Below are 56,269 nucleotides of genomic sequence, written 5' to 3' on the forward strand. Positions count from 1 at the left end.
GTGAAACGATGCATCGCCGATGGTAGTGTGGGGTTTCCCCATGTGAGAGTAGGTCATCGTCAAGATTAAATTCCGAAACCCCTGTTTGCTAACGCAAACAGGGGTTTTGTTTTGGGCGGTCGAAAAGTACAGCGCTCTTCAATATCCACAGCTTTTTGCAAAGCCTCAAAGATCAGTCGAACCTTGCAGCGCTTCAGGGTTCACAGCAGGGCGTCATGTATTTATCTCTATTCGTTGTGTACCTGCAGACACAGGTGCGACGTCTGAGCTCATATACAAAATAATCCCCGGAAACAGGCCACACCGCCTGTCCGGACCCGGCCACCCCGGACTATCATGCCGATAGCCCAATCCCTCACCGCAAGGAGCCGCTCGGAACGCCGATGCGCCAGATCTGGAAATCTTTTCGAGCCCTTTATTTCGCCTCTTTGATGATGCTGATTGGCTCCGGCCTGCTCAGTACTTACCTGGCCCTGCGCCTGGCGGCAGACAATGTCGACAGTTTGTGGGTTGGTGCGCTGATGGCCGCCAACTATTTTGGCTTGGTACTGGGCGGCAAGATCGGGCATCGCCTGATCGCACGCGTTGGGCATATTCGTGCCTACGCCACTTGCGCCGGGATCGTCGGCGCGGCAGTGCTGGGTCACGGTTTGGTTGACTGGTTACCCGCCTGGATCGTGTTACGGATAATCGTTGGCCTGGGAATGATGTGCCAGTACATGGTCATCGAAAGCTGGCTCAATGAGCAAGCAGATGCCAAGCAGCGTGGCGTGGTGTTCAGCGGCTACATGATCGCGTCCTACCTCGGGCTGGTGCTGGGGCAGTTGATCCTCGTAATGCATCCCCATCTTGGGCTTGAACTGCTGATGTTGGTCGCGCTGTGTTTTGCCTTGTGCCTGGTGCCGGTGGCCATGACCCGACGCATTCACCCCGCGCCCCTGCACCCCGCTCCGATGGAGCCCCGCTTCTTTATAAAGCGCGTACCACAGTCTCTCAGTACGGTGCTGGGCGCGGGGTTGATCGTGGGGTCGTTTTACGGTTTGGCGCCGCTCTACGCGTCTCAGCAGGGGCTGACGACTGAACAAGTCGGCTTGTTCATGGGTAGCTGCATTTTTGCCGGCTTGGTCGTTCAGTGGCCGCTGGGATGGTTATCGGACCGCTATGACCGTGCGCTATTGATTCGCTGCTTTGCGTTGTGCCTGGCAGTAACAGCATTGCCGCTGGCGATCATGACTCAAGTACCGCTGGAAGTGCTGTTTGTGGCGGGCTTCTTTTGTTCGCTGGTGCAGTTCTGCCTTTACCCGTTGGCTGTGGCTTTTTCCAACGATCATGTAGAAGGTGATCGTCGGGTTTCGCTGACGGCCATGTTGCTGGTGACCTACGGTATAGGCGCCAGTATTGGCCCATTGCTGGCGGGTGTGGTGATGAAGCTGTTCGGCAGCCAGATGCTCTACGCGTTTTTCAGTTTGTGCGCGTTGATCCTGGTATGGCGCATCCGTCCCAAAGCCGTGACTAACCTGCATCAGGTCGACGACGCCCCGCTGCATCACGTGGCGATGCCCGACAGCATGTCCAGTTCACCGCTGGTAGCAGCGCTCGATCCACGGGTGGACGAGCAAGTGGTACAGGAGCAGATGCAGGTCGCTGTCCCTGATCCGGAGCCCGAGTCAGAGCCCATAAATGATGAGCCGGCCAGTGATGAGCCGCAGGAGCCGGCAGATCCGGATGAACATCCCCATGACTTGAGCAGGGCGCGTCCCTGAAATAAAAACGGGCAGTTCCTATCAGGAACTGCCCGTTTTTTATTTCAGCGATCAAACCTTAAAGATCGTCGTCCTTATCGAAGCGCCGAGCCTCGCGCTGTAGCTGGTAGACAAAGCGTTCCACCTGGCGCTGTACCAAACCACTCATGTTGTGAAAACGCACGCCAGCAAAGGTCGTGTTGATCTTGTCTTCGAAGTGCAGGTAACGCAGTTCGACGGAGGTGGTCATACTGCCAAAGGGCAGGGCGGCGATAAAGCGGTCATAGACCTGGCCCAACTGCAGGCGCTCGGAGATGTCACCCTCAAAGCGTAATTTGCAGCCAGTGGCAGAAATGTCCAGAAGCTTGCCGCTGAGCGGTGCCTTGAGCTTCTCGCCGCCCAGTTCGATATTTACCAATTGCGCAAGTTTCAGCGCAGCGCGAAACGCATTGCGCCGCTGATGGTAAACCACCTCGTCGGGCATGCTGCCGCTATAGATGCGGTGACCATCTTTTTCGCTGACGCTCAGCGTGCCATTGCTTTCCCAGGCAACCCGTACACCCTCGTGGAAGCCTTCGATACGGAAGGGTTCGCCATTCTCAAGGTAGCGCTCACCGTCACGGGGGATCATTTCATCCAGGGCCAGCGTTTTGCTGTCCCGGTCAATATCTACCAAATAGCTCTGGAAGCGCTGGCTGCGTTCGTGGAAAGTGATGATCAGCGGATCATGGCTTTCTTGCAGCATCCGTAATGTGCTGGCGACTTCCAGAGGCGTGGTGAGCACCTTCGGTGGCTGCGGTGCATCTTCCGCATTAAGGGCGTTAAACACGGTTCTTCCATCTCCAGACAAAGTACGACTACACGCAAGAACCGGCATTTTGCCAGTATGTAGCGCTCCTTGGATAGGTCGCGCTGTAAACCGTTGTCAGGCTTGGCTGCGGGTGCCTGGCTTGACCAGGCGAGAGGTAGAGCCTTGGGCGTTGTACAGGGCCGGAGGCTCGCCGCCATGCAGTATGCGCAACTGGTTGGCGGTCGTGGCTTGCTGAAGCTGGATAGATTGACCGTTGAGCAGGTTGGCTTCCTGGCACTGGGTAAGCAACTGATTGAGTTCCTTGCTTTGGGCCAGTAATCGATCGCCGACTGAGGAGTGGCTGGCCAGTTGTGCCAGGCCGTCGTGGTCGGCAGGCAGGCCCAGGCTGATGAGTATCTGGCTGCGCGTCTTGCCGTGTTGTTCGAGCAACACAATCAGCGACTGCTTGCGTGCCAGTATTTCTTCGAGCAAAGGCATGTCCCGGCCGTACAGGGCCAGGGATTCTTCCTTGAGCAGCTCAAGCAACTGGTGCGTCGGCGCCAGATCATCAATGATCAGTTGAAGCAGATGTTCGTCGTGGTGCATGGCTGGCCTTGGGTTTTAAGCGTCCAAAAGCCCAGCGCAGGCTTTTGCCTAGCGCTCGGCTTCGAAGTTAAGCAGCTTGCTGGCTACACGGTTGCTGTCGACTTTGTAGCTACCGTCGGCGATGGCCTGTTTCAACTCGGCCACGCGGGCTTTATTGACAACGGGCTGGTCGCGCAGCGAGTCAGTGACCTTCTGCAATTGTTGAGCCTCATTGCTCAGGTGTACCGATTCCCCGCTTTGGCTGGCGCTGGGCTGCTCTGCCTTGGCGGGCAGCGGCTGGGGCTTGGCTTCTACGCTGTCCTTGGCACCGTTGGTGCGCGTATTGCCCGGCAAGGCCTGGGTGTTATTTAAACGACTGAAATCAATGACCATGGTGAAAAAACCTCTGGGTATTTGGACGCTTGCCATGTTTTCGGCCATACCCGGGCAAACTTTAGGCTCGATTGACAATAAACCTGTACCGCACGACATCCAACGCACAGTGTAGGAAAAGCCGGCCTGTGATTCCAGTAATCTATAAAGCCACTTCGACCTGACCCGGCGCCGTAACTCGCGCCTTGATCACACGATTGGAGTTGAGGTTCTTCACGCGAATCTGTTCGCTCATACCGCCGTTGGACAGTGCCTCGCCTGGCATCCTCACATTCAGCCCGCCACTGCTGGCCGAAATCACCACCTGATCACCCTTGCGAATCACTTCGGCCTGTTCCAGGTGAACCAGGGTAATAACTTGGTCGGTAACCATTGGTCGGGTGAGCCTCTGCCCGATAGCCTGATCCACCGAAGTCAGGTAGCCCTGGTTGATCAGGCTGATGTCGCGCTCGCGCAGGGCCACGTCCTCGTAGCCGATGATGCCGGTGCGTTTCAATGGCCGCGCGACCACTACCACATCGCGGAACAATTTCACCTGAGCCGGCACGAATACCGTCCACGGTGAGGCGCCTTCACAGCGAACTTTTACCGTTACGCGCCCGATGGGCTGGGCCGGGCTTTCCAGGGTGGCTGTCAATTCCTTGTCGCACATCGGCATGCGCAAGCGCGGGTCCAACTGGCTGACCTGGATTTCATAACGTCCCGGGGTCTGCGTGGTCGCCAGATAATCTTCTACAGTGAATTCAAGAAAGCCCTGGGTGACGCCGATAAGGAGATCAGGCAGCGTGACATTATCGGCGCGCGCGGTAGCGCCAAGGCTCAAAGCAAGCAGCGCCATCACGGCGCAGAGCAGCCTGCGGTGGCTAGGGCGTCGGGAAACTGTCGTTTTAATATCCATGTTTAATAAATAGCAAAGCTCGTGCCGTTTAGTGTTGGGTACGCGTCGTACCCCCAGGATTTAGGAGTCAGGGCATGGCAGGTGTAATGGATTCAGTAAACCAGCGCACACAGCTGGTAGGGCAGAATCGCCTGGAGTTGTTGCTTTTCCGCCTGGATGGCAAGCAGTTGTACGGCATCAACGTATTTAAAGTGCGGGAAGTGCTGCAATGCCCCAAGCTGACGATCATGCCCAAGTCCAGCCCGGTGGTGTGCGGCGTAGCCAACATCCGAGGCGCGACTATCCCCATTCTTGACCTGGCGATGGCCACGGGCTCGGCGGGTTTGCAAGACCGCGAGAACCCCTTTGTGATCATCACCGAGTACAACACCAAGACCCAGGGTTTCCTGGTGCGCTCGGTGGAGCGGATCGTCAATATGAACTGGGAAGAGATCCATCCGCCTCCCAAGGGCACGGGGCGCGATCACTACCTGACGGCGGTGACACGGGTCGATAACCAGTTGGTTGAAATCATCGACGTGGAGAAAATCCTCGCCGAAGTGGCACCGACGTCCGAAACCATCTCTGTGGGTGTGGTGGATGCCGAGACTGCGCACAAGGCGGTGTCCCTGCGCGTATTGACCGTGGATGACTCCTCGGTGGCGCGCAAGCAGGTCACACGCTGCCTGCAGACCGTCGGTGTAGACGTGGTGGCCCTCAATGATGGTCGCCAGGCCCTGGATTACCTGCGCAAGCTGGTGGACGAAGGCAAGAAGCCCGAAGAAGAATTCTTGATGATGATCTCTGACATCGAGATGCCGGAAATGGACGGCTACACGCTCACGGCCGAGATACGTAACGATCCACGCATGCAAAAACTGCATATCATCCTGCATACTTCGTTGTCGGGGGTATTCAATCAGGCAATGGTCAAGAAGGTCGGTGCTGATGACTTCCTGGCCAAATTCCGTCCTGATGACCTCGCATCCCGGGTAGTCGACCGGATCAAGGCAGCAGATCACGGCTAGGGGATTTCCCCCGGCGATCACACGATTTAAGAGGCGGCATCATTGTCTACGGGTAATTTGGATTTCGAACAGTTCCGGGTCTTCCTGGAAAAAGCCTGTGGCATATTGCTCGGTGAAAACAAGCAGTACCTGGTATCCAGCCGTCTCAACAAACTGATGGAACAGCAGGGCATCAAGTCCCTGGGTGAGTTGGTCCAGCGGATCCAGGGGCAGCCGCGCAGCGGGCTCAAGGAAATGGTGGTCGATGCAATGACCACCAACGAAACCCTGTGGTTTCGCGATACCTACCCCTTTGAAGTGCTCAAGAACAAAGTGCTGCCGGAAGCCATCAAGGCCAGCCCGGGCCAGCGCCTGCGCATCTGGTCGGCTGCCTGTTCCTCGGGCCAGGAACCCTACTCGATCTCGATGTCCATCGACGAGTTCGAGCGAACCAACATGGGCCAGTTGAAAGCCGGCGCGCAAATTGTCGCGACCGACTTGTCCGGCACCATGCTCACCAACTGCAAGACCGGTGAGTACGACAGCCTGGCCCTGGGCCGCGGTTTGTCCCAGGAGCGCCTGCAGCGTTATTTCGACCCCAAAGGCGCAGGGCGTTGGGCGATCAAGGCACCGATCAAGAATCGCGTCGAGTTTCGCTCGTTCAACCTGCTCGACAGCTACGCCAGCCTGGGCAAGTTCGACATGGTGTTCTGCCGCAACGTGCTGATCTATTTCTCGGCCGAAGTGAAGAAAGACATCCTGTTGCGCATCCACGGCACTCTCAAGCGCGGGGGTTACCTGTTCCTCGGTGCTTCCGAAGCCTTGAACGGTCTGCCGGATCACTACCAGATGGTGCAATGCAGCCCAGGAATCATCTACCAGGCCAAGTAGCTTGGGGTGTATGCAGTAAAACTGTGGGAGCCGGGCTTGCCCGCGATAGCGTTTTGTCAGTCGACGAATAGGTCGGCAGGCACTCCGCCATCGCAGGCAAGCCAGCTCCCACATTTGTTTTCTCGGCAAGCTGGCGTAAAGCGGCAAGTCCCATTGCCGCTTTAATGGCGCTACGCGGAAATCGCTTGCCGCTTTTCTGGCATAGTCACCGGCAACTCCCCTCGAAACCCTTGATATACGGGCTCCCGCAAGACTGGCACGCACCTTGCTATAACCCTGCTAACGAACAGCAGGTCAGCCTAAAGGTTTCCGCCATGAGCATCAGCTTCGATAAAGCGCTCGGTATCCATGAACAAGCCCTGGGCTTTCGCGCCCAGCGTGCCGAAGTCCTGGCCAATAACATTGCCAACGCCGATACCCCGAACTACAAGGCTCGGGACCTGGACTTCTCTGCCGTGCTCGCCGCACAGCAGGACAAGACCAAGAACGGCACCTTCGCCTTGAACATGACCAACAGCCGTCATATCGAAGCGCAAGGTTTGAGCAAGGGTGACGAGTCGTTGCTGTATCGCACGCCGATGCAGCCGTCGATCGACCAGAACACCGTCGATGCGCAGTTGGAGCAATCGAACTACGCCGAGAACTCGGTGAACTTCCAGGCCAGCTTTACCCTGCTCAACAGCAAATTCAAAGGGCTGATGTCAGCCCTGCGTGGAGAATAAGCCATGTCCCTGTCCAGTGTTTTCAATATTGCCGGCAGTGGCATGAGCGCGCAGACCACGCGTTTGAACACCGTCGCCAGTAACATCGCCAACGCCGAGACCGTCTCTTCGAGCATTGACCAGACTTACCGTGCCCGTCACCCGGTGTTCGCCACCATGTTTCAGGGTGGCCAGGCCGGCGGCGGCGATTCGTTGTTCCAGAACCAGGACGCAGCCGGCTCCGGCGTGCAGGTACTGGGTGTGGTCGAAGACCAGAGCAACCTGGAGGCCCGTTACGAGCCCAACCATCCAGCCGCGAACGAAAAGGGTTATGTCTACTACCCCAACGTCAACGTGGTTGAAGAGATGGCAGACATGATCTCTGCCAGTCGCTCGTTCCAGACCAATGCGGAAATGATGAACACCGCCAAGACCATGATGCAGAAGGTCCTGACCCTGGGTCAGTGATAAGGGGCGCCAAATAATGGCCATCGTTGATACGTCAAACAACACGGCAGTCCAGGACCTGTTCAATTCCAAGGTCAAGGACGCTTCGAACAATGTAGCGAATGTTTCCAAAGCGGCCACTGGCAACCAGGCGCTGGGCAAGGACGCATTCCTGCAGTTGCTGGTGACCCAGCTGAAAAACCAGAACCCGCTGTCGCCTCAGGACAACGGCGCGTTCGTGGCCCAACTTGCGCAGTTCAGCAGTCTGGAAGGCATCAACACCCTGAACGACTCGGTGAATAACATCTCCAGCAACTTCAGCTCTTCGCAGGCGTTGCAGGCTTCGTCGCTGGTGGGGCGGTCGATCATTATCCAGACCGACAAAGCCATGGTTGATACCAGCAAGAGCATGAACGGTTCGGTGGAGGTGCCATCGGCGGTGGGTAACGTTTCCATCAAGATCACCGACAAGGACGGCAACGTCGTGCGCACCGTGGATATGGGCGCACAAAGTGCCGGCAGCCAGAGCTTTATCTGGGATGGCAAGAACGACAAGGGTGAGGTCGCTCCAGCCGGCACCTACACCTTCAATGCCTCTACCAAGAACGACAAAGGCGACGCGGTGGCCCTGGCCACCTCGCTGCCGGCCACGGTCACCAGCGTGACCTTGAGCAAGACCGGCGGCGAAATGCTGCTCAACCTTGCAGGCGGCATGGGCAGCGCCAAGCTGTCGCAAATTCAGACTATCGGTACATAGAGCCGGCTAAATACGGCAGAGGGAGAGAAACATGTCTTTTAATATCGGCCTTAGCGGCCTCTATGCGGCCAACAAACAACTGGACGTGACCGGCAACAACATCGCCAACGTCGCGACCACTGGCTTCAAGTCATCCCGTGCGGAGTTCGCTGATATTTACGCAGCCTCCAAGCTGGGTACCGGCCAGAACACCATCGGCAACGGTGTGAACCTGGCGGCGGTGTCTCAGCAGTTCACCCAAGGCGACGTCAACGGTGGCGGCGGGATCCTCGACATGGCGATCCAGGGCGGCGGTTTCTTCGTGCAGAAGGGCAGCGACGGCTCGCTGGAGTACACCCGCAGCGGTGCTTTCCGTGCGGACAAGGACGGCTACATCACCAACAACACCGGCACTTCGCGTCTGCAGGGTTATGCCGCCGATGACAACGGCAAGATCGCCAAGGGTGGCCTGGTTGACCTGCAACTGAACCTGTCGAACCTGCCACCGAAGGCGTCCACCAAGGTGGACTCCTCCAGTAACCTGAACTCCTCGGAACCGGTGATCGACCAGACCAAGAAGCCGTTCGATCCCACCAAAACCGAGACCTTCACCACCCAGTACAGCACCACGTTGTACGACTCTCAGGGTAACGCCCACCCGATGGTGCAATACCTGGTGAAAACCGATGCCAACCAGTGGCAGTCCTACACCTTGATCGACGGCCGCAACCCTGACGGTTCCGCGCCTACCGGTACCGGTGCTGATGTGAAAGCGCCAGTGCCGTCGACGCTGGCCTTCGATGGTGCCGGTAATCTCAAGAGCATCATGACCGGCGGCGTGGCCGGCACGACCTTGACCATCAAGGATTGGGTACCCGGCACCGTGACTGACGGCGTGTGGAAGGCCAACGATGCTACGGCGAACGCGGATGGCATCGCCATCAACATGGCCAACATTACCCAGTACAACTCGGCCAGCTACCGTAACCCGCCGGTCACCGATGGTTACGCCACCGGCCAGATCACCGGCCTGAAGATTGATGGCAGCGGTGTGCTGTTCGCCACCTTCAGTAACCAGCAGAGCAAGGCCATTGGCCAGATCTCCCTGGCCAGCTTCAACAACGAGCAGGGCCTGCAACCAGCTGGCGGTACGACCTGGAAAGAAACCTTCGCATCGGGCCAGCCGGGTTACGACGCGCCGCAAGCTGGCACACTGGGCTCGATCAAGGCCTCCTCCCTGGAAGCTTCCAACGTCAACCTGACCAACGAGCTGGTGGACCTGATCAAGGCCCAGAGCAACTACCAGGCAAACGCAAAAACCATCTCCACCCAAAGCACCATCATGCAGACCATCATCCAGATGACCTGATAGGTTAGTGCTTCAAAATGTGGGAGGGGGCTTGCCCCCGATAGCGGTGTATCAGCCAAGTAGCCATTGACTGACACCACACTATCGGGAGCAAGCCCCCTCCCACATTTGTATCTGCTTCATGCTGCCAATCAGTTATTGATCGAGCAGCAGCGCAACAGGGGCTTTATGCCCGCCCAAGAAAAAGCCCCCGATACACCCTAGGTGTATCGGGGGCTTTTCTGCCTTGGGTGGTTAAACCCAGGGCAGGTTCAGCTTATTGGCAAGCTTCGCAATCCGGCTCGTCAATCGCGCAGGCTTTTGGCACTGGCGCCGGACCGGCCGGGGCAGCGAGAACCGAATCATCACCATGGTTGCCGCTGGAAACAGCGTTCAGCTTACCGGTGTTGATGGTCGACTTCTCGGTGCTGGTCGCGGCCAGGGCACGGAGGTAGTAAGTGGTTTTCAGGCCACGGTACCAAGCCATGCGGTAGGTCACATCCAGCTTCTTGCCCGAAGCGCCGGCGATGTACAGGTTCAGTGACTGAGCCTGGTCGATCCACTTCTGACGACGGCTGGCGGCGTCAACGATCCACTTGGTATCCACTTCGAAGGCTGTCGCGTAGAGCTCTTTGAGTTCTTGCGGGATGCGTTCGATCTGCTGTACGGAACCGTCGTAGTACTTCAGGTCGTTGATCATGACCGAGTCCCACAGGCCGCGAGCTTTCAGGTCGCGAACCAGGTACGGGTTGATCACGGTGAATTCGCCCGACAGGTTCGATTTCACATACAGGTTCTGGTAGGTCGGTTCGATCGACTGCGACACGCCAGTGATGTTGGCGATGGTGGCGGTCGGTGCGATGGCCATGATGTTGGAGTTACGAATACCTTTCTGCACACGGGCACGTACCGGTGCCCAGTCCAGGGTTTCGTTGAGGTCAACGTCGATGTACTTCTGGCCACGGGCTTCGATCAGGATCTGTTGCGAGTCCAGCGGCAGGATGCCTTTGGACCACAGCGAACCCTGGAACGTCTCGTAGGCGCCGCGCTCGTCGGCCAGGTCGCAGGAAGCCTGGATCGCGTAGTAGCTGACCGCTTCCATGGACTTGTCGGCGAACTCGACGGCTGCATCGGAACCGTAAGGAATGTGCTGCAGGTACAAGGCGTCCTGGAAGCCCATGATCCCCAGGCCAACCGGACGGTGCTTGAAGTTGGAGTTCTGCGCCTGTGGCACCGAGTAGTAGTTGATGTCGATCACGTTATCGAGCATGCGTACGGCGGTGTTGACGGTGCGTGCAAGCTTTACGGTGTCCAGCTTGCCGTTGACGATGTGGTTCGGCAGGTTGATCGAGCCCAGGTTGCAAACGGCGATCTCGTCCTTGTTGGTGTTCAAGGTGATTTCGGTGCACAGGTTCGAGCTGTGGACCACGCCCACGTGCTGCTGCGGGCTGCGCAGGTTGCATGGGTCCTTGAAGGTCAACCATGGGTGGCCGGTTTCGAACAGCATGGACAGCATTTTGCGCCACAGGTCTTTGGCCTGGATGGTCTTGAACAGCTTGACCTTGCCTGGGTACTCGGTGAGGGCTTCGTAGTACTCGTAGCGCTCTTCGAAGGCCTTGCCGGTCAGGTCGTGCAGGTCCGGCACTTCGGATGGCGAGAACAGGGTCCACTTGCCGTCATCGAAGACGCGCTTCATGAACAGGTCCGGGATCCAGTTGGCGGTGTTCATGTCGTGGGTACGACGACGGTCATCACCGGTGTTCTTGCGCAGCTCGATGAACTCTTCAATGTCCATGTGCCAGGTTTCCAGGTAGGCACATACAGCGCCTTTGCGCTTGCCACCCTGGTTCACGGCGACGGCGGTGTCGTTCACCACTTTCAGGAACGGTACAACGCCCTGGGACTTGCCGTTGGTGCCCTTGATGTACGAACCCAGTGCACGCACCGGGGTCCAGTCGTTGCCCAGGCCACCGGCGAATTTGGACAACATGGCGTTGTCGTGGATCGCGTGGTAGATGCCCGACAGGTCATCCGGCACGGTGGTCAGGTAGCAGCTCGACAGCTGTGGACGCAGGGTACCTGCGTTGAACAGGGTCGGAGTCGACGACATGTAGTCGAAGGACGACAGCAGGTTGTAGAACTCGATCGCACGGTCTTCCTTGTTCTTCTCTTCGATCGCCAGGCCCATGGCCACGCGCATGAAGAACACTTGCGGCAGTTCGAAGCGGATGCCGTCCTTGTGGATGAAGTAACGGTCGTACAGGGTTTGCAGACCCAGGTAGGTGAACTGCTGGTCGCGCTCGTGGTTGATCGCCTTGCCGAGTTTTTCCAGGTCGAAGGTGGCCAGGATCGGGTTCAGCAATTCGAATTCGATACCCTTGGCGATATAGGCCGGCAGGGCTTTGGCGTACAGGTCAGCCATCTCGTGGTGGGTGGCGCTGTCGGCGACTTTCAGGAAACCCAGGCCTTCGGCGCGCAGGGTGTCCATCAGCAGGCGCGCGGTCACGAACGAGTAGTTCGGCTCGCGTTCAACCAGGGTACGGGCGGTCATCACCAGCGCGGTGTTGACGTCGGTCAGGGCCACGCCGTCGTACAGGTTCTTCAGGGTTTCGCGCTGGATCAGGTCACCATCGACTTCTTCCAGACCTTCGCAGGCCTCGGTGATGATGGTGTTCAGGCGGCCCAGGTCCAACGGGGCAAAGCTGCCGTCAGCCAGGGTGATGCGGATCGACGGGTGCGCTTGTACGGCAGCTTCTTCGGCCGGGGAGCGTACGGCACGCTCCTTGGCGCGCGAATCGCGGTAGATCACGTAGTCGCGGGCCACTTTCTGCTCGCCGGCACGCATCAGGGCCAGTTCAACCTGGTCCTGGATTTCTTCGATATGGATGGTGCCGCCCGAAGGCATGCGACGCTTGAAGGTCGCGGTGACCTGTTCGGTCAGGCGGGCAACGGTGTCGTGGATGCGCGACGAAGCAGCAGCGGTGCCGCCTTCAACTGCAAGAAACGCTTTGGTGATAGCGACGGTGATTTTGTCATCGGTATAAGGAACGACAGTGCCGTTACGCTTGATCACACGCAGTTGGCCAGGTGCAGTGGCGGACAGATCCAGATTCGAATCAGCGGCCTGCGGCACGGAGCCTTGCGGGTTCTCGCGAGTTGTGTCGGTTTGCATGGGGGGTTGTCTCCACATTCTATATTTATTTGGGCACCATCAAGGTGCCCACCGTTCCGTCCTGAAGCACTTACAGCAGGCCTGGGCCTGGCATAACAACTTCGGGACAGGAGGAAGGGAGCTCATCGCGCCGCTTCCATGCCGAAGTCTTTTGGCTCGGGGCCGGGGAGCCCTTCGCCGTATTCCTGGTGGGTGACAGTGGCCTGGTTCAAGCCCTGCAACACCCGTACCGTCTTCTGCCAATCGGGCTGGAAAACGGCTGCCATCCGCGTGCGCGGTTTGGGCTTTGAAAAAATGCTTTGGTTCAACCAAACGTGAGCAAGAAAGCGCTTGAGTTTCTGGTCTGACTTGTGTTTGGTTTTTCGCTTAAAACCCTACATGTAGGGTTTTTTTAGCGCCGAGGTACAAGATAATGCGTTTTCGGGGGGTTAGCAACGCACTACCTGTGGATAACGCTGTGAGTAAAATGTGTATGAATCATGGAACACCCGTGTAGGCCGCATTACTACTGGATCACACCGTTTGTCACCGAATATTCCAAGGTACAAACCGCCGCTTGGAATTTTGAGGGCGCGAACCCTATCACAAAAAAACGCCATCACCGAATGGAATTCCCGGCTTGTGTTTAAGGGTTGGGCCATGGCTACAATCGGCCTTTGTTATGCCCTCAAAACATGACAAGCAGGCTATGCCTGCTGAAGATCAATATGTGGGAGCTGGCTTGCCTGCGATGGCGGTGTATCAGCCACCCACAGGCTCGCTGACCCACCGCCATCGCAGGCAAGCCAGCTCCCACACCGACCGTATTTCACATTCGATTGTGTCGGCCAGAAGAAATTCTAATAACAACGAGGTAGGGCATGGAGCAGGAAGCCTGGCAAATACTGATCATCGAGGATGACGAGCGACTCGCCGAGTTAACCCGTGAGTATCTGGAAAGCAACGGCCTGCGCGTTTCGGTGGAAAGCGATGGTGCAAGGGCCGCAGCGCGCATCATTGCCGAACAGCCAGACCTGGTAATCCTCGACCTGATGCTGCCCGGCGAAGATGGCCTGAGCATCTGTCGCAAAGTTCGCGAGCGTTATGAGGGCGTGATCCTGATGCTCACCGCGCGCACCGACGACATGGACCAGGTACAGGGCCTGGACATGGGCGCCGACGACTATGTGTGCAAGCCCGTGCGCCCGCGCCTGTTACTGGCGCGTATTCAGGCCCTATTGCGGCGCAGCGAGCCGGCGTTACCGGCAGCGGGGGAAAGCCAGCGCCGCCTGCAGTTCGGCCCGCTGGTGGTGGACAACGCGCTGCGCGAAGCCTGGCTGCACGATGGCGGGATCGAACTGACCAGCGCCGAATTCGACCTGCTGTGGCTATTGGTCGCGAATGCCGGGCGCATCCTGTCCCGGGAAGAAATCTTCATCGCCCTGCGCGGCATTGGCTACGACGGTCAGGACCGCTCCATTGATGTGCGCATCTCGCGCATTCGGCCGAAGATCGGCGACGACCCGATCCACCCACGCCTGATCAAGACCATCCGCAGCAAAGGCTACCTGTTCGTCCCCGAAGCCGCTGCCGACATGTCGCTGTGAACTCGATCTTCCTGCGCATCTACGGCGGCATGTGCGCGGCGCTGATCCTGGTGGCGTTGCTCGGCGCCCTGGCGTTGCACCTGCTCAACGACGTGCGCAGCGGCCAATACCGCGAGCGCCTGGCCCACGGCACCTTTGCCCTGATGGGCGATAACCTGCAATCGATGAACACCATCGAGCGGCTGCGTGCATTGGCAGTGTGGGAGCGCTTGCTGGGCATTCCACTGGAGCTGCGCACGTTCACAGAGGCGCAACTGGACCTTGGCCAGCGCAACCGCCTGCAACGCGGCCAGGTGCTGGTGGAACAGACCGGCCCTCATGCGGCGCGGGTACTGCGACTGGTCAGTGAACAGGAACAACTGGTGCTCACCGGTGAAGTACAGCAGATCAGCGAGCAATTGGCCCGTGCGACTATTTACCTGCTGGCCGACGAACTGGTGCGTTTTCCTGTGGCCGAGCAGCCGCAACGTCTGGCTGACATCAAACAGGCCAAGGGCTTTGGTTTTGAGATGCACTTGGTGGCCCTTGATCAGGCCGACATGGACGACGACCAGCGCCGTCGCGTAGCGGAAGGCGATACGGTGATGGCCCTGGGCAAGGGCGGCGATTCGATCCGCGTATTCGCCGGCATGGTCGGTACGCCGTGGGTGCTGGAAATCGGTCCGCTCTATCAAATGAACCCGTACCCGGCGCAGTGGCTGATTCTGATCACCTTGATCGGCCTGACCCTGATCGGTTTAATCGTCTATTTACTGGTGCGCCAGCTGGAGCGTCGGCTCAAAGGTCTGGAGGCGGCCGCGACGCGTATCGCCAAGGGCAACCTGGAAGTGCGCGTACCGGCCCGGGGTGCCGACTCGGTGGGGCGCCTGGCGGCCGCGTTCAATGGCATGGCCGAACACCTGCAGCAATTGCTGGCGATTCAGCGCGAACTGGTGCGTGCGGTGTCCCACGAACTGCGCACGCCGGTAGCGCGCCTGCGCTTTGGTCTGGAGATGATTGGCGACGCTGCCACTCCCGAGGCACGGCGTAAATACCTGGAAGGCATGGATGGCGATATCCAGGACCTCGATGGCCTGGTGGATGAAATGCTCACCTATGCGCGTCTGGAGCAGGGCGCGCCGGAGTTGAATTTCCAGCGCGTGGATCTCGATGCGCTGCTTGATCAAGTCATCGGCGAATTGTCGCCACTGCGCCCGCAGGTGGCCGTGACTCGCGGTGTTTGCCTGTCATCGGCCCACTGGGAAGACGCGTGGGTCGACGCTGAGCCGCGTTACCTGCACCGCGCCTTGCAAAACCTGGTGAGTAACGCCATGCGCCACGCCAAAGGCCAGGTGCTGATCAGTTACCAGGTTGGACAACTGCGTTGCCGCATCGATGTAGAGGACGATGGTCCCGGCGTGCCGGAGAGCGCCTGGGAGCGAATTTTCACACCGTTCCTGCGCCTGGACGACAGCCGTACCCGCGCCTCGGGTGGTCATGGCCTGGGCCTGTCGATTGTGCGGCGGATCATCTATTGGCATGGCGGGCGGGCGTTGATCAGCAAGAGCAACAATTTGGGCGGGGCGTGCTTCAGCCTGAGCTGGCCAAGGGATCAAGACAAACCCTGACACCCTGACTGTAGGAGCGAGCTCGCTCGCGAAAAACGTCAACGATAACGCGTGCTTCCTGAATAAACGCGGCGCCTGTGAGTTTTTCGCGAGCAAGCTCGCTCCTATCTTGCGATAGCCACCAGGCTCAACAACTGCTCCCCTTGCACCACAAACTGCCCTTCAAGCTCTTTGCCATGGTTCCATTCTTCAGAAAGGTCCGTGAGCAACCGCAGCCGCACATCCCCAGCCTGCGACCACCCCAACACCTCGGCATGTTCAAAGTAAAAACGCTTTTGCACGATGGGGTAGAGCGCCTTGAACAGACTCTCCTTGACCGAAAACGTCAGGGTCACCAACAACCCATGCAGCTCACGCGGTATGGCCGCCATGCGCTGCAACTCATCGGCTGTCAGAATTTCCCCGGCCAAACGCTCCGCCCGCTCAAGTGTCAGCACATTCTCCAGATCCATGCCCAACCCGTGCCACTGCGCCTTGTGCCCGACAATGGCCGCGGCATGCCCGGTGCTGTGGGTGATGGAACCACTGATATGCCCAGGCCAGACCGGCGCGCGATCTTCACCGATGGCCGGGATGCAGTTGAGGTTATCCAGTCGTTGCAGCGCTTCGCGGGCGCACAGGCGCCCGGCGAGAAACTCCGCCTGGCGCTTGGCAACCGAGCGCTGGATGCTCGCCGGCGGCGGCACGGCGCTGCGTTGGAAATCGCCGGCGTCCAATAAGGCTGGATCGAATCGGGTGCTCAAAAACACCGTGCCGGGTAAGGCAACCGGCAGCGGCCAATGGGCATCCAGCGGGGTGCAGCAAGAGGGTAGGGGCGTCATGCGCGGTATTTTGCCCAGTTGATGGGCCAGTGGATAGTCCGGCGCGGTTCAGGTGTGGTTAAGAGCCTGTTCAGGGGGAGTTCAGGGGCCCCTGCGTACTCTGGACCTCACAGCCAAACGCGTATGAGGTAACTACCATGACTGCGATCAAGAAGCTGATGTTGGCGTTAACCATGCTCGGTGCCACTGCCGGCGTGCAGGCCAGTGATGGCGCCTTTGCGGCATTTGGCGGCGAGAAACCCAGGAAGTCCGGCAACCTGATCCATCGTGTCAGCTTCGAAGACGTCAACACCCAGGCCGCGCCGTGGGGCCAGGCCCTGGGCGTTACCGCTGCGCAAACCGACTATCGCAGCGGCTACACACACCTGACGGGTCAGTACAATGGCATTAAACTGCGCCCGCAAGACTTGCAGGGCCGCTATGATATCCCTCTGTCGGACAGTTGAATTGCCTTGGAGAGCCTTATGAAATTGCTGGTGGTGGAAGATGAGGCGCTGCTGCGTCATCACCTGTTTACCCGCCTGACTGACAGCGGGCATGTGGTCGAAGCCGTGGCCAATGCCGAGGAAGCCCTGTACCAGACCGGCCAGTTCAACCATGACCTGGCGATCGTCGACCTTGGCCTGCCGGGCATGGGCGGCCTGGACCTGATCCGCCAACTGCGTACCCAGGCCAAGACCTTTCCGATCCTGATCCTGACCGCCCGTGGCAACTGGCAGGACAAGGTCGAAGGCTTGGCGGCAGGTGCTGACGACTATGTGGTCAAACCCTTCCAGTTCGAAGAGCTGGAGGCGCGTATGAATGCCTTGCTGCGCCGCTCCAGCGGCTTTACCCAGTCCACCATTACCGCCGGGCCCTTGCTGCTGGACCTTAACCGCAAACAGGCCTCCCTGGATGAACAGCCGCTGGCGTTGACCGCCTATGAGTATCGGATCCTTGAGTACTTGATGCGCCATCATCAACAGGTGGTGGCCAAGGACCGCTTGATGGAGCAGCTCTACCCCGATGACGACGAGCGCGACCCAAACGTGATCGAAGTGCTGGTCGGCCGTCTGCGCCGCAAGCTGGAAGGCCCTGCCGGGTTCAAGCCAATCGATACCGTGCGCGGCTTGGGTTACCTGTTCAATGAGCGCTGCCGTTGATTCGCTCGCTACGTGTGCGCCTGATGCTGGCGGCCGCCACCCTGGCCGTGCTGTTTATGCTCGGCTTGTTGCCGGCCATGCAAGGCGCCTTCAGCCTGGCGTTGCAGGATTCCATCGAGCAGCGTCTGGCGTCGGATGTGACCACCCTGATTTCTGCGGCGCGGGTGGAAAATAACCGCCTGCTGATGCCGGCGCAGTTGCCCGACGAGCGTTTCAACCTTACCGACAGCCGCCTGCTCGGCTATATCTACGACCGCGAAGGCCATCTGGTGTGGCGTTCGCGGGCGACCCAGGAAGAAAACATCAACTACAAACCGCGCTACGACGGGCGCGGTAATGAATTTGCGCGCATCCGCGAGGCCAATGGCCAGGAATTCTTCGTGTATGACGTTGAGGTCAGGCTGCTGGGGGGCAAGAGCGCCGCGTTCAGCATTGTCGCGCTGCAACCGGTGCGTGAGTACCAGCTAACCCTCGAAGGCTTGCGCGAGAACCTCTACCTCGGGTTCGGCGCAGCCCTGCTGGTGCTGTTGACGCTGCTGTGGCTGGGCCTGACCTGGGGCTTGCAAGCCCTGCGGCGCCTGAGCCAGGAACTTGACCAGATCGAAGGCGGTACCCGCGAAAGCCTCAGCGAAGAACACCCCCGCGAACTGTTGCGCCTGACCGGCTCCCTCAACCGTTTGCTGCACAGCGAGCGCGAACAGCGTGCGCGCTACCGTGACTCCCTCGATGACTTGGCCCACAGCTTGAAAACTCCGCTGGCAGTCTTGCAGGGCGTGAGCGAAGACATGGCCCAGCGTCCCGAAGAGCGCAGCCAGGCGTGGGTATTGCAATCGCAGATCGAACGCATGAGCCAGCAGATCGGCTACCAATTGCAGCGTGCCAGCCTGCGTAAAAGCGGGCTGGTGCGCCACCAGGTACGCCTGGAGCCCGTGCTGCAAAGCCTGTGCGATACATTGGAGAAGGTTTACCGCGACAAGCGTGTCACCGTGACCTTTGATCTACCGCCGGCGTGCGACGTGCCCATCGAAAAAGGCGCGCTGCTCGAAATGCTCGGCAACCTGCTGGAAAACGCCTATCGCCTGTGCCTCAAGCAAGTGCGTATCAGCCTGGTGGAAAACCTGGACGGCCTTGAGCTGTGTATCGAAGACGATGGCCCAGGCGTGCCACCGGACCAGCGCGCACGAATCCTGCAACGCGGCGAACGGCTAGATCGCCAGCACCCCGGGCAGGGCATCGGCCTGGCAGTGGTCAAGGACATCATCGAAAGCTATCACGCGCGATTGACGTTGGGGGATTCAGCGTTGGGTGGAGCGGCGTTCAGGATTCACTTTCCTGCCTTGTGATCTGCAGTGGCCTCATCGCAGGCAAGCCAGCTCCCACATTTGAATGTATTCACACATCCAATTGTATAAACCCGATCAACTGTGGGAGCTGGCTTGCCTGCGATGAGGCCCTCCCAGCAAATACACCTCTAACTCTCCTGCGCTCTGTAGGCCCCCGGCGTCAACCCCGTCCACTTCTTGAACGCCCGATGAAACGCCGACGGTTCGGAGAACCCCAACTGTTCGGCAATTTCCTGCAAGGACAAATCCGCCCGCCCCAGGTGATAGATGGCGATGTCGCGCCGTAACTCATCCTTAAGTGCCTGAAAACTGCTGCCTTCTTCGCGCAGGTGCCGGCGCAGGGTTTGTGGGCTGATGTGCAAATGCTGGGCGACCGCTTCCAGGTCTGGCCAGGGTGTGCGGTCGCGACTGAGCAAACGCCGCAACTGGCTGCTCAGGCTGTCGCCTTCATCGGGCCGGGACAGCAAGTCGGCCGGGGAGCGCTGCAAAAAGTGTTTGAGGGTGCGTTCATCCTGCAACAGCGGCAGGCTCAGGTAGCGGCTGGGGAACACCAGGCTGCTGGTCGGTGCACCGAACACCTGGGGGCAGGGGAACAGCAGGTCGTATTCACCGGCATGGGCCGGCATCGGGTAACTGAAGCTGGCCTGTTGCAGCCGGATTCGCTGGCCGATCAACCAACTGCCCAGGCGGTGCCAGATCACCAGCAGGCATTCACTGAGAAAGTGATCCGGGTCCCATAGCTGTGAGTCATCCAGGCTCAGCCGCGCCATATCGCCTTCTTTCGTCAGCTGCCAGCGCGGGCCCTGTGGGAATAAGCTATAAAACAGTAAGCCCCGTTCCAGAGCCTTCTCCAGGGTGCGGCAGTGGATCAGGGCGTGGCACATCATGGCGAAGGTGCCGCGTTTGCTCGGGCCTTCGGCGAACCCCAGGTATTCGTCATCCAGCCCCAACCAAAGCATTTGCAACAAGCGCGTAAATTGCTCCGGAGCGATACGGGCGCGGGGTTCGGTCAGCAGTTCGGGGGTGATGCCTACCTGCTGCAACAGCCCCGAGTAGTCGTAACCCATGCGACGCGCGCCGCCGAGAGCGGCTCGGGCGTAGTGACTGGCGATGGTACGTTCACGCATGAAAGGGCCTCATCCATGGAGTGGCGGATGGTAGTCAGCCCCCGGCGCGGCGGCAAGGCGGATATCCGCCAAATTGTAGGACGAGACGGGATGGGTGGGCGGAAATCCGCCACCTTGCTCTACGCCTCAAGCGCGTCAATCCACGCCAAGCCCTGATGTCCAAGGGCCTTCACGGTGTTTAAGCAAAGTGGCACGTTGTTTGCGATAAGGATTACAGCGCAGGTTTGTTCCTACAGGCTTCGCAAACAACAAATCCCTCCAGTGCAGGAGGGTTCGCAATTCAAGTGCCGTGGGCAATGGCGGATATTTGCCACACGGGACGATTGAGGAACTTTGCAATGACGACTCGTCAGCCAATTTACAAATCCCTGTATTTCCAGGTGATCGTTGCAATCGTTATCGGTATTTTGCTCGGCCACTTTTACCCGCAGACCGGCGTGGCCCTCAAGCCACTGGGTGACGGCTTTATCAAGCTGATCAAAATGGTCATCGCCCCGATCATCTTCTGCACCGTTGTCAGCGGTATCGCTGGCATGCAAAGCATGAAATCGGTCGGCAAAACCGGTGGCTACGCGCTGCTGTACTTCGAAATCGTGTCCACCATCGCCTTGCTGATCGGCCTGGTCGTGGTCAACGTCGTGCAACCGGGCGCCGGCATGCACATCGACGTCGCCACCCTGGACGCTTCCAAAGTGGCGGCCTACGTCACCGCCGGTAAAGACCAGAGCATCGTCGGCTTTATCCTCAACGTCATCCCGAACACCATCGTCGGCGCCTTCGCCAACGGCGACATTCTGCAAGTGCTGATGTTCTCGGTGATCTTCGGTTTCGCCCTGCACCGTCTGGGTGCCTACGGCAAGCCGGTGCTGGACTTCATCGATCGCTTCGCCCACGTGATGTTCAACATTATCAACATGATCATGAAGCTGGCGCCAATTGGTGCCCTGGGCGCCATGGCGTTCACCATCGGTGCCTACGGTGTGGGTTCGCTGGTGCAACTGGGCCAGTTGATGATCTGCTTCTACATCACCTGCATCCTGTTCGTGGTGCTGGTGCTGGGCGCCATCTGCCGCGCTCACGGTTTCAGCGTGTTGAAACTGATCCGCTACATCCGTGAAGAGCTGCTGATCGTACTGGGTACTTCGTCTTCCGAATCCGCACTGCCGCGTATGTTGATCAAGATGGAGCGCCTGGGTGCGAAGAAGTCCGTCGTTGGCCTGGTGATCCCAACCGGTTACTCCTTCAACCTTGACGGTACGTCGATCTACCTGACCATGGCCGCCGTGTTCATCGCTCAGGCGACCGACACCCACATGGACATCACCCACCAGATCACCCTGCTGCTGGTGCTGCTGCTGTCCTCCAAAGGCGCAGCCGGTGTGACGGGTTCGGGCTTTATCGTCCTGGCTGCCACCCTGTCGGCTGTCGGCCACCTGCCGGTTGCCGGCCTGGCGCTGATCCTGGGTATCGACCGCTTCATGTCTGAAGCCCGTGCCCTGACCAACCTGGTGGGTAACGCCGTTGCCACCATCGTCGTGGCCAAGTGGGTCAAGGAGCTGGACACCGACAAGCTGCAAAGCGAGTTGGCATCCGGTGGTACCGGTATCTCCGAAACCCGCGAGCTCGATGATCTGGGTGTGGCCGAAGGCCCTGCTCCTGTGGTCAAGTAAGCCGCTGATGGCGTGATCTGACGCTTAGGCAATCGACAAACGCCCCGACTGGTTCGGGGCGTTTGCGTTTGTGCGCGGCCACTTTTTGATTATTTTGCTTTACAGTAAACGACGATTTTTCAACGCTGGCAGGAAGGTTTGATGGACAGTGTGGATTTGAATGTCCTGCGTAGCGTTCTGGAATGGCGCCGCGCCGGGCAGCGCGTGGTGTTGTACAGCGTGGTACAGACCTGGGGCAGCGCGCCGCGTCCTCCCGGGGCGATGCTGGCCTTGCGTGGCGACGGGGTGGTCATTGGTTCCGTGTCCGGAGGCTGCATCGAAGATGACTTGATCGCACGCCTGCAAGACGGGCGGCTGGCGGACGATGGGCCACCGGTGCAATTGGTGACCTACGGCGTCACCCGCGACGAAGCGGCACGTTTTGGCTTGCCATGTGGCGGCACACTGCGCCTGACCGAAGAGCGAGTGGATGACTGGGCCTGGGTCGAGCAACTGCTGGCGCGCTGTGAAGACCACCAGGTCGTCGCGCGTGAGTTGGAGCTGGCCACGGGTGCGGTAACCCTGAGCGCCGCGAGCAAAACCGATGTGGTGAGCTTCGACGGCGAACGCCTGCGCGCCATTTATGGTCCGCGCTGGCGACTGCTGCTGATCGGTGCCGGGCAGCTGTCGCGCTACGTCGCCGAAATGGCGCGTTTACTGGATTTCGAAGTGCTGATCTGCGACCCCCGCGAAGAGTTCGTCTACGGCTGGGAAGAGCAACACGGCCGCTTTGTGCCGGGTATGCCCGACGAGGCCGTGTTGAACATCCACACCGATGAGCGCACCGCCATCGTGTGCCTGACCCACGATCCGCGTTTGGATGATATGGCACTGCTGACGGCGCTGAACTCCACTGCGTTCTACATCGGCGCCCTGGGGTCGCGGGTCAATACCCAGAAGCGCCGCGAGAACCTGGCGGCGCTGGGCTTGTCGGCAGATGCGATTGCGCGCTTGCACGGGCCGATTGGTTTGCATATCGGCAGCCATACACCGGCGGAGATTGCCCTGTCGTTGATGGCGGAAATTGTCGCGATCAAGAACGGCGTGGCACCGATGCAGAAAAAGCCCCTGGCGGTAGCGGCGCAGTGACCGTCACGGCGATTGTGCTGGCAGCAGGGCAGGGCAGTCGTTTCCGCGCCGAAGCCGGGGCTGATCAAGACAAGTTACTGGCCGCTTGCACGGGGTTGGATGGTGTGACGAGAGCGGTTATCGAGCAGGTGCTGGTTAACCTGCCCGCGACGCTGGTTGAGCGCTGGGTCGTGACCTCACCGGAGCGCCTTGAGGTGATTCGGTTAGCTCAAGCGCACGGTTGCAAGGTCCTGCTGTTGGAATCGGCCGGCATGGGCGACAGCATTGCCGCAGCCGTTGCGGCCAGCACCTCGGCGGATGGCTGGCTGGTGGTGCTGGGTGATATGCCGTTTATTCGATCCGCGACGATCGAGCGTGTGCTGGCCGATCCAGGAGGCATCACTGTGCCGGTGCACGCCGGGCAGTATGGGCATCCGGTGGCTTTCGGTCGTGTATGTGGGCCTGCATTGATGGCGTTGACCGGGGACCGTGGCGCGAAGCCTTTGTTTGCACAAGCCCAAGTGCGGAGCGTGCAGGTGGATGATCCTGGGGTGCTATGGGATGTGGACGTGCCGCAACGGTTGAGTTTCAGCGTCGAGCGCTAATACCTCCCGCACTTGTACAGCCGTGTGTTCGAATCTTTTGCAAAAAAAAGCCCCGCCTGATTGCTCAGGCGGGGCTTTTTAATGGCTGATGGAATCAGGCGAGGGGTTTAGGCTCTTCTTCCACGGCCTTGTGCTCTACCGCCTGGGCAGCCGCTGCGGCAGCTGCTTCGGCTTCCTTGCGACGACGACGCACTTCACGCGGGTCGTTCGGCGCACGGCCATTTTCGGTAAGGGCACTGGCAGGCGCAGCTTCAACCACTGGGGCGGCCACTTCGGCAACCACCGGGGCTTCAACTTCAACCACAGGTGCAGGCTCCACAACCGGCGTCGGCTCAACCACTGGGGCTGGCTCGGCGACGACTTCGGCAACCGGTGCCGGCGCTTCTTCTACCACTGGGGCAGGTGCTGGCGCTTCAACCGATGCAGCCGGTTCGGAAGTCCACTGGAAGGCGGTCTGTTCTTCGCGAACTTCACGCACGGCCGGGGATGCTTCTTCGACCACCGGAGCTTCTACGGTCGCTTCTACTACTGGCTGAGGCTCAACTACCGGAGCCGGTTCAACGGCAACCACTTCGGTTTCTGGCTGTGCATCGCGAACCGGGGCAACTTCCACTTCCGGAACCACTGGGGCTTCGACAGGGGTTGTGGCTTCAACGACTGGCGCTTCAACAGCCGGCGCTTCAACCACTGGGGTCTGGGCTTCGGGGGCTTCTACGACAGCAGTTTCTTCGACGGCGGCGGTAGCACGCTCGGCTTGCTCGTGGGCCTGGGCTTCAGCAGGTGCGCTGATGACCGAGCTGGCGACGGCTGCGGTAACGGCCAAGCCAGCAGCCAGTTCGGCGCCTGTTGGTTCATTGTTGGCAGCTTCTGCGTTTTCGCCGGTTTCTTCCGAACCTTCGATCACGTTGCCGTTGGCGTCACGCTGACGCTCACGACGGTTGCTGCGACGACGCTGGCCACGGGAGCGGCGGCGTGGACGATCGCCTTCGGCGTTGTCCTGGCCGTCTTCCTGCAACTGCTCTTCGCCGGTCAGTACTTCTTCTTCGCTGGCGGCAGCGGCTTGCTCGGCGCGTGGTTGACGCTCTTCACGCGGCGGGCGCGGTTGGCGCTCTTCGCGTGGTGCGCGTTCTTCACGCGGCTGGCGGGCCGGGCGTTCTTCGGTGGTTGCGGCAGCGGCAGCAGCCACAGCGGGTGCTGCATCCAGCGGTTCGCGCAGTTCACGCACGCGCTCTTCACGCTCGCCACGTGGCTTGCGGTCTTCACGTGGAGCGCGTGGGGTACGTGGTGCGCGCTCTTCACGCGGTGCACGTTCTTCACGGGCTACGGCCGGGGTGTCTTCACGGGCTTCGCGAGGCGCACGCTCTTCACGGGGGGCGCGATCTTCACGCGGTGCACGTTCTTCGCGAGGCTTGCGTTCTTCGTCACGGCGACCGTTGCGGTTACGGCTCTGCTGGCGACCGTTGCGACGCTCTTCGTTGCGCGCCGGGCGCTCGGTGGCAGGTTTTTCAACCACGACCGGGGCAGCAGGCTCTTCCTTGGTGGCGAACAGGCTGACCAGCGACTTCACCAGGCCCTTGAACAGGCTTGGCTCAGGCAGGGCGGCCGGTGCGGCAACCGGGGCAGCGGCTTCGGTTGGTACCGGTGCGTTGGCGCGGGCCGGCGCAGTTTTCACGGCGGCTTCCTGGCGAACCAGGGTGCGGGTCGCGGCGGCTGGCTGGACTTCTTCCACTTCGGCCGCGGCAGCAGCGATTTCATAGCTGGACTGCCCGCTATGGGCTTCCGGGCTGTCGTCACGCAGGCGCTGGACTTCGAAGTGCGGCGTTTCGAGGTGATCGTTCGGCAGGATGACGATACGGGCACGGGTGCGCAGTTCGATTTTGGTGATCGAGTTGCGTTTTTCGTTGAGCAGGAAGGCGGCAACCGGAATCGGCACTTGGGCGCGAACTTCGGCGGTGCGGTCTTTCAGGGCTTCTTCTTCGATCAGGCGCAGGATCGCCAGGGACAGCGATTCAACGTCACGGATGATGCCGGTGCCGTTGCAACGCGGGCAGACGATGCCGCTGCTCTCGCCCAGGGACGGACGCAGGCGCTGACGGGACATTTCCAGCAGGCCGAAGCGCGAGATACGGCCCACTTGTACGCGGGCGCGGTCGGCTTCCAGGCACTCGCGGACTTTTTCTTCCACGGCGCGCTGGTTCTTGGCGGGGGTCATGTCGATGAAGTCGATCACGATCAGGCCGCCGATGTCACGCAGACGCAGTTGGCGGGCGATCTCTTCAGCCGCTTCCAGGTTGGTCTGCAGGGCGGTTTCTTCGATGTCGCTGCCTTTGGTCGCACGTGCCGAGTTGATGTCGATGGACACCAGGGCTTCGGTCGGGTCGATCACGATGGAGCCGCCGGAAGGCAGTTCGACCACGCGCTGGAAAGCGGTCTCGATCTGGCTTTCGATCTGGAAACGGTTGAACAGCGGAACGCTGTCTTCGTACAGCTTGATCTTGCTGGCGTACTGCGGCATTACCTGGCGGATGAAGGTCAGGGCTTCGTCCTGAGCTTCAACGCTGTCGATCAGCACTTCGCCGATGTCCTGGCGCAGGTAATCGCGGATGGCGCGGATGATTACGTTGCTTTCCTGGTAGATCAGGAACGGCGCGGAACGATCCAGGGACGCTTCTTTGATAGCGGTCCACAGCTGCAGCAGGTAGTCGAGGTCCCACTGCATTTCTTCGCTGCTGCGGCCAAGGCCTGCAGTGCGAACGATCAGGCCCATGTCGGCCGGTGCGATCAGGCCGTTCAGCGCTTCACGCAGTTCGTTGCGCTCTTCGCCTTCGATGCGACGGGAAATACCGCCGGCACGCGGGTTGTTCGGCATCAGTACGAGGTAACGGCCGGCGAGGCTGATGAAGGTGGTCAGGGCTGCGCCCTTGTTGCCACGTTCTTCTTTCTCGACCTGGACGATGACTTCCTGGCCTTCGCTCAGGACGTCCTTGATGTTTACGCGGCCTTCAGGGGCTTTCTTGAAGTATTCGCGGGAGATTTCTTTGAGGGGCAGAAAGCCGTGGCGCTCGGAGCCGAAATCGACAAAGGCAGCCTCAAGGCTTGGTTCGATGCGAGTAATACGGCCTTTATAGATGTTGGCCTTCTTTTGCTCGCGTGCACCGGATTCGATGTCCAGGTCGTAGAGGCGTTGACCATCTACCAGTGCAACACGCAACTCTTCGGGTTGAGTTGCGTTAATCAGCATTCTTTTCATGTTGTACCGTCGGTTTCCGGGCTGCCGGAAACGGCGTTCGGCACACACGACTTCTCACGGTCGGTGTCAGGTGCGTCAAGAGTGGTTGGCCACTCCAGTGTCCAGCAAAATCGGCCAATTGGGCCGGTATCGCGACGGACGCGTCCTGCTCGTTAGCGGTGGTGACAAAGGCACCACTTCAACAAAAGCTAAGGTCAGGAGGAGGAATCAACCGGCGACTGTGGACGAGATGAAGCGTCTGAAACAAGCCTAGTGCTACACAGTCCGACGGTTGTGCATCTCCACCCTACACGTATCCCTGATAATTCGGGTGCTGCCGCGCGCAGAATCCGCAGCGGGTTGGCATTTACCGTGGGCTCCAATGGGGAGTCCACGCTCATGGCTAAACAAGACTAGGTGTGGGCGACTGCGCTCTCACTCAGCTCTTAACAGGCGTTGTTTCCGAAGCATTCGCCATGGTCTGGCTCAAGACTGACTGCACTTTGTGAACTGGCCGTAAATATCGGCGCAAAACGCGAGTATTCACTCTGCTTTTTGCACTCGCTTCAGGCCTCATGTCACCTGCGCTTGTTACAATCCCGAGCCTTCCAAGGTGGCGAAAGCCCCGTAGGACGGCCTCGCGTCCTGATGAATTGCGATGGTCAGGGCCGGCAATTTGCCGCATGTCCTCTGTCCAGGCCGCTTTTGGCGGCGTTCGCGACTATAGCAGCAATGATTAAGTGCTTCAATTCCATAAAAAATTGTTATCATCGCGGCCATGACGACTACCACCCCCCCGACCCCCAGCGTCCAGCTGCTTGAGGTCTCGCCGGAATATGCCGGCCAACGCATCGATAATTTTCTCCTGGCCCGGCTCAAAGGCGTGCCCAAGACCTTGATTTACCGCATTTTGCGTAAAGGCGAAGTGCGCGTAAACAAGGGGCGGATCAAGCCTGAGTACAAGTTGCAGGCGGGCGATATTGTCCGTGTGCCGCCCGTGCGCGTGCCTGAGCGTGACGAGCCTGTGCCCTTGGCCCAGGGGCTGTTGCAACGCCTGGAAGCGTCGATCGTCTTCGAAGACAACAAACTGATCGTGATCAATAAGCCGTGCGGCATTGCGGTTCACGGCGGCAGTGGCCTGAACTTCGGTGTAATCGAAGCCTTTCGCCAGTTGCGCCCGGATGCCAAGGAACTGGAGCTGGTCCATCGCCTGGACCGTGATACCTCCGGCCTGTTAATGATCGCCAAGAAGCGCAGCATGTTGCGCCACCTGCACACCGCCCTGCGTGGCGACGGTGTGGACAAGCGCTACATGGCGCTGGTGCGTGGCAACTGGGCCAGCTCGATCAAGAGCGTTCGCGCGCCGCTGCAAAAGAGCAACCTGCGCTCCGGCGAGCGCATGGTCGAAGTGGACGAGGAGGGCAAAGAAGCCCTCACCCTGTTCAAGGTACTGCGCCGCTTCGGCGACTTCGCCACCCTGGTTGAGGCCAAGCCGGTTACCGGTCGTACCCACCAGATTCGTGTGCACACTCTGCACGCCGGGCACTGCATTGCCGGTGACACCAAATACGGCGACGAGGGGTTCTCCAAGGAAATCCGCGACTTGGGCGGCAAGCGTCTGTTCCTGCACGCCTACATGCTCACCGTGCCACTGCCAGATGGTGGCGAATTGAAACTGCAGGCGCCGGTCGATGAGATGTGGGCCAAGACCGTGGAGCGCTTGAGTGTCGCACCGTGACTACAAACTGCTGATCTTCGATTGGGATGGGACGCTGTGCGATTCCATTGGTCGGATTGTCGAGTCGATGCATATGGCCTCGACCCGCTCAGGGTTTGAGTTGTGCAGCGATCTGGCGGTCAAGGGCATTATCGGCCTGGGCTTGCCTGAAGCGATCCGCACGCTTTACCCGCAAATCGCCGACGATGAGCTCATAGCGTTCCGCGAGCACTATGCCGACCACTACATTGCGCTGGAGGCCGAGCCCTCGCCATTGTTCGACGGTGTGGTGCAGTCGCTGGCGGCTTTGCGTGCCGAGGGTTATCAGTTGGCGGTCGCCACCGGCAAGGCCCGTCGCGGGCTGGATCGGGTGCTCAAGGCGCATGGCTGGCAAGACTATTTCGATATCACCCGTGCAGCCGATGAAACCGCCAGCAAACCCCACCCTCTGATGCTGGAGCAGATCCTGGCGCATTGCGACGTGTCGCCGCGCCAGGCACTGATGGTAGGTGACGCGTCTTTCGACTTGATGATGGCGCGCAATGCTGGCATGGACAGCGTGGCGGTCAGCTACGGTGCCCAGGCCGCCGAGGCGTTGCAGCAATACGAGCCGAGGCTGACGATTGATCGTTTTTCTGAACTGCAGGCCTGGCTCAGCCGGGCCCAATAAGTCTTTGCTGGGGTTGATGGCATGAGTGACGAGTGGAAAGCGCCCGAAAAGGCCGAGAGCAGTGATGATAAAAGCTGGAAGCTGTTGGAGAAGACCCTCCTGGCCAGCGTCCAGGAGCAGCGTCGTTCGCGGCGCTGGGGGATTTTTTTCAAGTTGCTGACCTTTGTTTACCTGCTTGGGATGTTGGCGCTGTTCAGTCCGCTGATGGACATGGAAAAAAGCGCCGCCCGTGGTACCCACTACACCGCCCTGATCGAGGTGCGCGGCGTGATTGCCGACAAGGAGCCCGCGAGCGCCGACAATATCGTCAGCAGCCTGCGCGCTGCATTCGAAGACCCCAAGGTCAAGGGCGTGATCCTGCGTATCAACAGCCCGGGCGGCAGCCCTGTGCAGTCGGGTTATGTGTATGACGAGATTCGTCGCCTGCGCGGGCTGCATCCGGATACCAGGCTCTATGCGGTGATCTCCGACCTGGGGGCTTCGGGCGCCTATTACATCGCCAGTGCCGCCGACCAGATTTACGCGGACAAGGCCAGCCTGGTGGGTTCCATTGGTGTGACGGCGGCCGGGTACGGTTTTGTCGGCGCCATGGAGAAGCTCGGGGTCGAGCGTCGCACCTACACTTCGGGCGAGCATAAGTCGTTCCTCGATCCTTTCCAGCCGCAGAAGGCGGATGAAACCGCGTTCTGGCAGGGCGTGCTAGATACAACCCATCGCCAGTTCATCGCCAGCGTCAAGCAGGGCCGTGGTGAGCGGTTGAAGGATAAGGATCATCCGGAGCTGTTCTCCGGGTTGGTGTGGTCGGGCGAGCAAGCATTGCCGCTGGGCTTGATTGACGGCCTGGGCAGCGCCAGCTCGGTGGCGCGGGATGTGGTTGGCGAGAAGGAGTTGGTGGATTTTACGGTCGAGGAATCGCCGTTTGATCGCTTCTCCAAGAAGCTTGGTGCCAGCGTCGCTGAGAAGCTTGCGCTGTACATGGGCTTCCAGGGCCCGACCCTGCGCTGATCTCAAGTCAGGTGTGATCAAAATGTGGGAGGGGGCTTGCCCCCGATAGCAGTGCATCAGTCACCTTATTTGTGGCTGGTACACTTATATCGGGGGCAAGCCCCCTCCACATTTGGGTTGTGGTGTTTCTAGGGAACGTGCACGTCTTCATTCAGTAGCATATCCACCAGCCTGATGAGTGGCAGTCCTACCAAGCTTGTGGCATCCGGCCCTTCTGTGCTCTGGAACAGGCTGACGCCCAGTCCCTCGGCCTTGAAGCTGCCCGCGCAATCGTAAGGCTCTTCGATCCGCAGGTAGCGCTCGATGCGTTCTGCATCCAGCTGGCGCATATGCACGGTAAACGGCACGCAGTCCACCTGGCAGCGCCCCGTCTCGCTGTTGAACAGTGCCAGGCCAGTGAGGAAGCTCACGCGCTTGCCGCTGGCAGCCAGTAATTGCTCGCGGGCATTTTCGAAGGTGTGAGGCTTGCCGATGATCCGGCCTTCCAGCGCAGCGACCTGATCGGAACCAATAATCAAATGACCAGGATGGCTGGCGGCAAGGGCGCGGGCCTTCTGTTCTGCCAGGCGCTTGACCAGTTCAATGGCTGACTCGTCCGGGCGGTGGCTTTCGTCGATGTCCGGCGAACTGCAGATGAACGGCAGGTGCAGGCGGCTCAGTAATTCCCGGCGATAAACCGAGCTGGACGCGAGTAATAAAGGCAGCATATACGTCTCCTCAAGGCAGTCGCCGATTCTAGCGACGTGACCGGCTGACGCACAGGGCTGAATTTCCTTTGACATGGCCGGGTGCATCCCTATAATGCTGCGCCTATGTTGAATGACCCGATTCCACCTCACGTTGACCCGCGCAAATTGGCTGATCGTGGCACCACCCTTCAAGGTGAAGTGCTGCTGGCCGATTTGGAGAGACTCTGCGACCCGCTTTCCGACACTGTCGGTACGGTGCAGGCTAAATTCGTTTTTGAACGAGATGAACGTAAGTCTGTGGTAATCCACAGTTTTATCGACACCGAAGTCAAAATGGTTTGCCAGCGTTGTCTTGAGCTGGTCACCCTGCCGATCCACAGCGAATGCAGTTATGCTGTGGTGAAAGAGGGTGCGAATACCCAGTCGTTGCCGAAAGGTTATGACGTGCTGGAACTGGGCGAAGATCCATTGGATCTGCATGCACTGATCGAGGAGGAGCTTTTGCTCGCCTTGCCCATTGTGCCTGCTCATCATCCGGAAGAATGCCAGCAGCCGGAGGGTCTCGATGACGAGGCCGAGCCGAGCGAGGACGAGGTAACGCGGTCCAACCCGTTCAGTGTATTGGCGCAGTTAAAGCGTGACCCAAACGTTTAGGAGTTAATCAATTATGGCTGTTCAGCAGAACAAAAAATCCCGCTCCGCCCGTGACATGCGCCGTTCGCACGACGCTCTCGAGGCTAGCACCCTGTCCGTGGAAAAGACCACTGGTGAAGTTCACCTGCGTCACCACGTATCGCCAGAAGGCGTATACCGTGGCCGTAAAGTGATCGACAAGGGCGCTGACGAGTAATCACTTGTCTGCTCAAGTCATCGCGATTGACGCAATGGGCGGGGACTTCGGTCCCCGCAGCATTGTTCAGGCTTGCATTGCCAGCCTGTCTGCTACGCCCTCGCTGCACCTGACCCTCGTCGGTCAACCTACCCTTCTTGAAGAACTGATTGCCAGCCATCCGGCGGTGGATCGCGCGCGCCTGACCATTACGCCAGCCAGCGAAACCATCAGCATGGACGAAAAGCCGGCCGCAGCCTTGCGTGGCAAGCCCGACTCTTCAATGCGAGTGGCCCTTGAGCTGTTGCGTGATGGCAAGGTGCAAGCCTGTGTCAGTGCCGGCAATACGGGGGCGTTGATGGCCTTGTCGCGGCATGTGCTCAAGACCTTGCCGGGTATTGACCGGCCGGCGATGGTGGCGGCAATTCCGACGCAGAAGGGCTATTGCCAGTTGCTGGACCTGGGCGCCAATGTCGATTGCAGTGCCGAGCACCTGTTGCAGTTTGCCGTGATGGGCTCGGTGGCCGCCGAAGCGCTGGGCGTTGCCCGGCCCAGGGTGGCCCTGCTGAATATCGGCACCGAGGAGATCAAGGGCAACCAGCAGGTCAAGCTGGCCGCCAGCTTGTTGCAAGGCGCGCCAGGCTTGAACTACATCGGTTTTGTCGAAGGTGACGGCTTGTACCGTGGCGAAGCCGACGTGGTGGTGTGTGACGGGTTTGTCGGCAACATCCTGCTCAAGTCCAGCGAAGGCTTGGCAACCATGATTGCCGCGCGTATCGAGGCGTTGTTCAAGCGCAACCTGGTATCGCGCATGGTCGGTGCCCTGGCGCTGCCATTGATGCGCCGCTTGCAGGCCGACCTGGCACCGGCACGGCACAACGGGGCAAGCTTTCTTGGCTTGCAGGGCATTGTGGTTAAAAGCCACGGCTCGGCCGGTGTACAGGGGTTTCAAAGTGCGATTGCGCGGGCGTTAATCGAGATTCAGGAAAACCTGCCGCAACGCTTGCACGGCCGTCTTGAGGATCTGTTGCCTTAGGCGAATTGGCCCGGGAGTGCTTAAATGTGACCGGCCAGTTCAATTGACCATCCAATCTGTCAGTTTCGTGCGCTCCCGCCATTGGAGTGCGCATTTTTGACGACCAGATCATTAGGGGCTTGTTACATGTCTACATCCCTCGCATTCGTCTTTCCAGGGCAGGGTTCGCAGTCCCTCGGCATGTTGGCCGAGCTGGGCGCGCAATACCCGCTGATTCTGGACACTTTCAAGGAAGCTTCCGAGGCCCTGGGTTACGACCTGTGGGCGCTGACCCAGCAAGGGCCGGAAGAGCAACTCAATCAAACCGATAAAACCCAGCCGGCCATCCTGACTGCTTCGATCGCCCTGTGGCGTTTGTGGTTGGCAGAAGGCGGGGCGCGTCCAGCTTTTGTCGCCGGGCACAGCCTGGGCGAATACAGCGCCCTGGTAGCGGCGGGCAGCCTGACCCTGGGTGAAGCGGTCAAGCTGGTCGAGCGTCGTGGTCAGCTGATGCAAGAAGCCGTTCCGGCAGGGCAGGGCGGCATGGCCGCGATCCTGGGCCTGGACGACGCGGTGGTCATCGAGGCCTGCGCCGAAGCGGCGCAAGGCGAAGTGGTCAGCGCGGTAAACTTCAACTCCCCGGGCCAGGTAGTGATCGCCGGCGCCAAGGCCGCGGTAGAGCGTGCCATCGAAGGCTGCAAGGCCCGTGGTGCCAAGCGTGCGTTACCGTTGCCGGTGAGCGTGCCGTCCCACTGCGAGCTGATGCGCCCGGCTGCCGAGCGTTTTGCCGAGTCCATCGCCGCCATCAACTGGCAGGCGCCGCAGATCCCGCTGGTGCAGAACGTCAGCGCGGCCGTGGCCGCCGACCTCGACACCCTCAAGCGCGACCTGCTGGAGCAACTGTACAAGCCGGTACGCTGGGTTGAATCGGTCCAGACCCTGGCCGCCAATGGTGCCACCGAACTGGTCGAGTGCGGCCCGGGCAAAGTCCTGGCAGGCTTGAACAAGCGCTGCGCCGACGGTGTGTCCACCGCCAACCTCAATACCCCTGAAGCCTTCGCTGCCGCTCGTGCGGCACTGGCCTGAATCCCGTACTTAGGAGAAGCCTGCATGAGTCTGCAAGGTAAAGTTGCACTGGTTACCGGCGCTAGCCGTGGCATTGGCCAGGCCATCGCTTTGGAGTTGGGTCGTCAGGGCGCCGTTGTGATCGGCACCGCCACTTCCGCCTCGGGAGCCGAGCGTATCGCCGCGACCCTGAAGGAAAACGGCGTGCAGGGCACCGGCCTTGAGCTGAATGTGACCAGCGATGAGTCCGTGGCTGGCGTACTGGCCGAGATCACTGCACAGTTCGGCGCGCCGGCAATTCTGGTGAACAACGCCGGTATCACCCGTGACAACCTGATGATGCGCATGAAAGACGACGAGTGGTACGACGTGGTCGATACCAACCTGAACAGTCTGTTCCGCCTGTCCAAGGGTGTTTTGCGCGGCATGACCAAGGCGCGTTGGGGCCGAATTATCAATATTGGCTCCGTAGTGGGTGCCATGGGCAACGCAGGCCAAGTAAACTACGCTTCCGCCAAGGCCGGTCTGGAAGGTTTCAGCCGTGCACTGGCACGTGAAGTCGGTTCGCGGTCGATTACGGTCAACTCGGTAGCCCCAGGGTTCATCGACACCGATATGACCCGTGAACTGCCGGAAGCACAGCGTGAAGCGTTGCTGACGCAGATTCCGCTGGGCCGTCTGGGCCAGGCTCAAGAGATCGCGAATGTGGTCACTTTCCTGGCATCCGACGGTGCGGCATACGTGACTGGGGCTACAATCCCGGTGAACGGCGGGATGTACATGAGTTAAATTGTGACGGATCGCTTCAAAAAAATGTCATACGAGCTGTCTAAAATCCGTTATAAAGCTGCAACTTAATTTATAGGCAGGTGGCCGACCGGGTACAGGGTGAAGCTTTCAGTTGAAAAGCTGAAATGGCTTTCTATACACTTACCCACTGGCCAGCTGCCTGAATTTGTCCATTAGGAGTTAAACAAGGTATGAGCACCATCGAAGAGCGCGTCAAGAAAATCGTTGCCGAGCAACTGGGCGTTAAGGAAGAAGAAGTGGTCAACACTGCTTCCTTCGTAGAAGACTTGGGTGCCGATTCCCTTGACACCGTTGAGCTGGTGATGGCTCTGGAAGAGGAATTCGAGACCGAAATCCCGGACGAAGAAGCTGAAAAAATCACTACTGTTCAAGCTGCCATCGACTACGTTACTGCCCACCAGGCGTAATAGTTTGTAGTCGTCGCTTGCTGTCAGGGAAAAACCGCACTGCTGTAACGGCGTGCGGTTTTTTCTTTAAGCACTGATGAAAAGTAAGCTGCGAATCGAAGTGTCGTCATTAGAAAAAGGAGAGTGCTGTGTCGCGTAGACGCGTCGTAGTCACCGGTATGGGTATGTTGTCGCCACTGGGTACGGATGTGCCGAGCAGTTGGCAGGGCATTCTGGCTGGCCGCAGTGGTATTGGTCTGATCGAACACACGGACCTTTCTGCCTATTCCACCCGTTTTGGCGGCTCGGTAAAGGGTTTCAATGTCGAGGAATATCTCTCGATCAAAGAGTCCCGCAAGCTCGACCTGTTCATTCAATACGGCCTGGCAGCCGGTTTTCAGGCAGTGCGCAACGCCGGCCTGGAAGTTACCGACGCCAACCGTGACCGCATCGGCGTGGCCATGGGTTCGGGTATTGGCGGTTTGACCAATATCGAAGAAACCAGCCGCACGCTGCACGATTCCGGCCCCCGTCGAATTTCACCATTCTTCGTACCGGGCTCGATCATCAATATGATTTCCGGCTTCCTGTCTATCCATCTGGGTGCACAAGGGCCTAACTACGCCATCGCAACGGCGTGCACCACCGGCACCCACTGCATCGGCATGGCGGCGCGCAACATCGCCTATGACGAAGCCGATGTGATGATTGCCGGTGGCGCTGAAATGGCCGCCTGCGGCTTGGGCATGGGTGGCTTTGGTGCTTCCCGTGCGCTGTCGACCCGCAATGACGAGCCGACCCGGGCCAGCCGTCCGTGGGACAAGGGCCGTGATGGCTTCGTGCTGTCTGACGGTGCCGGTGCCCTGGTGCTGGAAGAGTTGGAGCACGCCAAGGCGCGTGGCGCCACCATCTACGCCGAGTTGATCGGCTTTGGCATGAGCGGTGATGCCTATCACATGACGTCGCCACCGTCCGACGGTGCCGGTGCTGCGCGCTGCATCACCAATGCGCTGCGTGATGCGAAGGTCAATCCCGACCAGGTGCAGTACATCAATGCTCATGGTACTTCGACGCCGACCGGTGACCTGGCGGAAGCCGAAGCCATCAAGTCGGTGTTCGGTGAACATGCCTACAAGCTGGCGGTCAGCTCCACCAAGTCCATGACCGGCCACCTGTTGGGTGCGGCGGGCGCGGTCGAGGCGATCTTCAGTGTGATGGCGATCAAGGATCAGGTCGCTCCGCCGACCATCAACCTTGATGAGCCGGACGAAGGCTGCGACCTGAACTTCGTGCCGCACGAAGCGCAACCGATGCCGATCGACGTGGCGATCTCCAACTCGTTCGGGTTTGGTGGCACCAACGGCTCCCTGGTGTTCCGCCGGTTCGCCGAGTGATGCACAGCTGGGTCGACGGTCAGCCAGCGGACAGCGTGCCCCTGAAAGATCGTGGCCTGGCGTATGGCGATGGGGTGTTCGAGACCATTGCCGTCAAGGCCGGGCAGCCGTTGCTGCTCGACCGTCACCTGCAACGCCTGCAAGAGGGTTGCAGGCGCTTGGCACTGGTGGCGGATCACGAATTGATTCGCAACGAAGTGCTCGATTTTGCCGCCGCCCTGGGTGACGGTGTCCTCAAGCTGATCCTCACCCGTGGCGATAGCCTGCGCGGTTATGGCATCAACCCTGGCGCTCCGGTGCGTCGTCTCTTGCAAGGCAGTGCGCCCACGGTTTACCCGCCCGCTCATGCCATCGAAGGCATCCGCCTGTTCCCCTGTACCACGCGTTTGGCTGAGCAGCCGCTGCTGGCCGGTCTCAAGCACCTCAACCGTCTGGAGCAAGTGATTGCCCGTGCCGAGTGGCAAGATACCGACCATGCCGAAGGCTTGATGCTGGATATGTCCGGACGGGTCATCGAAGGCGTGTTCAGCAACCTGTTCCTGGTGCGCAACGGCTTGTTACTAACCGCTGATCTGAGCCGTTGCGGCGTGGCCGGGGTGATGCGCGCCGAGGTGCTGGCTCAGGCGCAAGCGCTGGGCGTCCCGGTGGCCGTGGCCGACATCAATATTGAGCAGTTGCAGCAAGCCGATGAAGTCTTCGTCTGCAACAGCGTATATGGCATTTGGCCGGTGCGTGGGTGTGCTGCGATGAGCTGGCCGGTTGGGCCGCTCACCCGTAAACTGCAGGGCATTGTTCGCGCGCTATTGGATATTTGAGTTGATACGAAAATTAATGTTACTGCTGCAGATCAGCCTGGTCTCGGCAGCGTTGCTTGTGGGCTTTTCTGCCTGGAAACTCGACTCTGCCCTCAAGCAGCCTCTGAAGCTGCCCCAGGAGCAATTGCTCGACGTACCGGCTGGCGCTACGCCGACGGGGACATTCAATCGTCTGGAAGCCGACGGCGTGCTCGACGATGCATTCTGGTTGCGTCTGTACTGGCGCTTCAACCTGGAAGGCCAGCCACTGCACAGCGGCGAGTACCGCATGACACCCGGCCTCACTGCCGAAGGCTTGATCGGCCTGTGGCAACGTGGGGAAGTGGTGCAGTACAGCCTGACCCTGGTGGAGGGCTGGAATTTTCGCCAGGTGCGTACCGCCCTGGCCAAGCATGAAAAGATCGTGCAGACCCTTCCTGGCCTGACTGACAGCGAAGTGATGGACAAGCTTGGCCATTCGGGGGAGTTTCCCGAAGGGCGTTTCTTCCCTGACACCTATCGTTTTGTACGCGGCATGACTGACGTCGAATTCCTCAAAAAAGCCTACAACCGCCTGGACGATGTGCTCGCCCAGGAGTGGAGCAAGCGTGCCGACGATGCGCCGTACAGCGACCCTTATCAGGCACTGATCATGGCGTCTCTGGTGGAAAAGGAAACCGGCGTGCCGCAAGAGCGTGGGCAGATTGCCGGTGTGTTCGTGCGTCGCCTGAAGATCGGCATGATGCTGCAGACTGATCCCACGGTGATCTACGGCCTGGGTGAGCGCTACAACGGCAAGTTGACTCGGGCCCACCTCAAGGAAGCCAACCCCTACAACACCTACATGATCGCCGGCCTGCCGCCCACGCCTATTGCGATGGTCGGTCGTGAGGCGATCCATGCGGCGCTGAACCCGGTGCCGGGCAGCAGCCTGTATTTTGTCGCCCGTGGCGATGGCAGCCATATTTTCTCGGATAACCTGGATGCCCATAATGCCGCTGTGCGTGAGTTCCAGCTCAAGCGGCGTGGCGATTACCGCTCCAGCCCGGCACCGGTGGTCAAACCGCAGGAAGATGTAACTGCACCCGCCGAGGCACCGATTGAGCCCGCGCCGGACACCTCCGCGCCGCAAAGCCCGCAATGACTCTGACTAAGGACTGCCTGTGACTGGCTTGTTTATTACCCTGGAAGGCCCGGAAGGTGCCGGTAAAAGCACGAACCGCGACTACCTGGCCGAGCGCCTGCGTGAGCAGGGCATCGAAGTGGTGCTGACCCGCGAGCCGGGCGGTACGCCGCTGGCCGAGCGTATACGCGAAGTGCTGTTGGCCCCGGGTGACGAGCCGATGAACCCGGACACCGAGCTGCTGCTGGTATTTGCTGCCCGCGCTCAACACCTTGGCGAAGTGATTCGCCCCGCGCTGGCACGTGGCGCTGTGGTGATTTGTGATCGCTTCACGGATTCCACCTACGCCTATCAGGGTGGGGGGCGAGGTTTGTCAGTGGAGCGTATCGCCACCCTGGAAACCTTTGTACAGGGCGATGTGCGTCCCGATCTGACCCTGCTGTTCGATCTGCCGGTAGACGTGGGCATGGCCCGCGCCAGCGCTCGTGGTCGCCTGGATCGTTTCGAACTGGAAGGCTCGGTATTTTTTGACGCTGTGCGCAGCGCTTTTCTGCAACGAGCCAAGGCTGAGCCGGCGCGCTATTACCTGCTCGATGCGGCGCAACCGTTGAGCCAGGTGCAACAGGCCATTGATGCGCTGTTGCCGACTCTGTTGGAGCGCACCCGTGGCTGAGTCCTACCCCTGGCAGGACGGTCTGTGGCAGCAACTGGCCGGCCGTGCTCAACACGCCCATGCCTATTTGCTGCATGGGCCAGTGGGTATCGGTAAACGTCACCTCGCCGAGCGCTTGATGGCCAGCCTGTTGTGCCAGCGCCCGGTCAATCTGGAGGCGTGTGGTGAGTGCAAATCCTGCCTGCTGCTCAAGGCCGGCAGTCACCCGGACAACTATGTGCTGGAGCCTGAGGAAGCAGACAAGGCGATCAAGGTCGATCAGGTACGCGACCTTGTCAGCTTCGTAGTGCAGACCGCGCAGATGGGCGGGCGTAAAGTGGTGTTGATCGAGCCAGTCGAGGCGATGAACATCAACGCCGCCAACGCCTTGCTCAAAAGCCTTGAAGAACCGTCCGGTGATACCGTGCTGTTGCTGGTCAGTCATCAGTCCAGCCGCTTGTTGCCGACGATTCGCAGCCGTTGCGTGCAGCAGGCGTGCCCGTTGCCGAGTGAGGCCATGAGCCTGCAATGGCTGGCGCACGCGTTGCCGGAGTGCACCGAGCAACAACGGGTCGAGTTGCTGACCCTGGCAGCCGGTTCGCCCCTGGCGGCAGTAAAGCTGCAAGCCCAGGGTGTGCGCGAGCAGCGGGCACTGGTGGTGGATGGCGTGAAGAAGCTGCTCAAACAGGAACTGTCCGCCACGCAATTGGCCGAAAGCGCCTGGAAGGATATTCCCCTGCTGCTGTTGTTCGACTGGTTCTGCGATTGGTCCAGCCTGATCCTGCGCTACCAACTGACCCAGGATGAAGACGGCCTGGGCCTGGCGGATATGCGTAAGGTTGTGCAATACCTGGCGCAGAAAAGTGCTCAGGACAAAGTGCTGAACATTCAGGACTGGATCCTCGCGCAGCGCCAGAAGGTGCTCGGCAAGGCCAACCTCAACCGCGTGCTGCTGCTTGAGGCGCTGCTGGTGCAGTGGGGTGGCCTGCTCGGGCGCCGTTAATTTTCGGGGCCGACACGTGTATGGTTGGCCAAACCCTTTTCGTGACTTAAGCCCTGACTTCCTATGCTCGTAGATTCCCATTGCCACCTTGATCGTCTCGACCTTGCCCAGCACGGCGGTTCCCTCGACGCCGCCCTTGAAGCTGCTCGTCAGCGTGGGGTAGGGCACTTCCTGTGCATCGGTGTCAGCGCTGAAAACGCCGCCGATGTCAAAGCCCTGGCTGATCGCTACGCCGATGTGGATTGCTCGGTGGGCATCCACCCGCTGGACCTCAAGCCCGGCGAAGCCCCGGCTCTGGACTGGCTATTGGGCGAACTCAACCATCCACGGGTGGTGGCCATCGGCGAAACCGGCCTGGACTACCACTACGAACCTGAAGCCGCCGAGTTGCAGCAGGCCTCGTTCCGTCTGCATCTGCAAGCCGCCCGGCAGACCGGCAAGCCGGTGATCATCCACACCCGGGGAGCTCGCGCCGATACCTTGACCTTGCTGCGCGAAGCCGCGCTGCCGCAGGCCGGTGTGTTGCATTGTTTTACCGAGGACTGGGACATGGCCAAGGCTGCCCTGGACCTGGGCTTCTATATTTCCCTGTCGGGGATCGTCACCTTTCGCAACGCCGACGCGCTGCGCGACGTGGCCCGCCAAGTGCCAGCCGACCGCCTGCTGGTGGAGACCGACTCGCCGTACCTGGCGCCCATCCCCCATCGCGGCAAGCCAAACCTGCCCGAATATGTGCGTGACGTGGCCGATTACCTGGCGATGCTGCGCGGCGAGTCTTACGAACGCTTCGCCGAGCAGACCACCGAAAACTTCAAGCGCCTGTTTCCGTTGGCCCATGTAGGCGGATAGCACGGCTGAATGGCAGGCAAAAAAAACCCGGGTTCTGGGGGGTGAATCCGGGCTAAGACCATTAGGAGTAAACAAGGGTACGCAGTCCGTCGGTACCCAGGTCGACGCTTCACTTGGGGGAGATGTCGCGCCGACAGTTGAAGTATTGATCAGTATCCGATTCAGTCCAGTCAGATCTGATCGTTTTTTAAACAGATTTGGAATACGCCCGCTTTGCTTGAGTTCTCATTGTGCAGGTGGGCAGCTTGCAGTGATGCGTCTATTTCTGACTGATATGGATAAAAACGTTGGCGTATTGAAAGTTAAGTGCGTCGCGGGTTCACATAGACATTGCCCAACGACCGTTCAGTCGGGATAATCCCTCGCATCGGGTAAATCGTATCGCCACGTATCCGTGGCCCTGCGCAACCCTCCCTATTCCGACCTTTGCAGACTTCTTCCTCATGCACAAAGAACCCCGTAAGGTCCGTGAGTTTCGCCGCCGTGAGCAGGAAATTCTCGACACCGCACTCAAGTTATTCCTCGAACAGGGCGAAGACAGCGTCACGGTAGAGATGATTGCGGATGCCGTGGGTATCGGCAAAGGCACCATCTACAAACACTTCAAGTCCAAGGCCGAGATCTACTTGCGCCTGATGCTCGACTACGAGCGCGACTTGAACGAGCTGCTGCACTCGGCCGATGTCGACAAGGACAAGGAAGCACTGTCCCGCGCTTACTTTGAGTTCCGGATGCGTGACCCGCAACGCTACCGCCTGTTCGACCGCCTGGAAGAGAAGGTGGTCAAGGGGCACCAGGTGCCGGAAATGGTCGAGGAGCTGCACAAGATCCGCGCCTCGAACTTCGAACGCCTGACCCTGCTGATCAAGGGGCGTATCAGTGAAGGCAAGCTGGAAGACGTGCCGCCGTATTTCCACTACTGCGCCGCCTGGGCCCTGGTGCATGGCGCCGTCGCGCTGTATCACTCGCCGTTCTGGAGCAATGTGCTGGAGGACCAGGAAGGTTTCTTCCAGTTCCTGATGGACATCGGCGTGCGCATGGGCAACAAGCGCAAGCACAGCCCTGAACTGCCGGGCGCCGAGAAGAGCGGTGACACCCCTGCCACGTAAGTCATTCGCCACAGTGATGGCGCAATGATTTACTGCCAGGCGCAGTAACCCAGGAATATACTCAGGCAAGGACCTTGCTAAAAGCTGAGTTATGAGTCAGCTTTTAGCGCGCCCGAATTATCCTCTGCCGGAGTGATCCATGATCGTTGATCGTCAAGGCAGGCGTTTTCGCAATTTGCGGATCAGCCTGACTTCAGCCTGCAATTATGCGTGTACCTATTGCGTGCCTGACGGCAAGCGGCTGGTGGCTGCCCAGGATGAACTGTCGGCCGAGGCCATGGCCCGAGGCGTGGCTTACCTGATTGAAGCGGCGGGTATCGAGCGCTTGCGCATTACCGGCGGTGAGCCGTTGGTCAGCCCCAAGTTGGAAGCCTTCATGGGGGCGGTAGGGCAGATGGGCCTGAGCGACATCAGCCTGACCACCAATGGCCAACTGCTGGCGCGCAAACTGCCGTTGCTGGTGGCTGCCGGCATTCGGCGCATCAACGTTTCCCTCGACACCCTGGATGCCGATGCCTTTCGCAGTATCGCCCGTGGCGGCGACCTGGCCACCGTGCTCGATGGCATGGACCAGGCCAGCGCGGCCGGCATCAAGATCAAGGTCAATATGGTGCCATTGCGTGGTCAGAACCTGGATCAGGTGATGCCTCTGCTCGATTACTGCCTGGAGCGTGGCTACGAGCTGCGCTTTATCGAATTGATGCGCATGGGGCATTTGGCGAAAGACTCCAACGCATTCCTCCAGCAATTTGTCAGCTTGCAGCAATTGCTCAGCCTGATCGGTGAGCGCCACGAATACCTGCAAGCCAACGCACCCGTCGACGCTACCGCCGTACGCTACGAAGTTCCGGGCAAGGGCTTCTTTGGCGTGATCGCCAATGAAAGCGTACCGTTCTGCCGTACCTGCTCGCGCCTGCGGCTGTCGTCCACGGGCTGGCTGCATGGCTGCTTGTCTTCGAGCAATCGCCATTACGTCGGTGACTTGCTTGATCAACCGCGCCATCAGGCCTTGCCGGCCTTGCAGGGCTTGTTGATGAAGGCACTGGGCGACAAGCAGGAAGTGGCGTTTTCGGGCGGTGCGACAATCATGAAGATCATCGGCGGCTAATGTAGATCTTCCGGGTCCTACATTCGCTGTACGTTGCCCCTCAAGCTGGCGCAGAACCTGCATCTCACGCCCATTCGCCGGTTTTCCGTCACCGGCTTCTGGAGGATTAGGATGCGTAGTCTGGTTTTGCTGTTGGCGGGGTTGGCCCTGAGTGGTTGCATGACCGTCAGCGATATGGCCGAAGGCACTCGCTATCAGATGAGCGATGCCGGGCTGCTCGACCATAGCGATACCCGGCGTACGGCCTCGGTGCGCATACAGCCCGATTCCTTTGTGTTTATTGCCCAGGGCGCCTTCGTGCCGCCGGGCAGCGCGTACCTGCGACCTAACGTAGTCGCCGAGGAAGCGTTCAACGGTTTTGTCGAATATTTCCCCATGGTCCGGCGTGCCCGCCAACCCGAAGGTCTTGAGCAGGCCATGGCTGAAGCCCGCGAGGCGGGTGCTCACTACTTGCTGTATTGCCGCTTTGCGGCAGCCGATGACCGTATCGGCAACGCCGATGAGTGGACCGATCAGCAAGCCCTGGACCGCCTGGGACTGGACAGCGGTGTCATTCAGGTCATGTTGATCGAGACCAGCACCCAGTATTTGATTGATACTGCACGTATTCGCAGTCGTGGCGGTTTACTGACGTTCCACGACACATCGCCACAAGATCTGATTGCTCGCCCCCTGGCGCAATACGCCCGAGGCTTGCTGGGCATGAGCAATCAGTAGACCCGAGGAGAGCCCCATGACCGATTCCGCCAAGGCCAATGACCTATTGGCCCAACTGCCCAAGGGCAAGGGGCCGGCACCGGTGCATCTGTGGAACCCGGATTTCTGCGGCGACATCGATATGCGCATTGCTCGCGACGGCACCTGGTTTTACCAGGGCACGCCCATCGGGCGAAAGCCGATGGTCAAACTGTTTTCAAATATCCTGCGCCGCGACGGCGATGATTATTTCCTGGTGACACCGGTAGAAAAAGTCGGCATCAAGGTCGACGATGCGCCATTTGTGGCGATAACCCTGGATGTGCAGGGGCAGGGCGAAAGCCAGATCTTGCGTTTTACCACCCATGTCGACGAGCAGGTCGAGGCCGGCCTTGAACATCCGTTGCGGGTGGTGATCGACCCGGTCACCCAGGAACCTGCACCCTATGTGCGAGTTCGCACCAACCTTGAAGCCCTTGTGCATCGCAACGTGTTCTACCAATTGGTGGAACTGGCGGTGACGCGTCCGATCAACGGTCAAAACTGGCTTGGCGTCTGGAGCAGCGGGGAATTTTTTCCCATCGGCCTGGAACCCTGAGGCTGATTTTGCCTTCACCCTGAAATAATTTCCTTGCTGTAAATGGCCGCTTTCGGTTATCAATTTGTACATGATTAGACATGTTCGATTTGATAAGAAAAAACGCGTCGTCGACGAACTCATCCGCCGTATCGAGGGTGGGGTCATGGCAGACGGTTTGCTGTTGCCGGGTGAGCATCAATTGGCCGAGGAGTTCGCGGTCAGCCGTGGCACGCTGCGCGAAGCGCTGGCCGAGCTCAAGCGTCGCAACTACATCGCCACCCAGAGTGGGGTTGGCTCCATCGTCACCTTTGATGGCATGGTCCTCGACCAACGCAGCGGTTGGGCTCAGGCCCTGGCCGACACGGGCGCCCAAGTGAACACCGACGTATTGCGTTTCGAAGCCGTGACGCGTCCGGACCTGTTCAGCCGTTTCGGCACCGAGCAATTTATTGCCCTGGACCGCCGCCGGAGTACGGCCGATGGGACTGCGGTGTCCCTGGAACGCTCGTTGATGCCGGCGGTGGGCGGCCTGGAAAGCCTGCCCCGCATTGGCCTGATCGACGATTCCCTGACCATTACCCTGGCGGCCTACGGTTACGTGGGGGCCGAAGGTGACCAGTGGATCGGTGCCGAACCCCTGAGCGATGAAGATGCTCAATTGCTCGGGCGCGCTACCGGCACCGTATTTCTCAAAGCTTCGCGCACCACCTACGACCGTCGCGAGCGCTTCATGGAGCATGTCGAAAGCTTGCTCGACCCGTTGCACTTTCGTCTGCATCTGCAATTTGGAGCTGCCAAATGACCCGGGAAGAACGCGCACTCGGTGCCTTCTACGGCCTGGCCCTGGGCGATGCCCTGGGTATGCCCACACAATCGTTGAGCCGCGAGCAGGTCAAAGCGCGCTTCGGAGCCATCACCGCTCTGGAAGACGCCGACGCCGACCAGCCCATCGCACCGAACATGCCCGCCGGTTCCATTACCGATGACACCGAGCAGGCCATCCTGGTCGCGCAGCTGCTGGTGCAAGGCCAAGGTCATATCGAACCTGCCGTGCTTGCCCAGCGCCTGATCGACTGGGAAGCGGGAATGCGTGCCAAGGGTTCTCAGGACTTGCTCGGACCTTCGACCAAGCGGGCGATCGATATGATCCTTGCCGGCCATACGCCGCAAGAGTCTGGACGCTACGGCACCACCAATGGCGCGGCCATGCGCATCACGCCGGTGGGTATCGCCGCCGATGTCAGTGAGACGGCGCCGTTTATCCAGGCGGTGATTCAGGCTTGCCAGGTCACCCATAACACCAGCCTGGGTATCTCCAGCGCCGCGGCCGTGGCGGCGGTGGTCTCCGCCGGTATTAATGGCGTGGACCTGGGCGAAGCCTTGAACATCGGCACGCAGGTCGCCCAGCAGGCTGAAAGCCATGGGCACTGGGTGGCCGGTGGGCGCATTGCCACCCGCATCAGTTGGGCCCGCACCCTGAGCGTCGGCAGTGACGACAAGGCCCTGTTTGCCGATTTGCTCTACGAATTGATCGGGACGTCTGTTGCCTCGCAGGAGTCGGTGGTGGTGTCGTTCGCCCTGGCACAGCAAGTCGCGTCCGGTGATATGAATGCCTTCGAAGCGCTGTGCCTGGCCGCCAGCCTGGGGGGCGACACCGACACGATCGCCGCGATCCTGGGGGCCATGCTCGGCGCGTGCCTGGGAATGCAGTGCTGGCCAGAGGCGCTGATCGAGCAGGTCAAGCAGGTCAATGGCCTGGCGTTAGAGCCGCTGATAGAGGGGCTGCTCGCATTGCGATAGCCGCCGTTCCCTGTAGGAGCGAGCTTGCTCGCGAAAACCGTCAGAGCGCCGCTTTTATTCTGGCTCCCCGCGTAATCGTTGACCATTTTCGCGAGCAAGCTCGCTCCTACAGTGGGTCGTTGTCTCAGGGCGACCGGTAAAAGGTTCAAATTGTACATCTGCCACAACCACAACAATACAGGCACCAGGAGCACCCTTTCATGAGCAGCACCTCTAGCGGCCAAAGCGCCGGCCAGTTGGAAACACGCGGCATCGAGCCGGTCCCGGAAGGCGAGTGCAATGGCCATCCGCTGCAACTGTTCTGGGTATGGTTTGCCGCCAATATCAGCATCCTCGGCTTGCCGCTCGGCGCGACGTTGGTCGCGTTCCGGGGCTTGGCCATCTGGCAGGCGATTATCGTCGCAATCCTTGGCGCGGCTGGCTCCTTTGCGGTAGTAGGCATCATCTCCATCGCTGGCCGCCGTGGGCGCGCGCCCAGCCTGACGTTATCCCGCGCTATCTTTGGCGTACGCGGCAATATCGGCCCGACAGTGGTCTCGCTGATGTCGCGCCTGGGTTGGGAAACCGTCAACACCACCACTGCCGCCTTCGTGTTGCTGTCGTTGTGTTCGATCCTGTTCGGTTCGGCGGTAGAGGCGAAAAGCGCCCCCGTGCTCACGTTGATCTTCATTGCCATCTTTGTGCTGCTGACCCTGGCCGTGTCCGGCCTCGGCCACGCCACATTGCTGGTGATCCAGAAGTGGGCCACTTATGTATTTGGTGGTTTGAATATCCTGGTGGGCGGCTTTCTGTGTGCCACCATCGACTGGAGCGCGGTGTTCAATGCCACCCCTGCGCCGTTAAGCGCGATGATCATCGGCGTCGGCACCATGGCCGCCGGCACCGGCATTGGTTGGGCCAACGCCGGTGCCGATATGTCGCGCTACCAGCACCGCAGCGTCAAGGCTGTACGCCTGGTGGCCAGCGCCGCTTTTGGCGCGGGTATTCCGCTGGTGTTGCTGATTACCCTGGGCGGCCTGCTGTCGGTGGGTAACAACGACCTGGCGTCGGCCACCGATCCGATCATCGCAATCCGCGACATGCTGCCGACCTGGATGGCGGTGCCTTACCTGATCACCGCGTTCGGCGGGCTGTTGCTGTCGAACAACCTGTCGGTGTATTCGGCCGGTCTGACGACGTTGACCCTGGGTTTGAAGGTCAAGCGCGTGCACGCGGTGATTGTCGATATCGTGGCGATCTTTGCCGGCTCCATCTATTTCATGCTGATTGCCGACAGCTTCTATGGCCCGTTCATCACCTTCATTTCGCTGCTGGCGGTGCCGATTACGGCGTGGGTCGGGATCTTCGTGGTCGACTTGATCCATCGGCATTACTACAGCCCCAAGGACCTGCTGGACGTCAGCCCGAGCAGCGCTTACTGGTATCGCGGCGGCGTGGAGTGGCGGGCCTTCGGCGCCTGGGCCGTGGCCATCGTGCTGGGGTTCAGCTTCACCACCATCGGCACCACCGCGCAAAATATCTGGTTCGCAGGGCCGCTGTCCGACTCCTGGTTGGGCCACAACGGCCTGGGCTGGATCGTCACCTTCCTGGTGGCTGGCGGCCTTTATGCGGTACTGGGCGGCGCGGCTGATCGTCGTCCGGCTTTGATAGAGAGCACCCATGCCTAGATTGCTGCATACCGGCCAGGTCATTGTCGACTTGGTCATGGCCCTCGACACGCTGCCGGCCACCGGTGGTGACGTGCTGGCCCAATCTGCCAGTTTTGAAGCAGGCGGTGGCTTCAACGTCATGGCGGCCGCGCGGCGCAATGGTATGTCGGTGGTTTACCTGGGGCGCCACGGCAATGGCCGGTTTGGCGACTTGGCCCGCGCCGCGATGCAGGCTGAAAAGATTGATATGGCGTTGGCGGCGAGCAGCGAGAAGGACACTGGTTTGTGTGTGTCCCTGACCGAGGCCACCACGGAGCGTACGTTTATTTCCCATATCGGCGCCGAGGGTGAATTGAGTGCCGAGGATTTGGCCAGGATCGTTCCGCTCGCCGATGACTACGTGTACGTCAGTGGCTACAGCCTGCTCCTCGCCGGTAAGGCGCAGGCGCTGATCGACTGGCTGCTGGCGCTGCCGCGAGAGACCGTGGTGGTGTTTGATCCCGGACCGTTGGTCAAGGCGCCGGATTCGGCTTTGATGCGTGCGTTGTTGCCACGTATCGATATCTGGACCAGCAATGGCCCGGAAGCTCTGGCGTTTACCGGTGCCCTCGAACTTGCCGCCGCGTTGCCTGAGTTGAGTCGACATCTGCCTGCACACACGTTGTTGGTGGTACGTGATGGGCCCAATGGATGCTGGGTAGGGCGCACAGGTGGCCTTGAGCATGTACCTGGGTTCAAGGTGCAAGCGGTAGACAGCAATGGCGCTGGGGATGCACATGCAGGGGTATTTATTGCCGGGCTGGCGAAGGGCTTGAAACCAGTAGAGGCGGCGCGTCGCGCGAATGCGGCGGCGGCGCTGGCGGTGACGCGTTGGGGGCCGGCTACTTCACCTGGCACTGCCGAGGTCGATGCACTACTCAGGGAATAAACACACGTCAAAATGTGGGAGGGGGCTTGCCCCCGATTGCAGTGGGTCAGCTATAGATGAACTAGCTGATACACCGCTATCGGGAGCAAGCCCCCTCCCACATTTTGAATCTATGTTTAGCCTGCTTTTTTCAACGCCTGGATCAATTCATGTTTACGCATGGTCGAGCGGCCCGGAATGTTCTTGGCTCGCGCCTCCTTCATCAGGCCCTCCTTGGTTTGCGTACCTAACGAAGCCCCACTGCTGCGCGGGTGCCCCTCACGGCTGGCTGCCGCGCGCTTGGCCGAATCCTGGCGGTCCTGAGACTTCTTCGCCGGCGCTTTGCGCTGGCCCGATCCGCCGGCCTTTTCACCCCCGCCGGACTGCTTGTTGACGGTGGCCCAGGCCCGGGCTTCATCTTCTTCCCTGGATAATCCCTTGTGCTCGTAACTGTCTTCGATAGGAGCGGCCTTGCGTTTCTGTTCGGCGGTGTATTTGGCTTTGCTTCCACGAGGCATCGCTAAAACTCCTTCTGGCCCCCGTCACGGGGCCAGACCAGAAAATGGATTACTGAGGGCTCGCACCGTCGAGCTTGCGGGCCTCATCCACACCCGAAGCGGTGAGCTTGATCGGCAGGTTCAACGAATATTCACCGGCGTCGTCGGTGGTCACATGCCCATCCTTGATCAACCCGCGGTCTTGCAGAAACGCCAAGACACTGGCGACTTCTTTCTCACCGCGGTAGTTGTCCAGTACCTCCTTGCCCAAACCCTGGGGGTGAGCGTGCAACAGGCGGGTGAGGACTTCTTTTTCAAGGTTTCTATCGACGTTCATGTGTACCTCTTCACTGGGAAATGATCGGGTGTCCGTCTTGCCAGGGATGCATCAAGGCGCAGGTTGTTTCGGTGCGCCCGGCAGGTTCGAGTCGTCGCCTTTATTGATCTTCGGCTCATTGACCGATGGGCCCATTTTGCCGTTGCCGACGGCAGCCGGGGCCTGGCGCTGGGTATCATGGCCTTGGGTGCGAGGGTCTGCACCGTTGGTATTGTCGATGATCGCGCCGCCGTTGGTATCCAGCCCGGTGCCCATGGATTTCTGCGATTCAGTCGTTGCATCGGGTGTTGGGTCGGTGGGGCCGGTCGACGAAGTTGCGGCAAAGGCGCTCAGGGACGCAGCGGACAGCAGGCCGGTGAGGGCGAGGGCAGCAAATTTGGAATTTTTCATGAGGGTGTCTCCATATGATTAATGTCCTTACCCTTTATTGGTCAGCCACCCTTGGCTGTTCGTGCCTTGAGGGCGACGAACGGTATTAGCTCACCTGTATCACTTTATGTATCGATACTCGCCGCACGATCAGGCGCGCCACGGTGATCGACCAGTTCAGTGCGGCGATGACCAGTACGCTCAGCAACATTGTCGACAGGCCGAATTCGACAATCATCTTGCCCGCGAGCCACGGAAACCCGAAGACGCCAATAAAGTACGCCAGGCTGAACAGCAATAACGCCTGGGGCATGGTGCCGTTGGGCGCTTCACTGGCCACCAGCCCATTGATCACCGAGTACGTCAGGCCATACCCGAACCCCAGCGTGGCGGCGGCCACCAGGTAACTGACGTTACCGCTCACCCCGAACGCGAATAGTGCAACCGCGCCAAACATGACCCCGGACAATACGCACGCAGCCTGGTAGGCATCACGCTTGACCACAAAGCCGGCGATCAGCAGCCGGCTGGTGATCGCAGCGCTCAAGAAGCCTGCGAAGAACAGCGAGTAATCCAGTTGATGGGCCAGCGCATAGCTGGTCTGGAATGACGACAGCCCACCAAACACGCAGCCACCCAGGCCGACCATCAAAATGGCGAATGCCGCCTTGGACGTCAGGACGCGCCGGCTTGCTGTCCAGGTGATCTTCGACGCCGGTACATTTGTGTGCTGTTTGAACTGCGCGCCCATGCGCCAGAACATCACAACCCCGGCGAGGCTGGCCAACCCGGCAATATAGAACGCAGTCGTCAAGGGCAAGCCCAGCGCGGTGGCGGCACGCCCAAGCAACGGGCCCGAACCGATCCCGCTCAACATGCTGCCGGACAGCAGGGCAAAAAACTTGGCACGCTGCTGGGGTTGAACCAGCAGCGTCACGATGATCGGCCCCAGGGTATAGAACACGCCCCAGCCCAAACCCAGGGACAATCCGAACAGCATCAGGCCCTGGCCAAACCCGGGTGACAGGGCAAACCCGAGGCACGCCACCACCAGCAATACACCCGTGCCCGCAATCGCTCGCGCTGCGCCCAGCGCATCTGCCAGGTGCCCGGAAACGACCACCGCCACAAATGTGCTGAGCATTGCCGTGGCAATGACGCTGCCGGCGTCGTGCTCATTGCCGCCGCGTGAGTGAATCAACAGCGACAGTAAAAAGGTCGAGCCGTAGGACAGCGACAATAAAAAACTGGCGAGGCAAAACAGTGCGAATGTCTTCGCGCCAACTGGAGACGTGGCGGGCATGAGCAGGACCTGAATGTTGGAATTATGCCGACTGTTTAACATGGGCGCTCATCAGGATAGTTCTGTGATTACTGATGCTGGCATTGCTCTGGGGCGGAGTAAAAACACCCGCGTCGGCGTGAAATTGCGCTGCAATCGGTCATCAAACCGCCTTAGTATGTGGGCTTTGAAATTGCCCAAGGCGCGCCCATGACCATCGAGATTCGCCCCGCCGTACCCAGCGATGCTGCGCAGATCCTGAGTTTCATCACCGAGCTTGCCGAATATGAGAAAGCCCGGCACGAAGTGATCGCCAGCGTGGTGGATATCGAACGCAGCCTGTTCAGCGAGGGCGCTACCGCCCACGGCCTTATCTGCCTGCGCGACGGTTTGCCGATTGGTTTTGCCGTGTTCTTTTTCAGCTACTCCACCTGGCTGGGCAGCAACTGCCTGTACCTGGAAGACTTGTATATCAACCCGGAGCAACGCGGCGGCGGGGCGGGTAAGAAGCTGTTGCGCCACTTGGCGAAGATCGCCTGCGATAACGGCTGCGGGCGTTTCGAGTGGAGCGTGCTGGACTGGAATGAACCGGCGATTGCTTTCTACAAATCCATCGGCGCGCAGCCTCAGGAAGAATGGGTGCGCTATCGCATGGAAGGCGATGCACTGAGGGATTTTGCCCAAGGCTGACCGACAGTCGAAACCGGCCATCTATGGCCGGTTTTTTTATGTTCTCTCTCACAATGTGGGATGTAAATTTATATATTGAGATATTTCAAGGTCTGGGTTTATAGTCGCCTGCATCAGCACTCACTACCAAAAATAAAACAGGTGAAGCGATGCAGGCACAACCGTTGTCCCTACCTGCCGTGCCCGAGCCTACTTACGGCGAACGGTTGAAGAACAAGGTGGTGATCATCACCGGCGCTGCGCAAGGCATTGGCGAGGCAATAGTGGCGTGCTTCCAGGCCCAGCAGGCGCGGTTGGTGATTGCGGACATCCAGGGCGAAAAAATCGAAAAGATCGCCGCCCATTGGCGCGAACGCGGCGCCCAGATTTACGCACAGCCCGTAGATATCACCTCCAGGGCGCAATGGCAGGCGCTGGTCGACCTCGCCATCGAGCGCTTCGGCCGTGTGGACGTGCTGGTCAATTGCGCCGGGGTCAATGTGTTTCGCGACCCGCTGGAAATGACCGACGAGGATTGGCGCCGCTGTTTCGCTATCGACCTCGATGGTGCCTGGTACGGTTGCCGTGCGGTGCTGCCGCATATGATCGCGCAGGGCATCGGCAACATCATCAATATTGCCTCCACCCATTCCAGCCACATCATCCCCGGCTGTTTTCCTTATCCCGTCGCCAAGCATGGCCTGCTCGGCCTCACTCGCGCCCTGGGCATCGAATACGCGCCCAAGGGCATCCGCGTAAACGCGATCGCCCCGGGCTATATCGAAACCCAGCTGAACGTCGACTACTGGAACGGGTTCCCCGACCCCCACGCCGAACGCCAGCGCGCGTTTGACCTGCACCCGCCCAAGCGCATCGGCCAACCCGTTGAGGTGGCGATGACTGCGCTGTTTCTGGCGACCGACGAGGCCCCCTTTATCAACGCCACTTGCCTGATGATCGATGGCGGGCGTTCGGTGATGTACCACGACTGAATCGTTTTTCAATAACAAAAAAGAGGTGGTTCATGTTCAAGAAGACTCTTGGCGCTGTGGCGCTGGCGATGGTGTTCAGCGGCTTTGTTTCGGCTGAAGAAGTGAAGATCGGCTTTCTGGTCAAGCAGGCCGAAGAGCCGTGGTTCCAGACTGAATGGGCCTTTGCCGAAAAAGCCGGCAAGGAGCATGGCTTCACCGTGATCAAGATCGCCGTGCCCGATGGCGAGAAGACCCTCTCGGCCATCGACAGCCTGGCTGCCAACGGCGCCAAGGGTTTTGTGATCTGCCCACCAGACGTGTCCCTGGGCCCGGCCATCGTCGCCAAGGCCAAGGTCAACGGCCTGAAAGTGATGGCCGTGGATGACCGCTTTGTCGATGCCAAGGGCAACTTCATGGAGGACGTGCCGTACCTGGGCATGGCTGCGTTTGAAGTGGGCCAGAAGCAGGGCGCGGCGATGGCCGCCGAAGCGAAAAAACGCGGTTGGGACTGGAAGGACACCTATGCGGTGATCAACACCTTCAACGAACTCGACACCGGCAAGAAGCGCACCGACGGCTCGATCAAATCCCTGGAAGACGCCGGTATCCCCAAGGACCACATCCTCACCGCCGCGCTTAAAACCCTCGACGTACCCGGCAGCATGGACGCCAGCAACTCGGCGCTGGTCAAACTGCCAAGCGGCGCGAAAAACCTGATCATCGGCGGCATGAACGACAACACGGTGCTGGGCGGCGTGCGCGCCACCGAAAGTGCCGGCTTCAAGGCGGCCAATGTGATCGGCATCGGCATCAATGGCACCGACGCCATTGGCGAATTGAAGAAGGCCGACAGCGGCTTCTTCGGCTCCATGCTGCCCAGCCCGCACATTGAGGGTTACAACACCGCGCTGGCGATGTACGAGTGGGTCACCACCGGCAAGGAACCGGCTAAATACACCGCGATGGACGAAGTGACCCTGATTACCCGCGAGAACTTCCAGGCGGAACTGACCAAAATCGGGTTGTGGAAATGACCGCTGCGGCCCTTCGTTTTGACGCTATCGGCAAAACCTTTCCCGGGGTCAAGGCGCTGGACGGCATCAGCTTCACCGCCCACCCCGGGCAGGTACACGCCTTGATGGGCGAGAACGGTGCGGGCAAGTCGACGCTGCTGAAAATCCTCGGCGGCGCCTACATTCCCAGCAGCGGCAACGTGCAGATCGGCGCGCAGGTCATGGCGTTCAAAAACGCGGCCGACAGCATTGCCAATGGCGTGGCGGTGATCCACCAGGAACTGCACCTGGTGCCGGAAATGAGCGTGGCCGAGAACCTGTTTCTCGGGCATTTGCCGACGCGTTTTGGCGTGGTCAATCGCGGTTTGCTGCGTCAGCAGGCACTGGCGTGTCTCAAGGGCCTGGCCGATGAGATCGACCCCGACGAGAAGCTCGGGCGCCTGTCCCTGGGCCAGCGTCAACTGGTGGAAATCGCCAAGGCGCTGTCCCGCGGCGCCAACGTGATTGCCTTTGACGAACCCACCAGCAGCTTGTCGGCCCGGGAAATCGACCGCTTGATGGCGATCATCGCGCGCCTGCGCGACGAAGGCAAAGTGGTGCTCTACGTGTCGCACCGCATGGAAGAAGTGTTCCGTATCTGCGACGCGGTGACGGTGTTCAAGGACGGTCGCTACGTGCGCACGTTCGAAGACATGAGCACGCTGACCCACGACCAGTTGGTGACCTGCATGGTCGGTCGCGATATCCAGGACATCTACGACTACCGCCCGCGCGAGCAGGGCGAGGTGGCGCTCAAGGTGAACGACCTGCTCGGTCCGGGCTTGCGCGAGCCGATCAGCTTTGCGGTGCGCAAAGGCGAGATCCTGGGCCTGTTCGGGCTGGTGGGGGCAGGGCGCACCGAGCTGTTTCGCCTGCTCAGCGGCCTGGAGCGCGTCAGTGCCGGCAGCCTGGAACTGTGCGGGCAAGCGCTGCAATTGCGCTCGCCCCGCGACGCCATCGCCGCCGGCATTCTGCTGTGCCCGGAGGACCGCAAGAAAGAGGGAATCATCCCGCTGGGCAGCGTCGCGGAAAACATCAACATCAGCGCCCGGGGCGCCCATTCCCGCTTTGGCTGGCTGTTGCGCGAGGGCTGGGAGAAGGGCAACGCCGAGCGGCAGATCCAGGCGATGCGGGTCAAAACCCCGAACGCGGCGCAGAAGATCATGTACCTCTCCGGCGGCAATCAACAGAAAGCCATTCTCGGCCGCTGGCTGTCGATGCCGATGAAGGTGCTGCTGCTTGATGAACCCACCCGCGGTATCGACATCGGCGCCAAGTCAGAGATCTACCAGATCATCCATAACCTGGCGGCCAGCGGCATTGCGGTGATCGTGGTGTCCAGCGACCTGATGGAAGTGATGGGTATTTCCGACCGCATCCTGGTGATGAGCGAAGGCGCCCTGAGCGGTGAATTGCCCCGCGCGCAAGCGGATGAAGCGCGCCTGTTGCAACTGGCGCTCCCGCGTTCGCGGGCTTGAAGAACAAGAGGGTTGGTTATGTCTGAAGTAAAAACTGCAAAGGGTTTCTGGCCGGGGTTCAACCAGCGCAAATTCCTCGACGACTGGGTGATGCTGTTGGCAGCGTTGAGCATCTTTGTGCTCAGCGCGGTGTTTATCGACAACTTCCTTTCGCCCCTGAACATGCGTGGCCTGGGGCTGGCGATTTCCACGGTAGGCATTGCCGCGTGCACCATGCTGTTTTGCCTGGCGTCAGGGCACTTCGACTTGTCGGTGGGGTCGGTGATCGCCTGTGCCGGGGTGGTGGCGGGTATCGTGATCCGTGACACCGACAGCGTGGTGCTCGGTGTGTCGGCGGCACTGGCCATGGGCCTGGTGGTGGGGCTGATCAACGGCATCGTGATTGCCAAGCTGCGCATCAATGCGTTGATTGCCACTCTGGCGACCATGCAGATCGTGCGCGGCCTGGCGTACATCTTCTCCAACGGTAAGGCCGTGGGGGTGATGAATGAGGACTTCTTCGTATTCGGCAACGGCCAACTGATGGGCGTACCGGTGCCGATCATCATCACTGTGCTGTGTTTCATGTTCTTCGGCTGGCTGCTCAACTACACCACCTATGGGCGCAACACCATGGCCATTGGCGGCAATCAGGAAGCGGCGTTGCTGGCCGGGGTCAATGTCGACCGCACCAAGATCATCATCTTCGCCGTACACGGTCTGATCGGTGCTTTGGCCGGGGTGATCCTCGCGTCGCGCATGACCTCGGGTCAACCGATGATCGGCCAGGGGTTCGAGCTGACGGTGATTTCGGCCTGTGTGCTGGGTGGGGTGTCCCTTAGTGGCGGCATCGGCATGA

The 56,269-nt window shown here is 59.9% G+C and carries 57 protein-coding genes (1 of these 57 cut by a window edge); 43 read left to right on the forward strand and 14 right to left on the reverse strand.

What is annotated here, in order from left to right; translation table 11 throughout:
* Positions 1–383: 383 nt before the first annotated feature.
* On the forward strand, positions 384–1,763 hold the full coding sequence (locus tag JFT63_RS16485) for an MFS transporter (RefSeq protein WP_198844313.1): 1,380 nt from the start codon (positions 384–386) through the stop codon (positions 1,761–1,763).
* Between the two features lie 58 nt (positions 1,764–1,821).
* Here JFT63_RS16485 and JFT63_RS16490 read toward each other — a convergent pair whose 3' ends face one another.
* The 4 genes from JFT63_RS16490 to flgA form a co-directional block, all read right to left on the reverse strand.
* Entirely contained in the window at positions 1,822–2,571 is a 750-nt protein-coding gene (locus JFT63_RS16490; RefSeq protein ID WP_057704670.1) for a flagellar brake protein, read from the reverse strand.
* Positions 2,572–2,667: 96 nt separating this feature from the next.
* The gene (locus JFT63_RS16495) at positions 2,668–3,138 is read right to left on the reverse strand and encodes a flagella synthesis protein FlgN (RefSeq protein ID WP_198844314.1); all 471 of its coding nucleotides are present in this window, start codon (positions 3,136–3,138) and stop codon (positions 2,668–2,670) included.
* Positions 3,139–3,186: 48 nt separating this feature from the next.
* The gene (gene flgM, locus JFT63_RS16500) at positions 3,187–3,510 is read right to left on the reverse strand and encodes a flagellar biosynthesis anti-sigma factor FlgM (protein WP_057704673.1); all 324 of its coding nucleotides are present in this window, start codon (positions 3,508–3,510) and stop codon (positions 3,187–3,189) included.
* Between the two features lie 142 nt (positions 3,511–3,652).
* The gene (gene flgA / locus JFT63_RS16505; RefSeq protein WP_198844315.1) at positions 3,653–4,408 is read right to left on the reverse strand and encodes a flagellar basal body P-ring formation chaperone FlgA; all 756 of its coding nucleotides are present in this window, start codon (positions 4,406–4,408) and stop codon (positions 3,653–3,655) included.
* Positions 4,409–4,482: 74 nt separating this feature from the next.
* Here flgA and JFT63_RS16510 point away from each other — a divergent pair, with 74 nt between their 5' ends.
* The 6 genes from JFT63_RS16510 to flgE all read left to right on the forward strand — a co-directional run bounded on the left by JFT63_RS16510 (position 4,483) and on the right by flgE (position 9,538).
* Positions 4,483–5,415 (forward strand): chemotaxis protein CheV, encoded by a 933-nt coding sequence (locus JFT63_RS16510; RefSeq protein ID WP_057704667.1) that lies wholly within the window; start codon positions 4,483–4,485, stop codon positions 5,413–5,415.
* Between the two features lie 42 nt (positions 5,416–5,457).
* Complete coding sequence (cheR, locus tag JFT63_RS16515; protein WP_005790588.1) at positions 5,458–6,285, forward strand: protein-glutamate O-methyltransferase CheR; 828 nt, start codon at positions 5,458–5,460, stop codon at positions 6,283–6,285.
* 314 nt (positions 6,286–6,599) lie between these two features.
* Positions 6,600–7,007 carry a flagellar basal body rod protein FlgB gene (flgB, locus tag JFT63_RS16520; RefSeq protein WP_003193573.1) on the forward strand — a complete coding sequence of 136 codons (408 nt, stop codon included), beginning with the start codon at positions 6,600–6,602 and terminating at the stop codon, positions 7,005–7,007.
* A gap of 3 nt (positions 7,008–7,010) precedes the next feature.
* On the forward strand, positions 7,011–7,454 hold the full coding sequence (gene flgC / locus JFT63_RS16525; protein ID WP_057704666.1) for a flagellar basal body rod protein FlgC: 444 nt from the start codon (positions 7,011–7,013) through the stop codon (positions 7,452–7,454).
* Positions 7,455–7,470: 16 nt separating this feature from the next.
* Positions 7,471–8,190: a flagellar hook assembly protein FlgD gene (gene flgD / locus JFT63_RS16530; RefSeq protein ID WP_198844316.1), complete on the forward strand. Its 720-nt coding sequence runs from the start codon at positions 7,471–7,473 to the stop codon at positions 8,188–8,190.
* A 31-nt stretch (positions 8,191–8,221) separates the two neighbouring features.
* The gene (flgE, locus tag JFT63_RS16535) at positions 8,222–9,538 is read left to right on the forward strand and encodes a flagellar hook protein FlgE (RefSeq protein ID WP_057704664.1); all 1,317 of its coding nucleotides are present in this window, start codon (positions 8,222–8,224) and stop codon (positions 9,536–9,538) included.
* A 256-nt stretch (positions 9,539–9,794) separates the two neighbouring features.
* Here the strand turns inward: flgE and JFT63_RS16540 are convergent, their stop codons facing one another.
* Together JFT63_RS16540 and JFT63_RS16545 are read right to left on the reverse strand one after the other, a co-directional pair.
* The gene (locus JFT63_RS16540) at positions 9,795–12,689 is read right to left on the reverse strand and encodes a ribonucleoside-diphosphate reductase subunit alpha (RefSeq protein ID WP_003193565.1); all 2,895 of its coding nucleotides are present in this window, start codon (positions 12,687–12,689) and stop codon (positions 9,795–9,797) included.
* A 122-nt stretch (positions 12,690–12,811) separates the two neighbouring features.
* Complete coding sequence (locus JFT63_RS16545) at positions 12,812–12,955, reverse strand: hypothetical protein (protein ID WP_157243957.1); 144 nt, start codon at positions 12,953–12,955, stop codon at positions 12,812–12,814.
* A gap of 594 nt (positions 12,956–13,549) precedes the next feature.
* Here JFT63_RS16545 and JFT63_RS16550 point away from each other — a divergent pair.
* Together JFT63_RS16550 and JFT63_RS16555 are read left to right on the forward strand one after the other, a co-directional pair.
* Positions 13,550–14,275, forward strand: coding sequence for a response regulator (locus JFT63_RS16550; RefSeq protein ID WP_057704663.1), 726 nt, complete (start codon positions 13,550–13,552; stop codon positions 14,273–14,275).
* Positions 14,272–15,882, forward strand: a complete 1,611-nt coding sequence (locus JFT63_RS16555) for an ATP-binding protein (RefSeq protein ID WP_057704662.1) — start codon at positions 14,272–14,274, stop codon at positions 15,880–15,882. Before JFT63_RS16550 ends, JFT63_RS16555 begins: the two co-directional genes overlap by 4 nt.
* Positions 15,883–15,986: 104 nt before the next feature.
* On the opposite strand, the gene JFT63_RS16560 is transcribed toward JFT63_RS16555, so the two are convergent.
* Positions 15,987–16,703 (reverse strand): 4'-phosphopantetheinyl transferase family protein, encoded by a 717-nt coding sequence (locus JFT63_RS16560; RefSeq protein ID WP_198844317.1) that lies wholly within the window; start codon positions 16,701–16,703, stop codon positions 15,987–15,989.
* A gap of 137 nt (positions 16,704–16,840) precedes the next feature.
* Here JFT63_RS16560 and JFT63_RS16565 point away from each other — a divergent pair, with 137 nt between their 5' ends.
* The 3 genes from JFT63_RS16565 to JFT63_RS16575 are packed head-to-tail and all read left to right on the forward strand — an operon-like array spanning position 16,841 to position 19,188.
* Complete coding sequence (locus tag JFT63_RS16565) at positions 16,841–17,149, forward strand: hypothetical protein (RefSeq protein ID WP_057704660.1); 309 nt, start codon at positions 16,841–16,843, stop codon at positions 17,147–17,149.
* Between the two features lie 18 nt (positions 17,150–17,167).
* Positions 17,168–17,845: a response regulator gene (locus JFT63_RS16570; protein WP_057704659.1), complete on the forward strand. Its 678-nt coding sequence runs from the start codon at positions 17,168–17,170 to the stop codon at positions 17,843–17,845.
* A complete protein-coding gene (locus JFT63_RS16575; protein ID WP_057704658.1) occupies positions 17,842–19,188 on the forward strand; it encodes an ATP-binding protein in 1,347 nt (448 codons plus the stop codon). The genes JFT63_RS16570 and JFT63_RS16575 overlap by 4 nt, the downstream gene beginning before the upstream one ends.
* 128 nt (positions 19,189–19,316) lie before the next feature.
* Here JFT63_RS16575 and JFT63_RS16580 read toward each other — a convergent pair whose 3' ends face one another.
* A complete protein-coding gene (locus JFT63_RS16580; RefSeq protein WP_198844318.1) occupies positions 19,317–20,315 on the reverse strand; it encodes an AraC family transcriptional regulator in 999 nt (332 codons plus the stop codon).
* 338 nt (positions 20,316–20,653) lie between these two features.
* Between JFT63_RS16580 and JFT63_RS16585 the strand changes: the two genes are divergently transcribed.
* The 3 genes from JFT63_RS16585 to JFT63_RS16595 all read left to right on the forward strand — a co-directional run bounded on the left by JFT63_RS16585 (position 20,654) and on the right by JFT63_RS16595 (position 23,697).
* Positions 20,654–21,985, forward strand: a complete 1,332-nt coding sequence (locus tag JFT63_RS16585; RefSeq protein WP_003189258.1) for a dicarboxylate/amino acid:cation symporter — start codon at positions 20,654–20,656, stop codon at positions 21,983–21,985.
* A 141-nt stretch (positions 21,986–22,126) separates the two neighbouring features.
* Positions 22,127–23,113 carry an XdhC family protein gene (locus JFT63_RS16590; RefSeq protein WP_186562628.1) on the forward strand — a complete coding sequence of 329 codons (987 nt, stop codon included), beginning with the start codon at positions 22,127–22,129 and terminating at the stop codon, positions 23,111–23,113.
* A complete protein-coding gene (locus tag JFT63_RS16595) occupies positions 23,110–23,697 on the forward strand; it encodes a nucleotidyltransferase family protein (protein WP_186562630.1) in 588 nt (195 codons plus the stop codon). The genes JFT63_RS16590 and JFT63_RS16595 overlap by 4 nt, the downstream gene beginning before the upstream one ends.
* A gap of 94 nt (positions 23,698–23,791) precedes the next feature.
* Here JFT63_RS16595 and rne read toward each other — a convergent pair whose 3' ends face one another.
* Positions 23,792–26,938: a ribonuclease E gene (gene rne, locus JFT63_RS16600; protein ID WP_198844319.1), complete on the reverse strand. Its 3,147-nt coding sequence runs from the start codon at positions 26,936–26,938 to the stop codon at positions 23,792–23,794.
* 766 nt (positions 26,939–27,704) lie between these two features.
* Between rne and rluC the strand changes: the two genes are divergently transcribed.
* The 3 genes from rluC to JFT63_RS16615 are packed head-to-tail and all read left to right on the forward strand — an operon-like array spanning position 27,705 to position 30,318.
* Entirely contained in the window at positions 27,705–28,664 is a 960-nt protein-coding gene (gene rluC, locus JFT63_RS16605; RefSeq protein ID WP_057704653.1) for a 23S rRNA pseudouridine(955/2504/2580) synthase RluC, read from the forward strand.
* Complete coding sequence (locus JFT63_RS16610; RefSeq protein ID WP_186562634.1) at positions 28,651–29,313, forward strand: HAD-IA family hydrolase; 663 nt, start codon at positions 28,651–28,653, stop codon at positions 29,311–29,313. The genes rluC and JFT63_RS16610 overlap by 14 nt, the downstream gene beginning before the upstream one ends.
* 21 nt (positions 29,314–29,334) lie before the next feature.
* Positions 29,335–30,318, forward strand: coding sequence for a S49 family peptidase (locus tag JFT63_RS16615; protein WP_198706933.1), 984 nt, complete (start codon positions 29,335–29,337; stop codon positions 30,316–30,318).
* A 128-nt stretch (positions 30,319–30,446) separates the two neighbouring features.
* On the opposite strand, the gene JFT63_RS16620 is transcribed toward JFT63_RS16615, so the two are convergent.
* Entirely contained in the window at positions 30,447–31,025 is a 579-nt protein-coding gene (locus JFT63_RS16620) for a Maf family protein (RefSeq protein WP_057704650.1), read from the reverse strand.
* 105 nt (positions 31,026–31,130) lie between these two features.
* Between JFT63_RS16620 and JFT63_RS16625 the strand changes: the two genes are divergently transcribed.
* The 20 genes from JFT63_RS16625 (at position 31,131) to JFT63_RS16720 (ending at position 48,797) form a co-directional block, all read left to right on the forward strand.
* Entirely contained in the window at positions 31,131–31,661 is a 531-nt protein-coding gene (locus tag JFT63_RS16625; protein WP_005790551.1) for a YceD family protein, read from the forward strand.
* A gap of 13 nt (positions 31,662–31,674) precedes the next feature.
* Positions 31,675–31,857 (forward strand): 50S ribosomal protein L32, encoded by a 183-nt coding sequence (rpmF, locus tag JFT63_RS16630; RefSeq protein WP_003179396.1) that lies wholly within the window; start codon positions 31,675–31,677, stop codon positions 31,855–31,857.
* A gap of 4 nt (positions 31,858–31,861) precedes the next feature.
* A complete protein-coding gene (plsX, locus tag JFT63_RS16635) occupies positions 31,862–32,872 on the forward strand; it encodes a phosphate acyltransferase PlsX (RefSeq protein ID WP_082629720.1) in 1,011 nt (336 codons plus the stop codon).
* 126 nt (positions 32,873–32,998) lie between these two features.
* Complete coding sequence (gene fabD, locus JFT63_RS16640) at positions 32,999–33,937, forward strand: ACP S-malonyltransferase (RefSeq protein WP_057704649.1); 939 nt, start codon at positions 32,999–33,001, stop codon at positions 33,935–33,937.
* Positions 33,938–33,961: 24 nt separating this feature from the next.
* A complete protein-coding gene (gene fabG / locus JFT63_RS16645; RefSeq protein ID WP_057704648.1) occupies positions 33,962–34,705 on the forward strand; it encodes a 3-oxoacyl-ACP reductase FabG in 744 nt (247 codons plus the stop codon).
* 191 nt (positions 34,706–34,896) lie between these two features.
* A complete protein-coding gene (gene acpP / locus JFT63_RS16650) occupies positions 34,897–35,133 on the forward strand; it encodes an acyl carrier protein (protein WP_007987170.1) in 237 nt (78 codons plus the stop codon).
* Between the two features lie 128 nt (positions 35,134–35,261).
* Complete coding sequence (gene fabF / locus JFT63_RS16655) at positions 35,262–36,506, forward strand: beta-ketoacyl-ACP synthase II (RefSeq protein ID WP_057704647.1); 1,245 nt, start codon at positions 35,262–35,264, stop codon at positions 36,504–36,506.
* Positions 36,506–37,321: an aminodeoxychorismate lyase gene (gene pabC / locus JFT63_RS16660; RefSeq protein WP_186562638.1), complete on the forward strand. Its 816-nt coding sequence runs from the start codon at positions 36,506–36,508 to the stop codon at positions 37,319–37,321. Before fabF ends, pabC begins: the two co-directional genes overlap by 1 nt.
* 1 nt (position 37,322) lies before the next feature.
* The gene (gene mltG / locus JFT63_RS16665) at positions 37,323–38,444 is read left to right on the forward strand and encodes an endolytic transglycosylase MltG (RefSeq protein ID WP_198844320.1); all 1,122 of its coding nucleotides are present in this window, start codon (positions 37,323–37,325) and stop codon (positions 38,442–38,444) included.
* Between the two features lie 19 nt (positions 38,445–38,463).
* On the forward strand, positions 38,464–39,096 hold the full coding sequence (tmk, locus tag JFT63_RS16670; protein WP_057704644.1) for a dTMP kinase: 633 nt from the start codon (positions 38,464–38,466) through the stop codon (positions 39,094–39,096).
* Positions 39,089–40,078 (forward strand): DNA polymerase III subunit delta', encoded by a 990-nt coding sequence (locus JFT63_RS16675; RefSeq protein WP_186562642.1) that lies wholly within the window; start codon positions 39,089–39,091, stop codon positions 40,076–40,078. Before tmk ends, JFT63_RS16675 begins: the two co-directional genes overlap by 8 nt.
* 63 nt (positions 40,079–40,141) lie before the next feature.
* The gene (locus JFT63_RS16680) at positions 40,142–40,927 is read left to right on the forward strand and encodes a TatD family hydrolase (RefSeq protein ID WP_186562644.1); all 786 of its coding nucleotides are present in this window, start codon (positions 40,142–40,144) and stop codon (positions 40,925–40,927) included.
* A gap of 443 nt (positions 40,928–41,370) precedes the next feature.
* Entirely contained in the window at positions 41,371–42,036 is a 666-nt protein-coding gene (locus JFT63_RS16685) for a TetR/AcrR family transcriptional regulator (protein ID WP_034128432.1), read from the forward strand.
* Between the two features lie 139 nt (positions 42,037–42,175).
* Positions 42,176–43,144, forward strand: coding sequence for a GTP 3',8-cyclase MoaA (locus JFT63_RS16690; protein WP_057704641.1), 969 nt, complete (start codon positions 42,176–42,178; stop codon positions 43,142–43,144).
* Positions 43,145–43,255: 111 nt separating this feature from the next.
* Positions 43,256–43,861 (forward strand): DUF4823 domain-containing protein, encoded by a 606-nt coding sequence (locus tag JFT63_RS16695; RefSeq protein WP_198844321.1) that lies wholly within the window; start codon positions 43,256–43,258, stop codon positions 43,859–43,861.
* 16 nt (positions 43,862–43,877) lie between these two features.
* Positions 43,878–44,438, forward strand: coding sequence for a DUF1285 domain-containing protein (locus JFT63_RS16700; RefSeq protein WP_198844322.1), 561 nt, complete (start codon positions 43,878–43,880; stop codon positions 44,436–44,438).
* 70 nt (positions 44,439–44,508) lie between these two features.
* Positions 44,509–45,222: a GntR family transcriptional regulator gene (locus JFT63_RS16705; protein ID WP_186562647.1), complete on the forward strand. Its 714-nt coding sequence runs from the start codon at positions 44,509–44,511 to the stop codon at positions 45,220–45,222.
* On the forward strand, positions 45,219–46,220 hold the full coding sequence (locus JFT63_RS16710) for an ADP-ribosylglycohydrolase family protein (RefSeq protein WP_198844323.1): 1,002 nt from the start codon (positions 45,219–45,221) through the stop codon (positions 46,218–46,220). The genes JFT63_RS16705 and JFT63_RS16710 overlap by 4 nt, the downstream gene beginning before the upstream one ends.
* 200 nt (positions 46,221–46,420) lie before the next feature.
* Positions 46,421–47,887 carry a purine-cytosine permease family protein gene (locus tag JFT63_RS16715; RefSeq protein ID WP_057704636.1) on the forward strand — a complete coding sequence of 489 codons (1,467 nt, stop codon included), beginning with the start codon at positions 46,421–46,423 and terminating at the stop codon, positions 47,885–47,887.
* Positions 47,880–48,797 (forward strand): PfkB family carbohydrate kinase, encoded by a 918-nt coding sequence (locus JFT63_RS16720; protein WP_186562651.1) that lies wholly within the window; start codon positions 47,880–47,882, stop codon positions 48,795–48,797. The genes JFT63_RS16715 and JFT63_RS16720 overlap by 8 nt, the downstream gene beginning before the upstream one ends.
* 116 nt (positions 48,798–48,913) lie before the next feature.
* On the opposite strand, the gene JFT63_RS16725 is transcribed toward JFT63_RS16720, so the two are convergent.
* The 4 genes from JFT63_RS16725 to JFT63_RS16740 all read right to left on the reverse strand — a co-directional run bounded on the left by JFT63_RS16725 (position 48,914) and on the right by JFT63_RS16740 (position 51,282).
* The gene (locus JFT63_RS16725) at positions 48,914–49,294 is read right to left on the reverse strand and encodes a termination factor Rho (protein ID WP_198844324.1); all 381 of its coding nucleotides are present in this window, start codon (positions 49,292–49,294) and stop codon (positions 48,914–48,916) included.
* Between the two features lie 49 nt (positions 49,295–49,343).
* A complete protein-coding gene (locus tag JFT63_RS16730; RefSeq protein ID WP_057704633.1) occupies positions 49,344–49,610 on the reverse strand; it encodes a hypothetical protein in 267 nt (88 codons plus the stop codon).
* Positions 49,611–49,661: 51 nt separating this feature from the next.
* Positions 49,662–50,000 (reverse strand): hypothetical protein, encoded by a 339-nt coding sequence (locus JFT63_RS16735; protein WP_057704632.1) that lies wholly within the window; start codon positions 49,998–50,000, stop codon positions 49,662–49,664.
* 85 nt (positions 50,001–50,085) lie between these two features.
* The gene (locus tag JFT63_RS16740) at positions 50,086–51,282 is read right to left on the reverse strand and encodes an MFS transporter (protein WP_186562655.1); all 1,197 of its coding nucleotides are present in this window, start codon (positions 51,280–51,282) and stop codon (positions 50,086–50,088) included.
* A gap of 189 nt (positions 51,283–51,471) precedes the next feature.
* On the opposite strand from JFT63_RS16740, the gene JFT63_RS16745 reads away from it, so the two are divergent.
* The 5 genes from JFT63_RS16745 to araH all read left to right on the forward strand — a co-directional run.
* Positions 51,472–51,951, forward strand: coding sequence for a GNAT family N-acetyltransferase (locus JFT63_RS16745; RefSeq protein ID WP_057704631.1), 480 nt, complete (start codon positions 51,472–51,474; stop codon positions 51,949–51,951).
* Between the two features lie 149 nt (positions 51,952–52,100).
* Positions 52,101–52,922, forward strand: a complete 822-nt coding sequence (locus tag JFT63_RS16750) for an SDR family oxidoreductase (RefSeq protein WP_198844325.1) — start codon at positions 52,101–52,103, stop codon at positions 52,920–52,922.
* Positions 52,923–52,954: 32 nt separating this feature from the next.
* On the forward strand, positions 52,955–53,935 hold the full coding sequence (locus tag JFT63_RS16755) for a substrate-binding domain-containing protein (RefSeq protein ID WP_198844326.1): 981 nt from the start codon (positions 52,955–52,957) through the stop codon (positions 53,933–53,935).
* Positions 53,932–55,431: an L-arabinose ABC transporter ATP-binding protein AraG gene (gene araG, locus JFT63_RS16760; RefSeq protein ID WP_198844327.1), complete on the forward strand. Its 1,500-nt coding sequence runs from the start codon at positions 53,932–53,934 to the stop codon at positions 55,429–55,431. Before JFT63_RS16755 ends, araG begins: the two co-directional genes overlap by 4 nt.
* Before the next feature lie 18 nt (positions 55,432–55,449).
* A protein-coding gene (gene araH / locus JFT63_RS16765; RefSeq protein ID WP_057701119.1) for an L-arabinose ABC transporter permease AraH crosses the window boundary here: on the forward strand, positions 55,450–56,269 show its 5' portion. It continues 146 nt past the right edge of the window; only the first 820 of its 966 coding nucleotides appear in the window; it begins with the start codon at positions 55,450–55,452; the stop codon falls past the right edge of the window.

The organism is Pseudomonas sp. MF7453 (genome assembly GCF_016405455.1).
In the GTDB taxonomy this organism is placed as follows: domain Bacteria; phylum Pseudomonadota; class Gammaproteobacteria; order Pseudomonadales; family Pseudomonadaceae; genus Aquipseudomonas; species Aquipseudomonas paralactis.

What these genes read in the sequence shown, in the direction of transcription:
- JFT63_RS16485 (WP_198844313.1), top strand. Translation starts at nt 384, where the DNA reads ATGCGCCAGATCTGGAAATCTTTTCGAGCCCTTTATTTCGCCTCTTTG.
- JFT63_RS16495 (WP_198844314.1), bottom strand. Translation starts at nt 3,138, where the DNA reads ATGCACCACGACGAACATCTGCTTCAACTGATCATTGATGATCTGGCG.
- flgM (WP_057704673.1), bottom strand. Translation starts at nt 3,510, where the DNA reads ATGGTCATTGATTTCAGTCGTTTAAATAACACCCAGGCCTTGCCGGGC.
- flgA (WP_198844315.1), bottom strand. Translation starts at nt 4,408, where the DNA reads ATGGATATTAAAACGACAGTTTCCCGACGCCCTAGCCACCGCAGGCTG.
- JFT63_RS16510 (WP_057704667.1), top strand. Translation starts at nt 4,483, where the DNA reads ATGGCAGGTGTAATGGATTCAGTAAACCAGCGCACACAGCTGGTAGGG.
- flgB (WP_003193573.1), top strand. Translation starts at nt 6,600, where the DNA reads ATGAGCATCAGCTTCGATAAAGCGCTCGGTATCCATGAACAAGCCCTG.
- flgC (WP_057704666.1), top strand. Translation starts at nt 7,011, where the DNA reads ATGTCCCTGTCCAGTGTTTTCAATATTGCCGGCAGTGGCATGAGCGCG.
- flgD (WP_198844316.1), top strand. Translation starts at nt 7,471, where the DNA reads ATGGCCATCGTTGATACGTCAAACAACACGGCAGTCCAGGACCTGTTC.
- flgE (WP_057704664.1), top strand. Translation starts at nt 8,222, where the DNA reads ATGTCTTTTAATATCGGCCTTAGCGGCCTCTATGCGGCCAACAAACAA.
- JFT63_RS16540 (WP_003193565.1), bottom strand. Translation starts at nt 12,689, where the DNA reads ATGCAAACCGACACAACTCGCGAGAACCCGCAAGGCTCCGTGCCGCAG.
- JFT63_RS16545 (WP_157243957.1), bottom strand. Translation starts at nt 12,955, where the DNA reads ATGGCAGCCGTTTTCCAGCCCGATTGGCAGAAGACGGTACGGGTGTTG.
- JFT63_RS16550 (WP_057704663.1), top strand. Translation starts at nt 13,550, where the DNA reads ATGGAGCAGGAAGCCTGGCAAATACTGATCATCGAGGATGACGAGCGA.
- JFT63_RS16560 (WP_198844317.1), bottom strand. Translation starts at nt 16,703, where the DNA reads ATGACGCCCCTACCCTCTTGCTGCACCCCGCTGGATGCCCATTGGCCG.
- JFT63_RS16565 (WP_057704660.1), top strand. Translation starts at nt 16,841, where the DNA reads ATGACTGCGATCAAGAAGCTGATGTTGGCGTTAACCATGCTCGGTGCC.
- JFT63_RS16570 (WP_057704659.1), top strand. Translation starts at nt 17,168, where the DNA reads ATGAAATTGCTGGTGGTGGAAGATGAGGCGCTGCTGCGTCATCACCTG.
- JFT63_RS16580 (WP_198844318.1), bottom strand. Translation starts at nt 20,315, where the DNA reads ATGCGTGAACGTACCATCGCCAGTCACTACGCCCGAGCCGCTCTCGGC.
- JFT63_RS16585 (WP_003189258.1), top strand. Translation starts at nt 20,654, where the DNA reads ATGACGACTCGTCAGCCAATTTACAAATCCCTGTATTTCCAGGTGATC.
- JFT63_RS16590 (WP_186562628.1), top strand. Translation starts at nt 22,127, where the DNA reads ATGGACAGTGTGGATTTGAATGTCCTGCGTAGCGTTCTGGAATGGCGC.
- rne (WP_198844319.1), bottom strand. Translation starts at nt 26,938, where the DNA reads ATGCTGATTAACGCAACTCAACCCGAAGAGTTGCGTGTTGCACTGGTA.
- rluC (WP_057704653.1), top strand. Translation starts at nt 27,705, where the DNA reads ATGACGACTACCACCCCCCCGACCCCCAGCGTCCAGCTGCTTGAGGTC.
- JFT63_RS16615 (WP_198706933.1), top strand. Translation starts at nt 29,335, where the DNA reads ATGAGTGACGAGTGGAAAGCGCCCGAAAAGGCCGAGAGCAGTGATGAT.
- JFT63_RS16620 (WP_057704650.1), bottom strand. Translation starts at nt 31,025, where the DNA reads ATGCTGCCTTTATTACTCGCGTCCAGCTCGGTTTATCGCCGGGAATTA.
- JFT63_RS16625 (WP_005790551.1), top strand. Translation starts at nt 31,131, where the DNA reads ATGTTGAATGACCCGATTCCACCTCACGTTGACCCGCGCAAATTGGCT.
- rpmF (WP_003179396.1), top strand. Translation starts at nt 31,675, where the DNA reads ATGGCTGTTCAGCAGAACAAAAAATCCCGCTCCGCCCGTGACATGCGC.
- fabD (WP_057704649.1), top strand. Translation starts at nt 32,999, where the DNA reads ATGTCTACATCCCTCGCATTCGTCTTTCCAGGGCAGGGTTCGCAGTCC.
- fabG (WP_057704648.1), top strand. Translation starts at nt 33,962, where the DNA reads ATGAGTCTGCAAGGTAAAGTTGCACTGGTTACCGGCGCTAGCCGTGGC.
- acpP (WP_007987170.1), top strand. Translation starts at nt 34,897, where the DNA reads ATGAGCACCATCGAAGAGCGCGTCAAGAAAATCGTTGCCGAGCAACTG.
- pabC (WP_186562638.1), top strand. Translation starts at nt 36,506, where the DNA reads ATGCACAGCTGGGTCGACGGTCAGCCAGCGGACAGCGTGCCCCTGAAA.
- JFT63_RS16680 (WP_186562644.1), top strand. Translation starts at nt 40,142, where the DNA reads ATGCTCGTAGATTCCCATTGCCACCTTGATCGTCTCGACCTTGCCCAG.
- JFT63_RS16685 (WP_034128432.1), top strand. Translation starts at nt 41,371, where the DNA reads ATGCACAAAGAACCCCGTAAGGTCCGTGAGTTTCGCCGCCGTGAGCAG.
- JFT63_RS16690 (WP_057704641.1), top strand. Translation starts at nt 42,176, where the DNA reads ATGATCGTTGATCGTCAAGGCAGGCGTTTTCGCAATTTGCGGATCAGC.
- JFT63_RS16695 (WP_198844321.1), top strand. Translation starts at nt 43,256, where the DNA reads ATGCGTAGTCTGGTTTTGCTGTTGGCGGGGTTGGCCCTGAGTGGTTGC.
- JFT63_RS16700 (WP_198844322.1), top strand. Translation starts at nt 43,878, where the DNA reads ATGACCGATTCCGCCAAGGCCAATGACCTATTGGCCCAACTGCCCAAG.
- JFT63_RS16705 (WP_186562647.1), top strand. Translation starts at nt 44,509, where the DNA reads ATGATTAGACATGTTCGATTTGATAAGAAAAAACGCGTCGTCGACGAA.
- JFT63_RS16710 (WP_198844323.1), top strand. Translation starts at nt 45,219, where the DNA reads ATGACCCGGGAAGAACGCGCACTCGGTGCCTTCTACGGCCTGGCCCTG.
- JFT63_RS16715 (WP_057704636.1), top strand. Translation starts at nt 46,421, where the DNA reads ATGAGCAGCACCTCTAGCGGCCAAAGCGCCGGCCAGTTGGAAACACGC.
- JFT63_RS16720 (WP_186562651.1), top strand. Translation starts at nt 47,880, where the DNA reads ATGCCTAGATTGCTGCATACCGGCCAGGTCATTGTCGACTTGGTCATG.
- JFT63_RS16725 (WP_198844324.1), bottom strand. Translation starts at nt 49,294, where the DNA reads ATGCCTCGTGGAAGCAAAGCCAAATACACCGCCGAACAGAAACGCAAG.
- JFT63_RS16730 (WP_057704633.1), bottom strand. Translation starts at nt 49,610, where the DNA reads ATGAACGTCGATAGAAACCTTGAAAAAGAAGTCCTCACCCGCCTGTTG.
- JFT63_RS16735 (WP_057704632.1), bottom strand. Translation starts at nt 50,000, where the DNA reads ATGAAAAATTCCAAATTTGCTGCCCTCGCCCTCACCGGCCTGCTGTCC.
- JFT63_RS16740 (WP_186562655.1), bottom strand. Translation starts at nt 51,282, where the DNA reads ATGCCCGCCACGTCTCCAGTTGGCGCGAAGACATTCGCACTGTTTTGC.
- JFT63_RS16745 (WP_057704631.1), top strand. Translation starts at nt 51,472, where the DNA reads ATGACCATCGAGATTCGCCCCGCCGTACCCAGCGATGCTGCGCAGATC.
- JFT63_RS16750 (WP_198844325.1), top strand. Translation starts at nt 52,101, where the DNA reads ATGCAGGCACAACCGTTGTCCCTACCTGCCGTGCCCGAGCCTACTTAC.
- JFT63_RS16755 (WP_198844326.1), top strand. Translation starts at nt 52,955, where the DNA reads ATGTTCAAGAAGACTCTTGGCGCTGTGGCGCTGGCGATGGTGTTCAGC.
- araG (WP_198844327.1), top strand. Translation starts at nt 53,932, where the DNA reads ATGACCGCTGCGGCCCTTCGTTTTGACGCTATCGGCAAAACCTTTCCC.